The sequence below is a fragment of the Pygmaiobacter massiliensis genome (assembly GCF_900199435.1).
Classification (GTDB): domain Bacteria; phylum Bacillota; class Clostridia; order Oscillospirales; family Ruminococcaceae; genus Pygmaiobacter; species Pygmaiobacter massiliensis.
Genome location: NZ_OAML01000002.1, coordinates 173,015 through 229,943 on the forward strand (window position 1 = coordinate 173,015; position 56,929 = coordinate 229,943).

58 protein-coding genes, 1 tRNA gene and 1 other annotated feature (1 of these 60 only partly in view) are annotated in these 56,929 nt (G+C 47.9%); of the genes, 9 read left to right on the top strand and 50 right to left on the bottom strand.

From position 1 onward, the window contains the following. Window positions 1-273: 273 nt before the first annotated feature. The gene (locus tag C1A11_RS13650) at window positions 274-675 is read right to left on the bottom strand and encodes a hypothetical protein (protein WP_145995684.1); all 402 of its coding nucleotides are present in this window, start codon (window positions 673-675) and stop codon (window positions 274-276) included. Window positions 676-982: 307 nt separating this feature from the next. Here C1A11_RS13650 and C1A11_RS13725 point away from each other — a divergent pair, with 307 nt between their 5' ends. Continuing rightward, window positions 983-1,141: a hypothetical protein gene (locus tag C1A11_RS13725; protein ID WP_180950191.1), complete on the top strand. Its 159-nt coding sequence runs from the start codon at window positions 983-985 to the stop codon at window positions 1,139-1,141. 124 nt (window positions 1,142-1,265) lie between these two features. Continuing rightward, entirely contained in the window at window positions 1,266-2,450 is a 1,185-nt protein-coding gene (locus tag C1A11_RS00790; RefSeq protein ID WP_102048529.1) for a tyrosine recombinase XerC, read from the top strand. A 519-nt stretch (window positions 2,451-2,969) separates the two neighbouring features. On the opposite strand, the gene C1A11_RS00795 is transcribed toward C1A11_RS00790, so the two are convergent. The 4 genes from C1A11_RS00795 to queA form a co-directional block, all read right to left on the bottom strand. Further along, window positions 2,970-3,380: a TIGR04086 family membrane protein gene (locus C1A11_RS00795; protein WP_102048530.1), complete on the bottom strand. Its 411-nt coding sequence runs from the start codon at window positions 3,378-3,380 to the stop codon at window positions 2,970-2,972. 66 nt (window positions 3,381-3,446) lie between these two features. Then, the gene (gene yajC, locus C1A11_RS00800) at window positions 3,447-3,704 is read right to left on the bottom strand and encodes a preprotein translocase subunit YajC (protein WP_102049204.1); all 258 of its coding nucleotides are present in this window, start codon (window positions 3,702-3,704) and stop codon (window positions 3,447-3,449) included. 139 nt (window positions 3,705-3,843) lie between these two features. Then, complete coding sequence (tgt, locus tag C1A11_RS00805; RefSeq protein ID WP_102048531.1) at window positions 3,844-4,974, bottom strand: tRNA guanosine(34) transglycosylase Tgt; 1,131 nt, start codon at window positions 4,972-4,974, stop codon at window positions 3,844-3,846. Between the two features lie 21 nt (window positions 4,975-4,995). Continuing rightward, window positions 4,996-6,024, bottom strand: coding sequence for a tRNA preQ1(34) S-adenosylmethionine ribosyltransferase-isomerase QueA (queA, locus tag C1A11_RS00810; RefSeq protein WP_102048532.1), 1,029 nt, complete (start codon window positions 6,022-6,024; stop codon window positions 4,996-4,998). A 228-nt stretch (window positions 6,025-6,252) separates the two neighbouring features. Here queA and C1A11_RS00815 point away from each other — a divergent pair, with 228 nt between their 5' ends. The 3 genes from C1A11_RS00815 to C1A11_RS00825 are packed head-to-tail and all read left to right on the top strand — an operon-like array spanning window position 6,253 to window position 9,393. Further along, window positions 6,253-7,269, top strand: a complete 1,017-nt coding sequence (locus tag C1A11_RS00815) for an aspartate-semialdehyde dehydrogenase (protein WP_102048533.1) — start codon at window positions 6,253-6,255, stop codon at window positions 7,267-7,269. 22 nt (window positions 7,270-7,291) lie between these two features. Then, window positions 7,292-8,182, top strand: coding sequence for a 4-hydroxy-tetrahydrodipicolinate synthase (gene dapA / locus C1A11_RS00820; RefSeq protein ID WP_102048534.1), 891 nt, complete (start codon window positions 7,292-7,294; stop codon window positions 8,180-8,182). A 35-nt stretch (window positions 8,183-8,217) separates the two neighbouring features. Beyond that, the gene (locus tag C1A11_RS00825; protein WP_242965779.1) at window positions 8,218-9,393 is read left to right on the top strand and encodes a CapA family protein; all 1,176 of its coding nucleotides are present in this window, start codon (window positions 8,218-8,220) and stop codon (window positions 9,391-9,393) included. A gap of 72 nt (window positions 9,394-9,465) precedes the next feature. On the opposite strand, the gene tyrS is transcribed toward C1A11_RS00825, so the two are convergent. From tyrS to hprK, 32 genes are all read right to left on the bottom strand, one after another. Further along, window positions 9,466-10,692 carry a tyrosine--tRNA ligase gene (tyrS, locus tag C1A11_RS00830; protein ID WP_102048536.1) on the bottom strand — a complete coding sequence of 409 codons (1,227 nt, stop codon included), beginning with the start codon at window positions 10,690-10,692 and terminating at the stop codon, window positions 9,466-9,468. A 75-nt stretch (window positions 10,693-10,767) separates the two neighbouring features. Continuing rightward, window positions 10,768-11,017 (bottom strand) — a binding site (T-box leader). Window positions 11,018-11,050: 33 nt separating this feature from the next. Next, window positions 11,051-12,715 carry a DNA repair protein RecN gene (recN, locus tag C1A11_RS00835; RefSeq protein WP_102048537.1) on the bottom strand — a complete coding sequence of 555 codons (1,665 nt, stop codon included), beginning with the start codon at window positions 12,713-12,715 and terminating at the stop codon, window positions 11,051-11,053. 13 nt (window positions 12,716-12,728) lie between these two features. Then, window positions 12,729-13,181, bottom strand: coding sequence for an arginine repressor (locus C1A11_RS00840; RefSeq protein WP_180950193.1), 453 nt, complete (start codon window positions 13,179-13,181; stop codon window positions 12,729-12,731). A 5-nt stretch (window positions 13,182-13,186) separates the two neighbouring features. Continuing rightward, a complete protein-coding gene (locus C1A11_RS00845) occupies window positions 13,187-14,026 on the bottom strand; it encodes an NAD(+)/NADH kinase (protein WP_102048539.1) in 840 nt (279 codons plus the stop codon). A gap of 27 nt (window positions 14,027-14,053) precedes the next feature. Further along, window positions 14,054-14,896: a TlyA family RNA methyltransferase gene (locus tag C1A11_RS00850; RefSeq protein WP_102048540.1), complete on the bottom strand. Its 843-nt coding sequence runs from the start codon at window positions 14,894-14,896 to the stop codon at window positions 14,054-14,056. A gap of 33 nt (window positions 14,897-14,929) precedes the next feature. Further along, window positions 14,930-16,786 carry a 1-deoxy-D-xylulose-5-phosphate synthase gene (gene dxs / locus C1A11_RS00855; protein ID WP_102048541.1) on the bottom strand — a complete coding sequence of 619 codons (1,857 nt, stop codon included), beginning with the start codon at window positions 16,784-16,786 and terminating at the stop codon, window positions 14,930-14,932. Window positions 16,787-16,807: 21 nt separating this feature from the next. Continuing rightward, entirely contained in the window at window positions 16,808-17,266 is a 459-nt protein-coding gene (locus tag C1A11_RS00860) for a divergent PAP2 family protein (protein WP_102048542.1), read from the bottom strand. A gap of 16 nt (window positions 17,267-17,282) precedes the next feature. After that, window positions 17,283-18,167 (bottom strand): polyprenyl synthetase family protein, encoded by an 885-nt coding sequence (locus C1A11_RS00865; protein ID WP_102048543.1) that lies wholly within the window; start codon window positions 18,165-18,167, stop codon window positions 17,283-17,285. Beyond that, window positions 18,154-18,375: an exodeoxyribonuclease VII small subunit gene (gene xseB, locus C1A11_RS00870; protein ID WP_207653940.1), complete on the bottom strand. Its 222-nt coding sequence runs from the start codon at window positions 18,373-18,375 to the stop codon at window positions 18,154-18,156. Before xseB ends, C1A11_RS00865 begins: the two co-directional genes overlap by 14 nt. After that, window positions 18,353-19,585, bottom strand: a complete 1,233-nt coding sequence (xseA, locus tag C1A11_RS00875; protein ID WP_102048544.1) for an exodeoxyribonuclease VII large subunit — start codon at window positions 19,583-19,585, stop codon at window positions 18,353-18,355. Before xseA ends, xseB begins: the two co-directional genes overlap by 23 nt. Continuing rightward, complete coding sequence (locus C1A11_RS00880) at window positions 19,578-20,429, bottom strand: tRNA (adenosine(37)-N6)-threonylcarbamoyltransferase complex transferase subunit TsaD (RefSeq protein ID WP_341458112.1); 852 nt, start codon at window positions 20,427-20,429, stop codon at window positions 19,578-19,580. The genes xseA and C1A11_RS00880 overlap by 8 nt, the downstream gene beginning before the upstream one ends. Before the next feature lie 62 nt (window positions 20,430-20,491). Further along, window positions 20,492-20,923, bottom strand: a complete 432-nt coding sequence (gene nusB, locus C1A11_RS00885) for a transcription antitermination factor NusB (protein ID WP_102048546.1) — start codon at window positions 20,921-20,923, stop codon at window positions 20,492-20,494. Window positions 20,924-20,980: 57 nt separating this feature from the next. Further along, window positions 20,981-21,355 carry an Asp23/Gls24 family envelope stress response protein gene (locus tag C1A11_RS00890; protein ID WP_102048547.1) on the bottom strand — a complete coding sequence of 125 codons (375 nt, stop codon included), beginning with the start codon at window positions 21,353-21,355 and terminating at the stop codon, window positions 20,981-20,983. A 274-nt stretch (window positions 21,356-21,629) separates the two neighbouring features. Beyond that, window positions 21,630-22,220 (bottom strand): SpoIIIAH-like family protein, encoded by a 591-nt coding sequence (locus C1A11_RS00895; protein ID WP_102048548.1) that lies wholly within the window; start codon window positions 22,218-22,220, stop codon window positions 21,630-21,632. Window positions 22,221-22,233: 13 nt separating this feature from the next. Continuing rightward, complete coding sequence (locus C1A11_RS00900; RefSeq protein ID WP_180950194.1) at window positions 22,234-22,809, bottom strand: hypothetical protein; 576 nt, start codon at window positions 22,807-22,809, stop codon at window positions 22,234-22,236. Next, window positions 22,775-23,272: a hypothetical protein gene (locus C1A11_RS00905; protein WP_102048550.1), complete on the bottom strand. Its 498-nt coding sequence runs from the start codon at window positions 23,270-23,272 to the stop codon at window positions 22,775-22,777. The genes C1A11_RS00900 and C1A11_RS00905 overlap by 35 nt, the downstream gene beginning before the upstream one ends. Window positions 23,273-23,297: 25 nt before the next feature. Continuing rightward, window positions 23,298-24,284 carry a stage III sporulation protein AE gene (locus C1A11_RS00910; protein ID WP_180950195.1) on the bottom strand — a complete coding sequence of 329 codons (987 nt, stop codon included), beginning with the start codon at window positions 24,282-24,284 and terminating at the stop codon, window positions 23,298-23,300. Window positions 24,285-24,370: 86 nt separating this feature from the next. Further along, window positions 24,371-24,763 carry a stage III sporulation AC/AD family protein gene (locus C1A11_RS13655; RefSeq protein ID WP_145995687.1) on the bottom strand — a complete coding sequence of 131 codons (393 nt, stop codon included), beginning with the start codon at window positions 24,761-24,763 and terminating at the stop codon, window positions 24,371-24,373. A 6-nt stretch (window positions 24,764-24,769) separates the two neighbouring features. Then, window positions 24,770-24,964: a stage III sporulation protein AC gene (gene spoIIIAC, locus C1A11_RS00915; protein WP_102048552.1), complete on the bottom strand. Its 195-nt coding sequence runs from the start codon at window positions 24,962-24,964 to the stop codon at window positions 24,770-24,772. A gap of 26 nt (window positions 24,965-24,990) precedes the next feature. Beyond that, window positions 24,991-25,494: a stage III sporulation protein AB gene (locus tag C1A11_RS00920; protein ID WP_102048553.1), complete on the bottom strand. Its 504-nt coding sequence runs from the start codon at window positions 25,492-25,494 to the stop codon at window positions 24,991-24,993. Then, complete coding sequence (locus C1A11_RS00925) at window positions 25,472-26,392, bottom strand: ATPase, T2SS/T4P/T4SS family (RefSeq protein ID WP_102048554.1); 921 nt, start codon at window positions 26,390-26,392, stop codon at window positions 25,472-25,474. The genes C1A11_RS00920 and C1A11_RS00925 overlap by 23 nt, the downstream gene beginning before the upstream one ends. 195 nt (window positions 26,393-26,587) lie before the next feature. Continuing rightward, entirely contained in the window at window positions 26,588-28,030 is a 1,443-nt protein-coding gene (gene gatB / locus C1A11_RS00930) for an Asp-tRNA(Asn)/Glu-tRNA(Gln) amidotransferase subunit GatB (RefSeq protein ID WP_102048555.1), read from the bottom strand. A 4-nt stretch (window positions 28,031-28,034) separates the two neighbouring features. Further along, entirely contained in the window at window positions 28,035-29,483 is a 1,449-nt protein-coding gene (gatA, locus tag C1A11_RS00935) for an Asp-tRNA(Asn)/Glu-tRNA(Gln) amidotransferase subunit GatA (protein ID WP_102048556.1), read from the bottom strand. 12 nt (window positions 29,484-29,495) lie between these two features. Then, the gene (gene gatC / locus C1A11_RS00940; RefSeq protein WP_102048557.1) at window positions 29,496-29,765 is read right to left on the bottom strand and encodes an Asp-tRNA(Asn)/Glu-tRNA(Gln) amidotransferase subunit GatC; all 270 of its coding nucleotides are present in this window, start codon (window positions 29,763-29,765) and stop codon (window positions 29,496-29,498) included. Beyond that, the gene (gene ligA, locus C1A11_RS00945; protein WP_102048558.1) at window positions 29,755-31,761 is read right to left on the bottom strand and encodes an NAD-dependent DNA ligase LigA; all 2,007 of its coding nucleotides are present in this window, start codon (window positions 31,759-31,761) and stop codon (window positions 29,755-29,757) included. Before ligA ends, gatC begins: the two co-directional genes overlap by 11 nt. 93 nt (window positions 31,762-31,854) lie before the next feature. After that, complete coding sequence (gene yunB / locus C1A11_RS00950; protein WP_102048559.1) at window positions 31,855-32,517, bottom strand: sporulation protein YunB; 663 nt, start codon at window positions 32,515-32,517, stop codon at window positions 31,855-31,857. 163 nt (window positions 32,518-32,680) lie between these two features. Beyond that, window positions 32,681-33,655, bottom strand: coding sequence for a 6-phosphofructokinase (pfkA, locus tag C1A11_RS00955; protein WP_102048560.1), 975 nt, complete (start codon window positions 33,653-33,655; stop codon window positions 32,681-32,683). A gap of 127 nt (window positions 33,656-33,782) precedes the next feature. After that, on the bottom strand, window positions 33,783-37,280 hold the full coding sequence (locus C1A11_RS00960; RefSeq protein WP_102048561.1) for a DNA polymerase III subunit alpha: 3,498 nt from the start codon (window positions 37,278-37,280) through the stop codon (window positions 33,783-33,785). A gap of 127 nt (window positions 37,281-37,407) precedes the next feature. Further along, complete coding sequence (gene whiA / locus C1A11_RS00965; protein WP_102048562.1) at window positions 37,408-38,331, bottom strand: DNA-binding protein WhiA; 924 nt, start codon at window positions 38,329-38,331, stop codon at window positions 37,408-37,410. 1 nt (window position 38,332) lies between these two features. Further along, window positions 38,333-39,202, bottom strand: coding sequence for an RNase adapter RapZ (rapZ, locus tag C1A11_RS00970; RefSeq protein WP_102048563.1), 870 nt, complete (start codon window positions 39,200-39,202; stop codon window positions 38,333-38,335). A 96-nt stretch (window positions 39,203-39,298) separates the two neighbouring features. Beyond that, window positions 39,299-40,207, bottom strand: coding sequence for a UDP-N-acetylmuramate dehydrogenase (murB, locus tag C1A11_RS00975; RefSeq protein WP_102048564.1), 909 nt, complete (start codon window positions 40,205-40,207; stop codon window positions 39,299-39,301). A gap of 13 nt (window positions 40,208-40,220) precedes the next feature. Next, window positions 40,221-41,150: an HPr(Ser) kinase/phosphatase gene (hprK, locus tag C1A11_RS00980; RefSeq protein WP_102048565.1), complete on the bottom strand. Its 930-nt coding sequence runs from the start codon at window positions 41,148-41,150 to the stop codon at window positions 40,221-40,223. 299 nt (window positions 41,151-41,449) lie between these two features. On the opposite strand from hprK, the gene C1A11_RS00985 reads away from it, so the two are divergent. Beyond that, complete coding sequence (locus C1A11_RS00985; RefSeq protein WP_180950196.1) at window positions 41,450-42,631, top strand: glycosyltransferase; 1,182 nt, start codon at window positions 41,450-41,452, stop codon at window positions 42,629-42,631. Window positions 42,632-42,726: 95 nt separating this feature from the next. On the opposite strand, the gene C1A11_RS00990 is transcribed toward C1A11_RS00985, so the two are convergent. The 3 genes from C1A11_RS00990 to C1A11_RS01000 are packed head-to-tail and all read right to left on the bottom strand — an operon-like array spanning window position 42,727 to window position 46,267. Further along, entirely contained in the window at window positions 42,727-43,704 is a 978-nt protein-coding gene (locus C1A11_RS00990; RefSeq protein ID WP_145995688.1) for a Ger(x)C family spore germination protein, read from the bottom strand. 2 nt (window positions 43,705-43,706) lie between these two features. Beyond that, window positions 43,707-44,747 carry a GerAB/ArcD/ProY family transporter gene (locus tag C1A11_RS00995; RefSeq protein ID WP_145995689.1) on the bottom strand — a complete coding sequence of 347 codons (1,041 nt, stop codon included), beginning with the start codon at window positions 44,745-44,747 and terminating at the stop codon, window positions 43,707-43,709. A gap of 56 nt (window positions 44,748-44,803) precedes the next feature. Then, a complete protein-coding gene (locus C1A11_RS01000; protein ID WP_180950197.1) occupies window positions 44,804-46,267 on the bottom strand; it encodes a spore germination protein in 1,464 nt (487 codons plus the stop codon). Between the two features lie 93 nt (window positions 46,268-46,360). On the opposite strand from C1A11_RS01000, the gene C1A11_RS01005 reads away from it, so the two are divergent. Next, window positions 46,361-47,038, top strand: a complete 678-nt coding sequence (locus tag C1A11_RS01005) for a DUF421 domain-containing protein (protein WP_102048570.1) — start codon at window positions 46,361-46,363, stop codon at window positions 47,036-47,038. A 7-nt stretch (window positions 47,039-47,045) separates the two neighbouring features. Then, entirely contained in the window at window positions 47,046-47,414 is a 369-nt protein-coding gene (locus C1A11_RS01010; protein ID WP_102048571.1) for a DUF4363 family protein, read from the top strand. 116 nt (window positions 47,415-47,530) lie between these two features. Here C1A11_RS01010 and nrdR read toward each other — a convergent pair whose 3' ends face one another. The 10 genes from nrdR to C1A11_RS01060 form a co-directional block, all read right to left on the bottom strand. After that, entirely contained in the window at window positions 47,531-47,998 is a 468-nt protein-coding gene (gene nrdR / locus C1A11_RS01015; protein WP_102048572.1) for a transcriptional regulator NrdR, read from the bottom strand. A 33-nt stretch (window positions 47,999-48,031) separates the two neighbouring features. After that, window positions 48,032-48,304, bottom strand: a complete 273-nt coding sequence (locus C1A11_RS01020) for a DUF6514 family protein (RefSeq protein ID WP_145995691.1) — start codon at window positions 48,302-48,304, stop codon at window positions 48,032-48,034. 84 nt (window positions 48,305-48,388) lie between these two features. Further along, window positions 48,389-49,168 carry a sugar phosphate isomerase/epimerase family protein gene (locus C1A11_RS01025; RefSeq protein ID WP_102048574.1) on the bottom strand — a complete coding sequence of 260 codons (780 nt, stop codon included), beginning with the start codon at window positions 49,166-49,168 and terminating at the stop codon, window positions 48,389-48,391. 25 nt (window positions 49,169-49,193) lie between these two features. Beyond that, window positions 49,194-50,465, bottom strand: a complete 1,272-nt coding sequence (locus C1A11_RS01030) for an aspartate aminotransferase type Ic (protein WP_102048575.1) — start codon at window positions 50,463-50,465, stop codon at window positions 49,194-49,196. Between the two features lie 212 nt (window positions 50,466-50,677). Next, the gene (locus C1A11_RS01035; RefSeq protein ID WP_102048576.1) at window positions 50,678-51,859 is read right to left on the bottom strand and encodes an amidohydrolase; all 1,182 of its coding nucleotides are present in this window, start codon (window positions 51,857-51,859) and stop codon (window positions 50,678-50,680) included. Between the two features lie 423 nt (window positions 51,860-52,282). Continuing rightward, window positions 52,283-52,831 (bottom strand): nitroreductase family protein, encoded by a 549-nt coding sequence (locus C1A11_RS01040; RefSeq protein WP_102048577.1) that lies wholly within the window; start codon window positions 52,829-52,831, stop codon window positions 52,283-52,285. A gap of 346 nt (window positions 52,832-53,177) precedes the next feature. Further along, window positions 53,178-53,268: transfer RNA gene (locus C1A11_RS01045), tRNA-Ser, on the bottom strand. 286 nt (window positions 53,269-53,554) lie between these two features. After that, a complete protein-coding gene (locus C1A11_RS01050; RefSeq protein WP_102048578.1) occupies window positions 53,555-54,382 on the bottom strand; it encodes a serine acetyltransferase domain-containing protein in 828 nt (275 codons plus the stop codon). A 19-nt stretch (window positions 54,383-54,401) separates the two neighbouring features. After that, window positions 54,402-55,334 carry a cysteine synthase A gene (cysK, locus tag C1A11_RS01055; protein WP_102048579.1) on the bottom strand — a complete coding sequence of 311 codons (933 nt, stop codon included), beginning with the start codon at window positions 55,332-55,334 and terminating at the stop codon, window positions 54,402-54,404. 531 nt (window positions 55,335-55,865) lie between these two features. Then, window positions 55,866-56,579, bottom strand: coding sequence for a helix-turn-helix transcriptional regulator (locus C1A11_RS01060; protein WP_102048580.1), 714 nt, complete (start codon window positions 56,577-56,579; stop codon window positions 55,866-55,868). Window positions 56,580-56,845: 266 nt separating this feature from the next. On the opposite strand from C1A11_RS01060, the gene C1A11_RS01065 reads away from it, so the two are divergent. Continuing rightward, a protein-coding gene (locus tag C1A11_RS01065) for a RidA family protein (protein ID WP_102048581.1) crosses the window boundary here: on the top strand, window positions 56,846-56,929 show its 5' portion. Its footprint extends 291 nt past the window's final position; only the first 84 of its 375 coding nucleotides appear in the window; its start codon is at window positions 56,846-56,848; the stop codon falls past the right edge of the window.

The following is a 56,929-nucleotide window of genomic DNA, read 5'->3' on the forward strand; positions in this document are numbered from 1 at the left end:
TCGATTGCTGTAACTCTATCACCTGCCCCGACCCACGGATTTGGTCAGAAGCTGGCTTAAAACCAGACTGCGCAAGATTCTGAATCTTACGATATGTATCAAAACTAGAACGAAGCTCGTCGCTATGAACAAAGAAAAACATACGACGAGGCAACTTACGCTCTACAAGGCCATCATCACCAACCACAGGCTTATAAACACGAACAATAGTCAAACAGCCAAAAAGAGTAAAAGGCTCATACAAAAAGGTAACCTGTTCCCTAATAGGTTTAGCTACACGGCCAAAAACCTGTGAGGTACCGATAATAATTTTACTTTGTTTACGTCGCCATTACGAATATCAGCCATAGGCAAAGAAGGCAAGGTAAAAGGAAAAGTACCACCAGTAGCAGCTGAAGAAGGAAACACAGCATCAAAAACCTTAGAAAAACTATCAAAAACAGAAAAAGGAATTTGAAGCCTAGCCTTTTGATACCCCTCACACATAGTTACCAAGCCACCTACCACAGTCTTCATACCATCTGTTAAAACATCCCAAACATGAACGACTGCACGAGTTGTATCAGCACTAGAAGCAAACTTAATACCACAGGCCGCAAGCATAGTACCAAGCACAACAATAGTACCAACACCAACCCTTACCGATAATATTATCCGGATCGCCAGCAGCAACACGATTTAAAGTCGCCCAGACCTCCAGAGGAAGCCAAACACGTTCCACCTCATCGCCGAGACCACGATTAAGAGGAAACGGTGAAACACAATGAAGCGAAACTCCTTGCACATGTTCCCCAGTCTTCTTACTCACATAATCAACGTTCCGAATTCCCACAATTTTCATATTGACATTCACCTTTCAAAATAATATTTTGTAATACAGCGTATCACAAGAAGATAATACAAAGTAATATTATAAAATACAAGACCCTCTTGACAAAAAATATTATTTTGTATTACATTGCATTACAAGGAAGGTGAGAATATGGACAATTTCAACAAAGAGACAATCACTAAAACCATGAGGTTCGAAAAAGAACTTGCAGACAAAATCCAAGAACTCGCAATTGACAGCAAAAGAGACTTTACAAAACAAGTAAAATTCATGTTGTCCGAATACCTCAAAATGAAAGAAAACAAGTAACACGCACTAAGTCGCTAAATGTTCGTTATAGCAAAAAAGCCCCCAGAGTCATAAACTCTGAGGGCTTTGTCGCTAAACTTGAACCCATTTAGCGAAATAATATATTAAAAAAGGAGACGCCCAAATGGCCAATTCTTCTTCTCTCCCCGGTGGTAAAAAACTTGACTTTGAGGATTGCTTCCCTATCTTAAAAGAATTCCTGAATTATGCGCTCGCTGTTCGCAGCCTTTCCAGTCGCACAGTTGATGCTTACCATGTGGATTTACGTACTTTTTTTCGTTATTTAAAGCAGCTGCGCAATCCTTCATTAAAAGATGATAAATTAGAAGAAATTCAAATTTCTGAGATTGACCTCCCTTTTGTAAAATCGACTACAAAAGAAGAAATTTATGAATTTATCTACTACATTAACAAGGAACGCGGCAACTCACCCACTGCGCGTGCTCGCAAGCTTTGCAGTATTAAAGCGTTCTTCAAATACTGTGTTACCAAAAAGGCTTATTTCGAATACAACCCTTCTTTAGATATTGATGCGCCGGCATTAAAAAAGACATTGCCGAAATATCTTTCATTAGAAGAATGTATTGAATTGCTGCGTTCGGTAAAAACTGGCTTTACCGAACGAGACTTTTGTATTATTACATTGTTTTTAAATTGCGGTATGCGCCTCTCTGAGTTGGTCGGCATAAACATGACGGATTTCAAAGAAGGTAAAATCCGCATTCTCGGCAAAGGCAATAAAGAGCGAACCGTCTACTTAACACCTGCATGTCAAGATGCACTCGACGTCTACCTTGCGGCACGAGCACGCTTGCCGCAGTTGCAGGACCAACGGGCCCTATTTGTCTCTAACCGTGGTACGCGCCTGACAGGCCGCCGCGTCGAGCAAATCGTAGAAAGCTGCCTTGCCCAGGCTGGGCTTTCCGGCAAAGGCTATTCTCCTCATAAGCTGCGCCACACGGCCGCTACTTTAATGTATCGCAGTGGCAATGCCGATGTATTGGCTTTGCAAGAAATCCTAGGGCACGAAAATGTTTCTACTACTCAAATCTATACCCACATTTCCCGAGAGCAGCTTGAAGAGGCTGTGAAGTCGTCTCCCCTTGCCAAAATGAAAATCAAGCCCAATCTCCCTCCGTCTATATCAAACCACAAGCGCGCCACCGAGGAACAGCGCGAGGACTCCCTCCAGCAAGGCACCGCCGAGGCCGATGGAAGAGAACAGCACGAAACGGCTGAGCGTATCGGAAATACTGATGGCATGATGGACGTTGCGGTGGAGCAAAATGGCTTCAAAGAGTCTGAGTGATACCGAAAGCGATTGTGCAGAAAAGATAACCAATACTAAGCCCTGCATTACGTTAGGAATCCATAAAAGCAGACAATAAACAAGAATGCCTTTTGCACCGCTTTGCAAATAAAGTGTTGCAGCAATTAGCCCAGATGCGATGCCCTTTAAAAGAGGTATCGTGCAAATAAAGGGCGTGCCAATGCAGGAAAGGGAAAAAATCACCAGTAAAAGGTGAAAAAAGATTACGGACAAAAAAGAAATCGAAAATACCGATAGAAAGTCCGCGTTAAAATGATCGCTTAAGTATCCTTTTATGTAATAGGCAAAATACCCGGTGCCAGATTTGACGCTGCTGCTTGCATAAACACCACCAAGCCCTAGGCCGATTCCATACATCACGATCATCAATAGCGGCATGGTTGCTTCGATTACACTACTTTTTCTTTTCACAAATAAAACCTCACTCTTGCAATCCTTGTATCCTTTCGGGTTCGGTACAAGCTTATGCGTACAGGGTGAGGTTTATTCGTTTTGCCATTAGTGGCGGCGTTTGCTCTTTTCTTTTTGAGACATACCCAGGTAGCCGCCAGCAGCGCCCGCGACCAAAAGCAGCACCAAACGCAACAGAGCCAGTGCAGAAAACTCGCTATTGCCCGTAACCAGTGCCAGTAAAATAAGAATAGCAAAAAAGACAAAGCCGAGCGCAGCGCCAAGCAGCAGCCCGCGCTCTCCCCTTGCCACAGACAGCGTATAGGCACCGCCTGCAACGCCCAAGCAGGATATAATCATGCTAAAAGGCACAAGGAGATCTCTCGAAATATCTGATTTGCACAACACGATAGAAAACAGGCAAAGAAACCCTGCTGTGACCACAAAGCAAACCACAGCACCACCAATATAAACCGGCAACACGCTGTTACCGGTGCGAACAGCAGACTTTTTTGACATAAAAAAGCACCCCCAAACACTACTTACTCAATAGTATTGGAGGCGCTTTTATTTTATTCGTCTAAATTAGTCGACAACCAGTTTCTCTACGTCCTGAATAGCCCATCTTTTGAAGCGAATGCGGGTACGATCGGTGCCGGTTTCGATAACAACGGTGTCATCTTTGATTGCAACCACGCGGCCCACAATGCCGCCGATGGTAGTGATGCCATCACCGATATCCAGAGAGTTACGCATATCTGCAAGCTGCTTGTCCTTCTTTTTCTGAGGACGGATCATCATGAAATACATGATGGCCATGACAGCAGCAAAAGGAAGAATCATGGACAGCAAACTGCCGGCAGTACTTGCCTGAGCCTGTAAAAAAATCGGAAACATATTGGGACACCCTCCTAAAATTGAATTGCATACATTTAAGCAATATTGTAATTATAACAAAAATTTTTAGATGCTGCAATAGGTTTTAGATGCGTTGATCCAAAAGTGTCACATATTTTGAGTAAAAACTCTCAAATGTCCCCTCGTCCAATGCGTGTCGGCATTTCTCAAGCAGCTTATTATAAAAATACAGGTTATGCATTACGCCAAGGCGCAAAGCCAATGTTTCGTCTGCTTTGAAAAGGTGCCGCAAGTAGCTGCGAGAGAAGTTGCGGCATACTTCGCAATCGCATTCCGGGTCAATGGGGCTATCATCACGCTCGTATTTCGCATTGCGGATATTAATAACGCCATTCCATGTATTTAAATGTCCATGGCGCGCATTGCGTGCGGGCATAACACAGTCAAACAGATCTACGCCGCGATGGATGGATTCCAGAATGTTCCCCGGAGTACCTACACCCATCAGGTAGCGGATTTTGTCTTTTGGCATATGTTCTTCTACCACGCTGATAACACGATACATCTCTTCGGCCGGCTCCCCTACTGCAAGGCCGCCAATGCTGTATCCGTCCAGATCAAGCTCTGCAATCTCTTTCATGTGGTCTATGCGCAGGTCATCAAAACAGCAGCCCTGGTTGATGCCGAACAGCATTTCATCCGGGTTCACCGCAAGGCCTTCGTGTTTCAGCCGGGCCAGCTCTGCTTTACAGCGTTTCAGCCATCGGACAGTACGTGCGCAGGAATCCTTGGCATAATCATGTTCTGCCGGGTTTTTGATGCATTCGTCAAATGCCATTGCAATCGTGGTGCCGAGGTTTGCCTGGATACGCATACTCTCTTCAGGACCCATAAAAATGCGGCGACCGTCAATGTGTGAGTTGAAGGTAACGCCCTCTTCTTTGATTTTACGCAGTGAGGCCAAGCTGAACACCTGAAACCCGCCGGAGTCGGTCAAAATTGGACCATCCCAACGGGTGAATTTATGCAGGCCGCCCATATCACGTACCACCTCATCGCCAGGACGCAAGTGGAGATGATAGGTATTGCAAAGCATTACCTGACAGCCTATATTCTTCAAATCAAAGGCAGAAAGGCCACCTTTAATAGCAGCTACGGTTGCGACGTTCATAAAAGCAGGCGTTTGCACAGTGCCATGCACTGTTTTAAATTCGCCGCGTCGGGCATGTCCCTCGGTTTTTATCAGTTTGTACATAACGTTCCTTTCGACGATGGTTTAAAGAATCAGCATGGCATCGCCAAAGCTGTAAAAGCGATATTTCTCTTCTACCGCAGTGCGGTAGGCATCCATAGTATGTTCATATCCTGCAAATGCTGACACCAGCATGATAAGTGTACTTTCTGGCAGATGGAAGTTTGTGATAAGCCCATCCATGATACCAAACTCATAACCCGGATAGATAAAGATATTAGTATCGCCCTGGCAAGCACAAATTTTGCCGTGTGCCTGATATGCGGATTCCAGCGTTCTGCAGCTGGTTGTACCAACTGCAATCACCCGGTTGCCCGCTGCTTTTGTTTCGTTGATGCGATCCGCTGCCTCTTGTGAAATCGAATACCACTCTGTGTGCATATGATGATGGGTGATGTCGTTTTCTTTCACCGGGCGGAAAGTGCCCAATCCTACATGAAGTGTTACCTCAACGGTCTGTACGCCCATGTCCCGCAATTTTTGCAAAAGCTCATCCGTAAAGTGCAGACCTGCTGTAGGGGCTGCGGCACTGCCAAGCTCTTTCGCGTATACCGTCTGATACTGCTCATCGTCCTCTAGCTGTTTTTCAATATAATGAGGCAAAGGTAGACGGCCAACTTCTTCTAATGCTTCATAAAACGTCTTGCCTGGATGTGAAAAGGAAATGATCTTATTTCCCTCTTCAGTGGTTTCCAGAATTTCAGCAACCAAGATACCTTCACCAAAGACGACTCGTGCACCTGTTTTCAATCGCTTTCCGGGTTTTGCAAGGCACTCCCAAACATCGCTGGAACGGGGTTTCAGGATAAGAACTTCACATGCAGCTCCTGTGCCCTCTTTTACCCCTATAAGCCTTGCAGGAAGTACTTTAGAGTTATTCACCACCAAAAGGTCGCCGGGTTTTAGCAGAGAAGGCAGCTCGTGAAAGACGCGATGGCTAACTTGTCCGCCGCTACGATCAAGGCACATAAGTCGCGCAGAATCTCGCGGATCTGCCGGCTCCTGTGCGATTCGCTCTTTCGGTAAATCATAATTAAAATCACTTTTTTGCATAGATAAGGAACCTTTCTTTCTTACATCTTGGCGGAGTCGTCAATTGACAACCGAATCGCGTAATGATATAGTGATAAGCATATATAAATAAGTAATATACCTTATTGTGTTACTGTTTTTCAGTCTAATACATTATATTGCATCCAGGGAGGGTTTTCAAGCAAAACCCGTGTTTTTCGGCAAAAAGCGTTCGCGCTTTTCATATTGCAAAATAGAGGGAGTGTTCTTATGAAAAATTATCGCATCGCCGTAGTGGGAGCAACAGGTATGGTGGGACGTACCTTCATTAAAGTACTGGAAGAGTATAATCTCCCAGTAGCCGAGTATGTGCTTTTTGCTTCTAAGCGCAGTGCAGGCAATAAGATTGAATTTTTTGGCAAAGACTACGTAATTCAAGAGCTGAACGAAAATAGTTTCGATTCCGGTTTTGATATTGCGTTGTTCTCGGCCGGTGGTAGTGTTTCTGCAAAATTTGCGCCTATTGCCGCGTCTAAAGGCTGCGTTGTTATCGACAACAGCTCTCAGTGGCGTATGGACCCGACCGTTCCCCTTGTTGTACCCGAGGTGAACCCGGAAGCATTGAAAGAACACCACAACATTATTGCAAACCCTAACTGCAGCACCATTCAAGCAATGCTGCCGCTGCGTGTATTGCAGAAAAAGTATGGTATTCGCCGTATTGTCTACTCTACTTATCAGGCTGTTTCCGGTGCAGGCTTAGCTGGATGGAATGACCTTGTCGGCGGAGCGAAGAGTTTTGTCGAAGGAACGGAATATGAGCTGAAAAAGTTCCCCTTCCCTATCTTCTCTAACTGCATTCCGCATATTGATGTATTCCAGGAAGACGGTTACACCAAAGAAGAGCATAAAATGATGGATGAGACCCATAAAATATTGGGGGATAATTCTATCCGCATTACAGCAACGACCGTACGTGTTCCCGTACTGAACGGTCATAGTGAATCGATCAACGTGGAGCTTGCTTCTGAATATGACCTGGCCACCGTTAAAAAAGAGCTCGCTGAAATGGAAGGCCTTGTTGTGTTGGATGATCCTGCAAATAATGTTTACCCGCTGGCCAGCATTTCTTCCGGCAGCAATGACGTGTTTGTAGGCCGCCTGCGCCGCGACGATAGCGTAGAAAACGGCCTTAACATGTGGGTAGTTGCAGACAACATCCGCAAAGGCGCAGCAGCAAACGCAGTCCAGATTGCGAAGTACATGATCGAACACGAGATGGTCTAAGCTATTTGACTGGAGGTATCTGATGAAATCCTGTATTTTCACAGGATCGTGCGTTGCACTTGTAACGCCAATGAACAGGGACCATACAATTAACTTGGACGTACTTGACGAATTAATCGATTTTCAGCTTACCGGTGGGACAGATGCCATTTTAGTGTGTGGCACCAGCGGTGAAGCCCCTACACTGAACCAAACCGAGCACATGGCAGTGATCCACCGGACGGTAAAAAAAGTAGCCGGTCGGGTCCCTGTCATCGCCGGTACAGGCTCTAACGACACACGGCACGCAATTGAGCAATCACAACAAGCTGAGGCACTCGGCGCCGATGCTCTCCTGCTGGTCACACCATATTACAACAAAACCTCACAGGCAGGGCTGATCGAGCATTTCACCGCTATTGCGCAGAATGTCAGCCTGCCTGTGATTTTGTATAATGTGCCTTCTCGTACCGGCGTGAATATTCAGCCTGAAACCTATGCTGCCCTTTCGGGAGTCCCCAATATCGTAGGCATTAAAGAAGCAAACGGTAACCTTACCGCAGCTTCTGCCACGAAGCGTCTGTGTGGTGATGAGCTTGCGCTTTACTCTGGCAACGACGCCGAAACGCTACCGATTCTTTCGCTGGGCGGCAAAGGGGTTATCTCGGTCTTGGCAAACATTATGCCAGCTGAGATGCATGAGCTTTGCAGGTTGTTTTTAGCCGGTGAAACACAGGCTGCCATTGCCCTGCAAATGAAACTTGATGAAATGATGGGCGCATTGTTTGAAGATGTAAACCCAATGCCCGTAAAGTGGGCACTGGAAAGCATGGGATATACAGTAGGCTGCTGTCGAGGGCCGTTGGTTCTGCCCAATGCTTCCTGCCGGGCACACCTTAAAAAGCTATTGTATGAATTTGAAATGATTAAATAAGTGCAAGGATGGACCAAGGAAAGGATTCAACTGCCGTGAAACAAAAAGCTTTAATTTTAGTGTTTTTTGCAGGTTTGCTTCTCACCGCCTGTGCCGCAACACAAACGACAAACTCGCAAAGCAATCCGGTATCTCCTTCTTCCAGTGTGGCAATGCCAGAGCCAACGCCAGAGAAAGTAAAGACGGTTCGTTTTTCTGCGAGCGGAGATAATTTGATTCACGGCAGCATCTATTTGCAGGCGCAGCGGCGTACCCAAGACGGCAGTTACAACTTTGCCCCTCTCTATGCAGAGATTGCCCCGTTTTTCAAAGGATACGATCTGAATATGATTAATCAGGAAACTCTCGTCAACGACGAGCTGTCTGCCAGCACATACCCCTGCTTTTCGACCCCGGGGGCGCTCGGTAAGGCGGCGTATGATGCAGGCTTTCGGCTTTTTGCAGGAGCAAATAATCATATCTATGACAAAGGTTCCGTGGGTATTGACGCAACTTTACGCTATTGGGACAGCATGCCCGAAGACGTACTTTACTTTGGACTCTTTCCGCAAGGTAGCGAAATGGAAATTCCCTGTTACGAAAGCAACGGCATCAACTTTGCCTGCCTAGCCTATACCGACCACACAAACGGCATACCTCGCCCTTCTAATGCTGCCGCGCATGTGGTATTGACCTCAAATGAAGAGCTGATGGAACAGCAAATCAAAAAGGCCAAAGAGCTTGCGGACGTTGTTGTCGTATCTGTGCATTGGGGCGTTGAAGACAGTACGCGTGTCACCGAAAAGCAGCGCGAGCTTGCCCAAAAAATGACGAACTGGGGTGCAGACTTAATTATAGGCACCCACCCACATGTATTGCAGACTGCAGAAACGTTCACCAGTGCAGAAGACGGTAGCACTACACTTTGTGCCTATTCTCTAGGCAATTTTGTTTCTGCGCAAAGCAAGCCTTTGCAAATGATTGGAGCAGTGCTAACGCTTACCATCACACAAAAAGGTAACGACGAAGCAGTGCTCAGTGATATTCAGTTTTATCCTACCGTTACCCATTATAACAAACATTATCAAGATATTTCCGTGCTGCTGCTGCGTGACTATACCGAAGAGCGAGCCCTACGGCATGGTGTGCGCACAGAGTATCCCGAGTTCAATTTAAACTATATCCAAAATGTCGTAGCGGAGCAGATTCCGCCGGAATATTTAGCGGCTTAAACACAATAAGAGCGGAGTGCTTATTAGAAGCACTCCGCTCTTTATTTATAATTTTACAGCCATTTCCCTATTTTATTTCAGGATGACTTTCTGATAAATCTTTTTACCTTTTTTAATTACGATACCAGCAGTCAGTTTTTCTGCACTGACGGTCAGCAGCGGGTTCTCTACCTTCTCACCATCTACAGCAATGCCACCCTGCTGAACCAAACGACGACCTTCGCCCTTAGAGGGACAAATGCCTGCTGCAACCATTAAATCGAGAATGGCAGCCTGGCCATCGTTCAGCATGTCTGCTGTAATCTCGGTAGTCGGCATATGCTCGTGATCGGCTGCGCCGCCAAATAAGCCGCGTGCAGTATCCAGAGCTTTCTGTGCGTCCTCTTCACTGTGCACAAGACGGGTCAGCTCAAAAGCAAGCCGTTCTTTTGCAGCATTGATCTGTTTACCGTCATTCACATCGATTGCTTCAATCTCTGCGAGGTCGATAGAGGTTAAAAGCTTCATGCAGTTCGTTACATCCTGGTCAGCAATGTTACGCCAGTACTGGAAGAACTCGTAGGGTGAGGTTTTTTCGGGATCTAGCCAAACAGCACCGCCCACGGTTTTGCCCATTTTAACGCCTTCCTTAGTGGTCAGCAGCGTAAAAGTGAGGCCGTAGACATCTTTACCGGTTACCTTGCGAGTCAGTTCTACGCCGCCAATGATGTTGGACCACTGGTCGTTACCGCCCAGTTCCATTTTGCAATCCACTGTCTGATTAAGGTGCAGGAAGTCATAGCTCTGCATCAACATATAGTTAAACTCGAGGAAGGTCAAGCCACCTTCAAGACGGCTTTTGTAGCACTCTGCTGAGAGCATACGGTTGACCGAGAAGTGAGTGCCGACCTCACGCAGAAAATCGATATAGTTTAAGTTACGCAGCCAGTCACCGTTCTTCAGCATCAGTGCTTTGCCATCCGAAAAATCGATAAACTTGGACATTTGGCGACGGAAGCATTCTGCGTTGTAGTCAATCTGCTCGGTGGTCATCATTTTACGCATATCGGTTTTGCCGGAAGGATCACCGACCATGGTAGTGCCGGTGCCAAGCAGCGCAATCGGACGATGGCCTGCATCCTGCAAATGCTTCATAACAACCATCTGCAAGAAGTGACCTACATGCAGGCTATCTGCAGTTGCGTCAAAGCCAATATAAAAAGTAACCTTCTCCTTGCCCAGCAGCTCACGAATTGCTTCTGCATCAGTTGCCTGTGCAATCAATCCGCGCTCTTCCAATAAATCGTAAACATTTCTCATTGTTCTGTTCTCCTTTTCTGTAAAGTATTGTGTGCGGCAGAAAGGACAAAAAACGCCCTCTGCCAAAATAAATTGGCAGAGGGCGAACGATTCGCGGTACCACCTCTGTTTGTCTGGCGCTCGCGCACCAAGACCTTGGTGTGTTCTTACTCAAAGCGGAATAAGAACAACAAGCTATAACGGGCATACCCGGCACGATCTACTGCTGTATTCAATCGGCTGCTCCAAGAGGTATTCACACATGGACGCTTTGGATTCTCACACCGGCCGAATCCTCTCTGTGTCAGCTTTTTCCACGGTTACTTAGTCTTTTCACTGCATTTGGTATATTCGAGTATAACATCTTGATTTTGCGATGTCAAGCTTCTGCCATTTCAAGCATTTCTTTTGCGTTGGCAAGGGCCAACTCTGTAATCTGGTCTCCAGAAATAATGCGTGCCAGCTCGCTAATGCGAGCATCCGGGCTCAAAGAGTGGATTTCTGTAAATGTACGATCACCAGAAACGGACTTTTGAATCAGCAAATGATGGTCTGCCTGCGCGGCGATCTGCGCAGTGTGGGTCACGCAGATGACCTGGTGTCCCCCTGCCGTTTCTTTCAGCTTTTTGCCGATACGTCCGGCTGCAAGGCCGGAAACACCGGTATCGATTTCGTCATAGATAATCGTTCCGATATGATCGTTATCGGCCATGGCACTTTTTATCGCCAGCATAATGCGCGAAAGCTCACCGCCGGAAGCGATTTTCGCAAGCGGCTTAGGTGTTTCCCCTGGGTTGGTAGAAATCAGGAATTCGACCACATCGTGTCCGGTGGGGCCAATTTTGGACTCCTGGTAAGCCAGTTCCAGCACAATGCCTGGCATATTCAAAAATCGCAAAGATTCCGTAATCTGCTCGTTAAATCGAAGGAAGGCATCTTTTCGGTTTTGCGTTAGCGCTTCTGCTTTTTCTTTTGCTTCTGCAAATGCAATTTTACGCTGTGTGCTTAGCTTTTCGAGCTTTTCTTCTGCAAAGCTGATGGTGTCCAGCTCCTTGCGGGCTTTTTCCCCATAAGCCAGTATCGCAGAAATGGAATCTCCATATTTGCGTTTTAGTTTATAAATGAGATCCAGCCGCTCTTCAGTCGCATCTAGGTCAGCAGCATCAAAATCAAATTCATCAAGAAGTGATTTAATATTTTCAGCTGCATCTTGTGCTGCGTAATATACTTCGTTTAATTTCTCGCTGAGCGCTTTATATTCTGCGGAAAGCGGCGTAATCTCTTCAATGCTTTGAACTGCATCGCCCAGAATGTCTATGCCGCCACGCGTTTCTTCGCCCTGCAATGCACCGTAGGCCATACCCAATGCATCCAAAATTTTTTGCGCGTTACGAATGCGATTTCGCTGTTCCATCAAAGTTTCTTCTTCGCCATCGGTAAGCGCAGCAGCATCTATTTCATCTACCTCGTAGCGAAGCAATTCCATCCGACGCTGCTTTTCTTCATCATCCATCGAAAGTGCTTTAATCTGTCGTACAATGTCCCGAAGAACGACGTAAGATGCATAGTAATCTGTACGCAAATTTTCGTTTTGGGCATAGGCGTCCAAAACCGCAAGGTGTTTTTCCGGACAAAGCAAAACCTGATTATCATGCTGACCGTGAATATTAATCAGGTCAGCCGAAAGTTCCCGCAGCAGAGTGGCCGTTGCTGGGCGGCCATTGATGCGGCAGGAAGTTTTTCCATCTGTATGAATTTCGCGGTAAAGCAACAGCTCGTCCTCTTCTTCCGCGTATCCGGCGTCGGCAAGCTTTTTTTGTACGCTTTGTGGCAAATCGGTAAAGCTTGCCCAAATAGCAGCTTTTTCAGCGCCATTGCGCACCAAGTCGCGGCTTGTCCTGTTGCCTAAAATGGCGTTGATGGAATCAATTAAGATAGATTTGCCCGCACCGGTCTCGCCAGTTAGCGCATTGAGTCCCTGATCAAATCGGACGCATACTTTTTCAATGACCGCAACATTTTCTATTGTCAATTCATTGAGCATAAAAAAATCTTCCTTATTTCAAGTAGTTTTTAAGGTCGACGATAATTTTGCTGGCAGCCTCTTCGTTGCGCATTAAAATAATAAAAGTGTTTTCACCGGCAAGGGTGCCGATGACGTTTTCCCAAGTGACAAGGTCAAACACTTCACAAGCTGCACTTGCCATGCCGCTGTGGCATTTTACCATAACAATCTGTCCGGCTCCATCAATGCTGAGCACACTGGCACGAAAAATTGTTTCAAACCGGCTGGGCGCCTCTTTGGTATTGTTGTAGGACGAAACCGTGTAACGATAACTGCCATCCCCTGTAGCGGCTTTTACCAGACGAAGCTGGCGAATGTCGCGAGAAACTGTGGCTTGGGTAACCTCAAAGCCTGCTGTCTTCAGTTTAGCCAGCAGATCCTCCTGGCGATCGATAGGATACTCTTCGATCAGCTCAAGGATTTTATTGTGACGCAGATTTTTCATTTGTTTCATCTTCCCTTCAGCTTTTTATCGATCATTTTAAACTGATCGGCTTCACCAAATGTGATAAGCGAAATCACTTCTTTCGCTTGGCTTACGTGTACCTCTGCATTCGCGGGCAGCCGAATATCATTCGTGCCATCCGTCGAAAAATGAACTGAGCAATTGTCGTTTTCAGAGGTCAAAATTTTAATTTTTCTATCCGGTGCAAACACCATAGGCGGGGTATGCAAACTATGGGGACAAATTGGGGTAACTACAAACCCTTGACTGCGGGCATCTAAAATTGGCCCGCCAGAAGAAAGCGAATAGGCTGTGGAGCCAGTGGGCGTGGCGATAATAATACCATCTCCACGATAGCTGCTCACTTGTGTATTATCGCAAAAAACCTCATATTGTATGGTGTGCGAAACAAATCCTTTTGCAATTACCACATCGTTCAAAGCGAGGTACTCATTATCGCCCCAGCAAGCTTTTAGCAAAGACCGTTCTTGGGTGAAATACGCGCCTGTTTTGAGACGATGCAGCTCTTCCAGTTCGTTAGGTTCTACTGTAGCCAAAAAGCCCATACGACCAAGGTTGATGCCCAAGATTGGCCTGCGTATTGCCCCTGCGCGCGAAACGGCATGCAAAATGGTTCCATCTCCGCCTACCGTTATTACGATATCGCTGCGCTCCAAAGCTTCCTGTTCCGTGTCCAAAAACTCTGCATAGGGCAGAAATTGTTCCGAAGCATATGACTTTTCAATAAAGCAATGAATCTCATCTTCATGGAGCAATTTCATCGCTTTCACTGCGACAGGAATTGCCTGTGTCTTTGTGGTATTCACAATAAAACAAACATTCATCGCCAGATCTCCTTCGTTTTGCGGGAGTTAATTCTCTATCTCGTTTTTTTGCGCCTTTGCTTCATCTAAAGCGCCGTGCGCTTTTGCGACAATCTCATCGATTGCCTGATCATCCACCGGAGTGTCCTGAGGATTCTTAGTGACATAGAGCAAAAATTCGATGTTGCCTTCCGGTCCTTTAATGGGAGAGAAAGAAAGCCCTGCCGGCGTAAATCCACTTTGCTTTGCAAACTCGATGGCATTTACGATTACCTCACGATGGGTAGAAGCTTCGTGAACCACACCTTTTTTGCCAACTTTTTCCCTACCAGCCTCGAATTGCGGTTTTACCAAACACACACCCGATGCATTTGCGCCTGTAAGTCGTGCCGTTACCGGAAAAATATGTTTTAACGAGATGAAAGAAACGTCCACGCTGAAGAATTCGATTTTATCAGGAACTTTCTCTTCCGTCAAGTAGCGAACATTGGTGCGCTCCAAGTTTACTACACGCTCGTCGCAGCGCAGCTTCCAAGCCAGCTGGCCATACCCTACATCTACACAATAGACTTTGCAGGCGCCGTTTTGAAGCATGCAATCTGTAAAACCACCAGTAGAAGCTCCGATGTCCATGCAAACTTTATTTTCTAAGCAAAGCGGAAAACTTGCAAAAGCTTTTTCAAGCTTTAACCCTCCGCGGCTGACATATTTAATATCCTGCCCGCGCAGCTCAACGGTGTCATGCTCTTTTACCGGCATGCCAGCCTTATCGGCTTTATCGCCGTTGATATAAACCAGACCCGCCATAATAAGCGCTTTGGCGCGCTCGCGGCTTTGTACCATATTGTGGTCACAAAGATATTGGTCGAGTCTTACGGTGTTTTGTTTCATAATGCTAAGAGTCCTTTCTCATTGCCCGCTCGCCTATCCGCAAATAAAATCTGCAAGCTCCGCAGCGGCAAGGCCATACACTTTTTGCAGCTCTGGTACCGAAGCATGATCGATGCCAGTAGTCGGCAAGCCTCTGTGCCGGTAAATGCCGTGATACCCGGCGGCAAGCAGCTTATCACCCAAATGGGTGCCTACAGAACCATGGGCAATCGCATCTTCGGCTAAAACCACTTTGGGGTAGCGGCGAAGCGCTTCGACCAGCTCTGCTGGAATCGGTGCAAGCCGAACGAGATTGTAAAGGTCAACAGCTTGCCCGTTGTTTTCACACTGCTGCACTGCCTTAAGTGCCTGTGCTGTGATTGCCCCGTAGGTAACGAACGCTGTTTCAGCGTTACCATCACCCGCCAAGCGGCGATACAGACTCTTATCACAGCCAAAAGCTGACAGCATGGCATCTTCTGCACCTTTAGGATAGCGAATCGCAGCAGGACCGTTTTTATGTCTAACCAGCTGCTCTAGCCAGTAATCAAGCTCGGCATAATTTAAAGGTGCGTAGAGCGGAAAACGATCCAGCCCGCTAAAGAAAGCCACGTCATAGATACCCTGATGGGTTTCTCCATCGCCAGGTACAAGCCCTGCACGGTCAATGGCAATTAAAAGATTGCTGTTTTGCAGATTGACATCATGAATCAGTTGATCAAAGCTTCTCTGTAAAAAGGTGGAATACAGCGCCACCACAGGATACATACCCTTTGCAGCAAGCCCTGCGGCAAAAGTCACCGAATGTTGCTCTGCCATACCCACATCAAAAAACCGCTCTCTGTAGGCTTTTTTAAAGTGATGAAGACCTGTTGCATATTTCATTGCTGCCGTAATGGCACAGATACTGGTGTCATTTCCTGCCAATTCGGTAACTTTTTTGCCAAACGCCTCGGAAAAAGAATCGGTGATTGTATCATCTGGATCAGGAACTTGAGCCGTATCAAATGCCGAAACGCCATGGAAAGCGCCGGGATTTTGCTCTGCAGGCGTAAACCCTTTTCCCTTTACAGTTACGGCGTGGAGGAAAAGCGGCTTTTTGTATTCCTTGGCACTTTCCAGTGCAGCGCTTACTTCCTCCAAATCATGGCCGTCCAGCGGGCCAATGTATTGAAACCCCATTTCTTCAAAGAAGGTGGAGTTATAAATCGTCCGACGCAGCATTGTTTTTGATGCGACAATAGCAGACTTAATGCCTTGCCCCACAATCGGCAGATGATCGAGCATATTCTCCGTCCGGTGCTTTGCAGAATGATATTCTTTGCTGGTACGCAGACGAGTAAAATAACGCGAAACAGCACCGACATTTTTAGAGATAGACATTTTGTTGTCATTTAGAATAACGATTAGATTATCCAGTTTGTCGATGTTATTAATGCCTTCGTAAACCATGCCGCCGGTAAAAGCGCCGTCACCTACAACTGCAACTACGGTACCGGGTTCGTGTTTTAGTTTTTTTGCGCGTGCAATACCAATCGCTGCAGAGATGGCCGTATTGCCATGCCCCGCGATAAAGCTGTCATGCTCGCTTTCGGTGGGGTTTGGGAAACCGGAAAGCCCGCCCAACTGGCGAAGCGTTTCAAAACGGTCCGCGCGCCCCGTCAATATCTTATGTGTGTAGCACTGATGCCCTACGTCAAACACGATATTATCCTGCGGCGTATTAAAAACACGATGCAGTGCTACTGTCAGCTCTACCATGCAAAGATTAGAAGACAGATGCCCGCCTGTTTTAGAAACGTGCTCAATCAAAAATCTGCGAATTTCTGCGCACAGCTCAGTAAGCTGAGCCTCCGACAGTTGCTTCAGCTGAGATTTATCTTTGACAATGGTATTGAGTAAACCAGACATAAACCGTTCTCCTAGCCAGAGTTATTTTATCGGAAAAAGCATCGCGATAAGTATACCGAGCAATGCTCCGCTGAGCACCTCAAAAGGGGTGTGCCCAAGCAGTTCCTTGAGGCGTTTGCCGTTTTTCAGAGGCCCTAAATCCATCTCATCCTGCATCCAGCTATCCAGCAGCTGGTTCAGAATTTTCGCCTGCTCGCCCGCCGCGCGCCGTACCCCCATTGCATCGTACATAACAATAGCGGCCAGCACAAAGACAATAGCGAAAAACGGGGAGCTGAGCCCGTATTGGCGGGCCGTGGCGATCGTAAGCGAGCATACCAAGGCCGAGTGTGCACTGGGCATGCCTCCTGCACCAAACATACGCTCCCAGTTCAGTTCGCCGCACAAGATAAAATTAAGAATCGTTTTGCAAATTTGGGCAGCAAGCCAAGACAAAAGCGATACACAAAGAATGTAGTTGTTCGACAGTGCCTGAAACATGCCAAGCTCACCTCTTTCAGTTTTTTCTAACCAACAGCGATTGTGCAAGTGTTACCAAAAAATCTGCAGCATCGCCAAATTCTGCTATCAGCAGCGCACATGCTTCTTCGGTCAGCTGTGTAGCCTCAAGATGTGCTTTTTCTATGCCCTCCAGTGTAGCAAATGTGATTTTGCCACACAAATCATCGTTACCAACGGGTTTGCCCAGTTCTTCTGCTGTGGCGGTAACATCTAAAATATCGTCTACGATTTGAAATACCAAGCCAATGCGGTCAGAATAGTTTTTAAGCAACGCTTTTTGACGGGAATCAGCCTTTGCGGCAATTGCACCGAGTGCCACAGCTGCATTGATCAAATCACCTGTTTTATGCTGGTGAATTCGCATTAAATCGGCGCGTTGAGGCTGCTTGTGTTCAAATGCCAAATCCAGCTCCTGACCATACACCATTCCGGCGGGTCCAGCTGCTTTCGAGAGGCATAGCACAGCGTCTGCAATTTGACCTTTTTCTGCATCAGAGAATGCAATCTCTTCAAAAGCAGCCGTCAGCAAAGCGTCGCCTGCAAGCAATGCCGTTGTTTCGCCATATTGCTTATGGCAAGAGGGTTTTCCACGACGTGTTGCGGCATTGTCCATACAAGGCAAATCGTCGTGAATCAAGGAATAACAATGCAGCATCTCAATGGCACAGCCAAAGCTTTCTGCTGCCTGCATATCGCCAGCCAGCATTTTACAAACAGCAAGCACCAGCACGCCGCGTACTCGTTTACCACCCGAAAGCAGGCTGTATCGAGCGGCTTCGCCAACAGACGAGCCTTCTGCAAACAAGCGCGGCAAATCCTGATCCATGCGTTCCATCAGCCGCTGGATATACCCTTGATAAATACTGTTATACTCCGTCATCTTCCTCTTCTTTCTCGGCAATAGTTGCACGGATTTCCGCGATTTTTATTTCTGCATGCGAGAGTTTATCCGAACAAAAGCGGACTTTTTCCGCCGCGTCGGCATAAAGAGCGAGGGCTTCCTCAAGCGGTGTGGTTTCGTCACCCAGCTTTGCTACAATGGCTTCCAGCTGCTCCATCGCTTCTTCAAATTTTTGTTCCTTTTTCAAGAAGGCCACCCTTTTCTATGATTTGGTCCACGGTGCAATCTGCTGCAAAATCTGAAAATTCCAGCTGCAGCTGAGCCCCTGGTACAAGTTGTTGTTTGTTGCGTATCGTTTTGCCGTTGCTGCTGGCAATGCAATAGCCGCGCGCAAGTGCGCCAAGTGGGCTTAAGGATTCCAGTAATGCGGCAGCCTGCGCCAGCTCTCGCCGGCTACCCTGCAGTTTGGCTTCCATCGCTTGTGTTAATTGGCGATTCAGTTCCCTCAACTTTGTCTCGCGAGAAGTAAAAAGCAAAGTGGGGTTTTGCAAAACGTCTGTGCTTGCGACTATATCACAGTGCTGACGGCAAACCGTAAGTTTATAGCTAATGGCAGCATCGGCAATTTGCATTGCACGTTGCAAGCGGTCAGCAAAAACCGAAATGTCTGGCAGTACCAGTTCGGCAGCAGCAGTTGGAGTTGCGGCGCGTAGATCCGCTACAAAGTCTAGAATCGTAAAGTCTATTTCGTGCCCTACGCCTGAAACGAGCGGGGTTTTACAGGCATACGCGGCGCGAGCAAGACGTTCGCTATTGAACACCCACAAATCCTCTCGTGAACCGCCACCGCGTGCGACGATAATTACATCCACCAGACCGCTCTGGTCTAGTGCTTTGATACCATCGACAAGCGCCTGTTCTGCTTCACGTCCTTGCACTGAGGCATCATAGACGAGAAAATCAGCAAAAGGCCAACGTCTTTGTGCTACAGAGTAGATATCCCGAATTGCTGCACCTGTTTTAGAAGTAACCAAACCCACGCGTTTAGGCACCGCAGGCAGTGGCTTTTTCTTCTCTTCAGCAAACAGCCCTTCGGATAGCAGACGAGCTTTTAGTTGTTCAAAGGCCATCTGCGCAGCGCCCAGTCCATCGGGAAACAGCTCTTCCACATAAATTTGAAAAGAACCATCGCGCTCAAATAAGCTAATGCGGCAGCGTACGATAACGCTCATGCCGTTTTCGGGCAAAAAAGAGAGCCGACTTGCAGAAGAGCGAAACATAACGGCTTTTACGGTTGCTGTTTCATCCTTAAGCGTAAAGTAAAAGTGTCCGCTTTTTTGATGATGCACAAAATTTTGTATTTCGCCTTTGATTGCGACATCGGTTAGTACCGGATCACGCTCTAACAAGGTTTTAACGTACCGATTCAGCGCAGTTACAGTAATTACATTAGCCATTTTTCATCGCCTCCGCAGCAAAAATCGCCACGCCAGCCGCATTATCAGAAGAATACTGCCCAGGAACAAAGGCAATTCCGGGAAATCGATGTTCCATGTAGCCGCGAATCACGTCACTGCTCATTACGCCGCCCGCACAGATACACGGTAGACCGGGATTTGCATCTTGTGCTTTTTCCAGCATTTCGGCGAGTGTTTTCGCAACCGCAATCAGACAATACTTTGCTGCATAAGCTGGCGATGCGCCTTGCTCCAGCAATTTTGTGTACTGATTTTCCAGCCCTGAAAAATGACAGTCGCCATCTTTCAGGCTAATTTTCGGTGTCACCTTTTCGCTGCATTCTGCTGCTAAACGGCTGACTTCCGGGCCTGCCGGAAAAGCAAAACCCAGCTTTACGCCAAGGCGGTCTACGGCCTGACCGGCATAAAGATCGAGGCTTTCGCCTAAAACAGCCGTGATATTCAGTGCATCACAGAGCAAAAGTTCGGTGGTGCCGCCAGAAACATGGAACACCAATGCTTTGCCGGCATAAAGGTCTTCTCTTTTGGCGGCGTAGAGCGCTGCGGTCAGGTGCCCTTGCTGATGCGAAGTGGACACCACCGGCAGCCCTTTAGAAAGTGCAAAACTTTGTGCGGCAGCTTCGCCGACCAAAAAGCACGGCATATAAGAGCCTTCTACTGGCCTCGGGCGAACCGAAACGCCTACCGCATTAATTTGTTGTAAGCAAAACTGCCCGTCCAGTTCGCGCAGCAGCTCCGGAAGGGCGGCGGTATGATGAAACACCGCCTCGCTTTGCCGAAGGCCCAACGCGCCCTCTTTGACGGGCAGAAATTTTTTGAGCATAACACAAACAGACCTCGCGCTGCTGTCGTATACAGCCAGCGAGGTCGCGTAATTGCTGGTATCTATTCCGAGCGTGTACATGTGCTGTCGCCCTGCTCTTCAGGGAAATGTGCCCGAGCAATCGCTCCCAAAACGCCGTTGACAAACTGATAATCCTCGTCACTAGCAAACTTTTTGGTGATTTCGACTGCCTCGTTGATGACAATGCTTGTCCCTTCTTCGCCGTACATCATCTCGGTGACGGCAAGCTCCAGCACAATGCGGCAAACGCGCGGCAAGCGGTTCAGCTTCCAATCTTTCAAGTTGGGCTCGATAATCTTGTCAGCCTCTTCACGGTGGGCCAACAGGTTGCGCAACATTGTTTCGCCAAATTCATCCACAGCATATTCTTGTGTTTCGCGCGAGTAATGGATAATCTCGCTCATGCTGCTGGCATCAAACGATTCTTCAAACGCCGCGATGAACGCATTTTCACGGGATATTCTTCTTTTCATGGAAACCTCTTTTAGCAAAAATTTGCCCTCCAGCCGAAATCTCCGGAGGGCATTGGTTTAGTTCTCTTGGTTTTTCGGGGGTGCTTCGATTACTACGCCCTCAACAACGATATTTACGCGGGAAACAGTAATGCCAGTCATATTCTGTACAGATGCCTTAACATTTCTCTGAATGTTTTCGCAAACAGTCGGGATTTTGTAGCCGTATTTTACAATAACGTCCACAGTAATCTCCGCAACATCATCTGTCAGTTCAATCTGCACAGGCTTTTGCATATTCACTTTCGCAAAAGCCCCTTTCACCGGTGAAAGGCCGCAGGCAATGTCCTGCACCCCTTCGACTTCGAGCGCTGCAAGCTTCGAGATTTTGGCAAGCACATCGGTGGAGATTTGAAGGCTGCCACCGATCATATCAGATTTTTTTACTTCCATAATCGCTCCTTTATCGCTGCGCGATGTTTCGCGCCAGCATCCGCAGGTTACGGCGTGCGGTGTGCCGTGATGGTTGGTTGCATATGGCTGTATTTATTCTCGCCAAAGCAAAGGTAGATTATATCACAAAGCAGCAAAAACAAGGGCCAGCAACAGCCGAATGCCACAGAAAACAGGTATGCGACCTGTTTTAGCGGCGGTTCGGCTGTTGGGTTACCTTATATTGCTTTCGGGTTATTATGGATATTATACCATTTTGTTCAGAAACAGACAACTATTTCACTTCGACAACCGTAATATTTTTTGCATCTACGGCAGATTTCGAGGTTACGATGTCACGAATCTGAGCAACTTCGCTCTTAGTCAGCGCGCCATTTTTGCTCATTACAGCGATATTGGCTTTGCCGTCATTGAGAAAAGCAACGCAGTCTACAAAACCTTTTGCTTTTACTAGGTTTTCAATATCGCCTTCCGCGGTGATACTTGCGATAACACCTTCCAACGAAGCGGTGAGATCCTGTTTCTCCTGGTCAGTCAGCTTTGCATTTTTAAGAGATTTTTGCAGCTTATCCAGCGCCTCGTCACGGGTTTTGGATCGAGTGAGCTTTGCTTCATCGAAATACTTGGTACCGCCATCTTTAGAAAGAGACACAAGCTGTGCATCGCCATAGTTTTTGTTCGCCTCATCGTCCGGTACGACCTCGTTTACCACGATAGTCTCACCGCTGGTGACTTCTGCACCGGTGGGCACGGTGGTCAGGCCCGTATCGTTTTTGGCGTATTCCCAGTTCAAGTAAACCGCCACGCCAAGCGCCAGCACCAAAGTAATGAGAGTCAGTTTTTTTCTGCCCGGGATACGTTTCATAAAGATTCCTCCATTATGTCATTTTTGTAACGCAGATTCGGTTGGTCGAAAGACCAAGAACAACTGAAACAGCATCCGTCACCCGCTTTACGGTGGCAATGTCGTCTGCCCCTTCACATAGGACGACGACCCCTCGAATCTCGGGCATCGTATAATTCGCGACGAGTGCTTCTCTTCCATCTTTTCCGTCAATCAATACATATTCGCTTTCATGACTTTTTTGACTGGTCTCTCCGTTTACACCGGCGTTGACGGAAGAGGTGCTTTTTTCGTCCGCTACATAATCATAAGCTGTTCCAGCTTCAAGGGTCAGCATCACACGGGTGCGTCCTACCCCTTGGATATTGCCAACGAGGTCTGTCAGCTGCGCTTCCAGCTCTTTGGCATACTGTGTGCTGTCCTGCACGCCAGAGGTTGCGCGAACCTCTGTTTTTGTGGTAGTGTTGCCTCCGATTAAGTCGGAGAGGAAAATCAAAAGAATGCCGACGAGGCCCAGGACGAGAAGCAGGCCGGCGCCTTTCTTTTGCGTAAAAGATTTCAATTTTTCACGGAGATCATCCGTCTTCTGCACTATTTGCTGTCCCATCAATCTGTAAAACCTCGTAAGATGGCAGGCACCCAAGCGATGTTTGCAGAGACTTTTCTATCTCTCCCGCCGCTGGCGGACTACCTGCGAAATACAGTACGACCTTTGTGATAATAAACTCGTTTTCTTCACTAATCGTGCTTTGCACTACTACTTCTTCTATGCCAAAGCCCACTTCCTTTAGACCTGCCAAAACGGTTTGTTCCAAACGATGTTCAGTTTCTGACTGGACTGCATTTGTCACGTCCACTTCTGGCAGAACAATATCAGATGAAAAATCAGGCACCTGCGCTCGCCGAAAGCTTGTTTTATCCGTTATGGGGGCGAGTAACATCAATAAAATATATAGGCTTAGCACCATTTTTATGACTGCTGAAAGATTCTTTACCGGCAGAATTCCCTGCAAGACGGCAAGCAGAATCGCCGCAAGGCAAAGTGTATAGGCCCAATGACGCAGCAAATCCATTCATCGAATCTCCTTTTGCATTCTTTTAGCCGCTGATTCCGAGCATCATTGCCGTAGACACAATGATTAACACAGCAAAAAAAATAATAATTGCGCTGTAAAGCTCTACACAACCGGAAAAGCCTGCAAAGGTTGCTGCACAGCGTCCGTTTCCCGTCAGCTTTGCCGCAGCGCAGGCGCATTGCAGCAGCAGGTAGTAAGTAATGCATTCCATCAATATCGGCAAAAACAATGCGCCAACGGCGCAAAGCCCGGCAATACCGGCGGTGCTTTTAATAATGCCAAGGCTTGCGTAAACGCTGGTCATGGCGTCTGAAACAGCGTGACCTACAATAGGCACACTGCTGCCAATCAGCATTTTGCCAGCCTTGCGGGCAAGGTTGTCCGCAGCCCCGGCCGAAAAAGTTTGCAAGCCCATAATCAAACTGAAAAGTGCAGCGCAACCGGCCAGCAGCTTTTTCGCGATACGCAGTACCATACCGCAAAATCCGGAAAGATCAATCTCTCCTGCAACTCCGCTGGTGATGTTCAGTGCAAGAAAAATGCGAACCAAGGGCAGCAGAATTGTGCAGATTAGTTCAGCGGCAAGCACGGACCCTGTGAGGAAAAAGCCCCCAAACACCGCTCCACCTGCCGGCTGCCCCGAGCCGATGAGCAAGGCAGAAAAGGCAGGAACAAAAGTCATTAAAAAGTTGCGGCATTGCCAGATGGCATCTTCTAACCGGCTGAGCAGTAAAAGCAAAGGCTCACACACCAAAAAGAAGGTTACAACCGTCACCATGGCATCAATTTGGGTGGTAAGCTGTAATTCTCCCCCGCCACCAGCAAAAGCGCGTACCAGGCTTGCCAGCACCAATACTGCCAGTGTTTTGCCTAAAATTGCTGTGGGCTTTGAGGCCCCCTGCAAAAACACATCCACCACGCGTGAAAGAAAGCTTCCTGCATCTTTGTCTTCGAGCAGTGTAAGGTTTTCTGTCTGGTCTTCTATCAGCTCTGTCAGTGTTTCAGGCACTTCAAGGGATGGAGCTGTATCGGTAGTGGCAGCGGCGTGCGCAGGCAGGCCCGGAAACAACAAACACAGCAACAATATCGTTGTTGTTACGAGTACCCTAGAAGCGCGCCTACAATGAGTACCAGTTTTTTGAAGAGGGGCAGCGACACCAACACGATAGCGGCCCGGCCGGCAAGGATAACGCGCCCCGCCAGCGCCCTTTGCCCGGAATCGGCACAGATGTCCGCCGCGCTTTGGGCCAGTATCGCAATGCCTACCGCCTTTATAATGCAGCCAAAATCGTCTGAGGATGCCAGTGCCACCAGTTCCTGAAGATACTGCATCAGCGGTTCGATGATGCGCAACAGATAAAGCAGCATCGCTGCGCAAATGCTGACCGACGCGATAATAGCGTAGGTGCGGTTGTATTGCAGCAGGACGTCGATTAGAATCGTCGCCGTAATTGCCACGGCGGACAGCTTGATAATTTCTTCTATCATATTTCATCATAAACTAAATAAGGTTTTGATGGTCGTAAACAGCTCACTGATTTGTCCCACGATCATCATAAGTACCACAATCAATCCCGCAAGCGTTGTCATCATCGCCTGCTCTTCTCTGCCAGACCGAATCAGCACCTGGTTGAGCACAGCAACAATAATGCCGATCGCCGCGATCTTGAATACAAAATCAATATCCATAGTCAGCCCTCCTTATATGGTGCCAATCAAAGCAATAACACAGCGATAATGGCCGCAAGCGATGCGCCGAGATTGCGATACATTCTGCCGTAGGTGCGGGATTGCTCCTGTGCAGCAGAAAGCGATAAATGCAGTTTTTCACGGTAAAACGCCAGCCGGTCCAGCTCTTCTTCCGGCCCCGTAGAACCCAGTGCCTGCCAGTAGTCCAGAAAAGCATTCTTTTCTTCTGGCGAAAACAGTGAGTCAAAAACCGGCATTTCGGAAAACTCGTTTTTCCAGATTGCAAAATCCGGAATCTCACTGGGAAAGCTGAGCAACGCAAATTCGGTTTCCGAAGCTTTTTCAAAAAATTGCGGAAGGGCAAGATTTACATAAGTAAAATTGGCGCACAGGAGCTCAAGTAAATGCAACAGGTCAGAAATTAATGTGGCTTTTTTGCGCAGATGCACCACCTTTTGGTTGCCGATGCTCCACCCACAAAAAACAATACAAAAAGCGCCTACTATTTTAAAAAAGAGAATTGCAGTCATAAATTGCACTCACCTTACCTGGTTGTTTTTTTCCTGCCAGCAGTACGAATTTTTCGAAAGCTCCTGTTTGCAACAGCAACTTGGCCTGCGGACGCCGCAACAATTCTCCCTTGCTTTGTGCATGGATAGAAACTATTAATCGCACACCGGCATGTACTCCGCTCTCTACTGCTTTTGCATCCGCCTCACTGCCGATTTCATCACACAAAATCACATCAGGAGAAAGACAGCGCAGCGCCTGAAGAATCCCTTCCGCTCTCGGATATCCGGAAAGCACATCACAGCAATCTGGGGGCTGATAGGCACTTTGGCCAGTGGGCCAGATTTCTCGCCTTTGATCAACCACCGCAATCTGCTGCCCAGCCTGCGATAATAACGAAGAAATCATGCGCAGCACGGTTGTTTTGCCGCTTTTCGGCTCTCCTACAATCATGATGCCGCCTCGTTCCTGCTGTAACAAATACAGTAAGGCGGCGTCCGGTACCACAGATACTGGGCGAGCAATGCGCAGATTGAGAGAGGCGATATCTTTAATTTGCTTAATCTCGTCCCCTTCACAGACCGCAGTACCTGCCACCCCAACACGATGACCGCCAGACAGCGTAAAAAAGCCTTGGCGAAGCTCTTGCTGATAGGTATGTACTGAATGCTGACAAAGGGTCAAAAAGCAATCTGTCAGCTGGCCGGAGGGAATGACAACGGCATTATTTGCTGTGTCACAAAGTTGCCCATCCTGGCTTAGAAAGCCGAGATAATCGCAGAATACAAGCTGCAATGGCCGCTGTGCTCGCAAACGAATTTCGGTTACTTTGGATGCTTGCTCCGGTGGAAGGCGGCGAAGCAAGTCCCCTATGCCAGGCGGCAGGCGGCTGATTGCTTCGTAGTATGCGTCCTGCATTGCGCTCTCCTCCTTTGTTTAGAATATATGGGACGACCTGTCCGATTTAGAACCGATTTTGCAAAAATGGGGACAAGCCTTACGGCCCGTCCATTGCTTTGTTCTATTGTATGCTGCAACATCCAAAAAGAAGAATAAAAAAGAGCGACAGAAAGTAATCTTTCTGTCGCTCTAAACGCTATAAAACGCGCAATATTAAAGTTTTTCGATGGCTCCTGTCACCATATCGCGCAAGGTGTTGGGGTTGCCCTGCCCCTTGCTTTCTCTCATGCACTGGCCTACCAGGAAGCCAAGTACATTGGTTTTGCCGGATTTATAGTCGGCAATGGCTTTTTCGTTGGCAGCCAGCACCTTGTCTACCACTGCTTCCAGAGCAGAAGAGTCATTGATCTGCGCAAGGCCTTTTTCCTTTACAACGGTTTCGGGCTCGATATCCTTTTCGATAATCTCTTCCAACACAGTTTTGGCTGCAGTGTTCGAAATCGTTCCGTTGCTAATTAGTTTGACCATGCCCACCAGATGCTCGGGGGTCAATGCGGTATCGGCAATTTCAATGCGGCGCTCGTTGAGCAGCTTCGCAATATCGCCAATAATCCAGTTAGAGATCAGTTTCGGTTCACAGCCACCCAGTTCTACACAGCTGTCAAAAAAGTCTGCACGCGCTTTGTTAAGGCTCAGCAGGCTGGCATCATCGCGAGAAAGCTGATAATCCGAAACATAGCGCAGGGTGCGGGCGGTGGGCAGCTCTGGCACCATTGCTTTAAGCGCTGCAATGCGCTCGTCACTTACGATAAAGGTCAACAGGTCCGGATCCGGGAAGTAGCGATAGTCTTGAGCATCTTCTTTGCTGCGCATCAAAATGCTTTCGCCTTTCGGGTCGTCCCAGCGGCGGGTTTCCTGATTGATGACTCCGCCTGCATCGAGCACTTTTTCCTGGCGCTCCGCTTCATAGCAAATGGCACGGTAAACTGCGCCAAAGCTATTTACGTTTTTCATCTCACAACGGGTGCCAAACTCTTTGGCGCCTACGGGGCGCAGCGAAACGTTTACGTCGCAGCGGACGCTGCCTTCCTGCATTTTGGCATCGCTGACACCAAGATACAGCAAGATGGTGGTAATGGTTTCGAGATAAGCTTTTGCCTCTTCTGCGCTGCGAAGGTCAGGCTCCGAAACAATCTCGATCAAAGGAACACCGCAGCGGTTGTAGTCGCAAAGGGTGTCATCGCGCCCATCATCGTGAATCAATTTGCCAGCATCTTCTTCAATATGGATGCGGGTAATGCCAATGGTGCGCAGCTCGTCGCCGACGAGGATATCCAAATGGCCATCTTCACACAGAGGCACGTCAAACTGAGAAATCTGATATGCCTTGGTGAGGTCGGGATAGAAATAATGTTTCCTATCCTGTTTGGTAGTACCATTGATTTTACAGCCAAGCGCGTGGCCCATTTTAATGGCCTTCTCAACAACTTGCTCGTTTAAGGTAGGCAGCGTGCCGGGCATTGCCATGCAAACCGGGCAGCACAGGCTGTTGACACCTGCGCCGAAACGGTTTTCGCAGCTGCAGAAGATTTTAGTTTTGGTATTCAGTTCTGCGTGAACCTCAAGACCGATCACGACTTCATATTTGTTGCTCATAGGTTCACATCTCCTTTACTGCAAATCCGCCCACAGCGGTTTCATAACTTTTCGCAACCGCAATCAAACGGTTCTCGCTGAATTTCGGTCCAATGAGCTGCATACCGATGGGCAGACCGCCAGCATCATAACCACAGGGCATTGCCAGGCCGGGCAGTCCGGCAATGTTGACCGTGACGGTGCAGATGTCACCTGCATACATTTGCACAGGGTCAGCACAGCGCTCGCCCAGTTTGAATGCAGTGGTGGGGGTAACCGGGGTTGCGATAATATCGCATTTGGTAAAGGCTTCTGTAAACTCTGCGGCAATCATCTGCTGCAAACGTTTTGCTCGCTTATAGTAAGCGTCGTAGTAGCCAGAGCTGAGCACATAGGTGCCAAGCATAATGCGGCGCTGCACTTCCGGGCCAAAGCCTTCGCTGCGGCTGGTGAGGTACAGTTCATCAAGACCGGCATCGCGGCGGCCAGAGTACCCGTATTTGACACCATCGTAGCGAGCAAGGTTACTACTTGCTTCGGCAGAGGAAATAATATAGTAGGCAGAAAGAGCATAATCCGTAGACGGCAGCGAAATCTCAACGACGGAAGCGCCAAGTGCCTCCAGCTGCTTTACGCCTTTCAAAACAGCTGCTTTGACTTCTGCAGTAATGCCTTCGCCAAAGTATTCTTTGGGCAGACCAACGCGCAGACCTTTTAGATCGCGGGCTGCTTTTTCGTAAGTATACTGGTGCGAAGTAGCGTCGCGCGGGTCGCGGCCGCAGATGGTCGAGAACAAGAGCTCTACGTCATCTACAGTGCGTGCCATGGGGCCGATTTGGTCCAGCGAAGAAGCAAATGCAACCACACCATAGCGAGAAACCGCACCATAGGTAGGTTTCAGGCCAACAATGCCGCAAAAGCTTGCCGGGCAACGTACCGAACCGCCGGTGTCAGAGCCGAGCGAGAAAGGCACTTCGCACGCAGCAACCGCAGCGGCGCTGCCGCCGGAAGAACCGCCCGGTACGCGGGTGGGGTCCCAGGGGTTTTTAGTTGCTTTGAAGAAGGAATTCTCGCAGCTTCCGCCCATTGCAAACTCGTCCATATTCACTTTGCCAGTCAATACAACGCCTGCTTTATTCAGGCGCTCCATCACGGTTGCTTCATACGGGGGAACGAAATCTCCCAGCATTTTAGACGCGCAGGTGGTTTTTACATTTTTAGTGCAGATATTGTCTTTGATGGCAATGGGAATACCTGCAAGTGCGCCCAGCTCTTCACCTGCTGCGATTTTAGCGTCGATAGCAGCAGCATTGGCAAGGGCTTTTTCTTCGGTTACGGTAAGGTAGGCATCTACAGTGGGCTCCACAGCAGCGATGCGGGCCAGCGATGCTTTCGCAATTTCTGTTGCACTAACTTTCTCTTCCCGCAGCAGGGCTGAAAGTTCCGTGGCAGAATACTGATGCAGTTCTTTCATTTTCTTTCTCCCCTATTCAACGGTTTTCGGCACAATAAAGCAGCCAGCGGCGGCTTTGGGTGCATTTTTCAAAATGTCTTCGCGCGGCATGGACGGCACTATCTCATCCTTGCGCAGCTCCATTGTGTTATTCGGGTCAAGCAGATTTGTGCTGCCCGTCAGCTCTGGCAGCTTTTCTACCATTGCAACGATGCTGGAAAGTTCTTTTTCCATCTGACCGAGCTTTTCGTCAGGGATACGAAGTTTAGCAAGCTTCGCAATATGTCTGACATCAATTTTCATGCGGTACACTCCTGTCTATGTTAATCATTTTTAAAAACTCATTTTCGTCTATTACGGGAACATTAAGGCTTTGTGCTTTGGTCAGTTTACTGCCCGCTGCCTCGCCAGCCAATACGAAAGACGTTTTTTTAGAAACGGAACCAGACGCTTTGCCGCCATTTTTGACGATCAGCGCCTCTGCCTCATCGCGAGAAAGCGTGGGCAGTGTACCGGTTACCACTAGCGTTTTGCCAGCGAGATAATCCGTCTTTTCTTCTCCGTGATAGACCATATTCACACCGGCAGCCGCAAGCTTATCAATTAAGTCGCGAGTGCCTTCACGTGCAAAAAACGAAACGATGCTCTGCGCCATCACCGCACCATAGCCGTCGATGGCATTAATCCCTTCTGCGCTTGCTGCACAAATGGCCTCCATAGAGGGGAAATGTTCGCACAGCAGTGTAGCGGCAGTATCACCAATATTGCGGATACCGAGGGCGAAAATCAACTTGTCCAGATTGCGCGTTTTCGATGCTTCAATTGCGCGCAACAGGTTATCTGCCGACTTGGCCTTGAATTTATCAAGGGTCAACAAATCTTCTCGATTCAAATGATAAAGATCCGCAGCCGTTTTTACAAAGCCGCGGTTAACCAGCTGTGCTACAACAGCCGGGCCCAATCCATCCACGTCCATTGCGCCGCGAGAGGCAAAATGAATCAAATTGCGCAGCGCCTGTGCCGGGCATTCCGGGTTAATGCAGCGTAGCGCCGATTCATCCAGCATTCGGGCAACCGGCTCACCGCAAGAGGGACAAATCTTCGGCATTTCATAGGCAGGGGCATTCTCTGCATGATGCGTTACCCCCATTACCTCAGGGATAATGTCGCCGGCTTTGCGGACTTCAATCACATCACCGATGCGGATATCCTTTTCACGGATAAAATCCGCATTGTGAAGAATTGCGCGAGAAACCGCTGTTCCTGCCAGTGATACGGTATCAAATACCGCTGTCGGGGTTAGCACACCCGTGCGGCCTACGGAAATTTCGATTTCTCGTAAAGTGGTGGATTTAATTTCAGGCGGGTATTTGTAAGCAACTGCCCAGCGCGGAAATTTGCTTGTGCTACCCATGCGGTTGCGGGTGCGCAGATCATTCACTTTGATTACTGCGCCGTCAATGCCGTAATTCACTTCGCCGCGGGTATCGCCAATCGAAGCAATTTTATCAAAGATAGCCTGGGGGTCTTTTGTGTGCAGGAATGCTGGAGAAACCTTAAAACCAAGCTCTTTTAGATACTCCAGACTTTCGCTATGAGAAGCAAATTTGCGACCCTCGCATTGCTGAATATTAAAAATATAAACCGACAGTTTGCGAGAAGCGGTAATCGCTGCATCTTTTTGACGCAAAGAACCTGCTGCTGCATTGCGAGGATTTTTAAACGGCTGCTTTTCTGCAAGCTCCATCTCTTCACAAAGCGCAGCAAATGCATCTTTAGGCATATAAACTTCGCCGCGCACCTCTAAATAAGCAGGTGCGCCGATAAGCTTTTTAGGAATATCCTGAATGGTGCGAAGGTTTTCAGTTACATCTTCACCTACCACGCCATCGCCGCGGGTAGAGCCGCGCACAAATTCACCATCACGATACTCTAAGCTGACCGAAAGACCATCGATTTTGGATTCCACCACAAAGTCAGCATCTTCGGACTCTTCCCGCACACGGCGAAGGAAGTCTTCAACCTCTTCGCGAGAAAACACGTCCTGCAGGCTTTCCATTTTGACCGCATGGGTGACCTTCTCAAACTGAGAAGAAGCGGCACCGCCCACTTTTTGGGTCGGAGAAACGAGTGTTGCAAACTCGGGAAATTCCTTCTCTAATTCTTTCAGTTCACTGGTCAGTGCATCATATTCATAGTCTTCAAGCTCAGGGGCATCCTGATTGTAATAAAGCTCGTTATTGTACTCTATTGTTTTGCGTAAGGCCTGAATTCGTTTCTTTGCCTCGGTTTTTTCCATACCTCACCATCACATTTCTTTTTGGTCCCGACAAAAGTCGTTAATGCAAATTAGTATACCATATTTTTGGATAATTTACCACAGATAATCGTATTATTTTGCGTCCTCACCGGCCGTTTTCCCTGCATAAAACTGTGGTACAGTGCCTACAATCAGAGTTTCTGCAATGGGCACTTCATTAGTGACCGTTACGCTTGTAGTATAGCCGGGGATGATGGCCGTCATCTCTACGGTGAAGCAAATTAAAATCTGATATTTGGTCTGGTTAATGCCCGCACTTACCAAACTGCTGCGAATTTCACTTTGCACAAAGGATGCTGGGATGACTTTAAAGTGAATATCCGGCCCGCGGCCCGCAAAGATTTGCCATCCAAGCAGCGTGCCGATTGGCATACTGATACGAGACTTGCCAATTTCGGCAAGCCGCTGACCCACGGCATTGGTAAGATCCGCTTTTAAACGGTTCAGTTCCACTGTATTGGTTTCAATAGAAGATATGCCACCTTCAGAGTTATATTGCACTTGCACAAGGTCGGTTTCGGGATCTTGCTTTTGCATCAGCTCCAGTACCGTATCGTTGATAGCAAGAATGCCTGTTACTTTTGCCTGATAGCCCGCCATGGTCAAAATAACCGGCCGAACCTCTGCGTCAAACGCAAAAAGCAGGCCGATGATAATAAGCAGAACCAGAATAAGACGCAGCACTTTTCCTGCCCGCCGCGGGCGCCGCCGGTGGTGTGCAAATCGATATGACATAGTGCCGCCTCCTTTTTGTATTGTCGTCGCTCTCAGTATATGCCGCGTGAAATCTGAATTGTGTGCAAAAAGAAAGAAATCCAGATTTTAAGGAGCCAAAGCCTCTCAAAATCCGGATTTTGTTTTATTTTCAGGTTATAAACAAGCCTTGCACAACCATGGTTTACAGCGAGATAATGCGGGCAATCTCCACAAGGTCCATATCCATGCTCTTATTCATGGTCAGCGCCTCGGTGATGTCATAATCTACGATGTCCTGCCCTTTTTCCGCCACAACGCGGTTGTACTGGCCCTGCAGCAAAAGCTCTACTGCATGGTAGCCCATACGGCTGGCAGCTACACGGTCACGCAAGGACGGAGAGCCGCCGCGCTGGACGTGACCAAGTACAGTTGCGCGGCTTTCGATGCCGGTTTTTTTCTCAATGATTTCAGCAAAATCATGGGCACGGCCAACGCCTTCAGCAACGATAATAATAAAGTGCTGTTTGCCGGTTTTGCGGGTGTCATTCATCATTTTCACAATATCATGGTCCACATCGCATGGCACTTCTGGAATGACAGTGACCAATGCGCCGCAGGCGATGCCCGTATTAAGTGCAAGGTAGCCTGCATGGCGGCCCATCACCTCGACCACACTGCAGCGGTCATGGCTCTGTGTGGTATCACGCAGTTTATCGATCATCTCAACGGCGGTGTTCATTGCAGTATCAAAGCCGATGGTGTAATCACTGCAGGCAATATCGTTATCAATGGTGCCGGGGATGCAAACGCAAGGAATGCCCTGTGCTGCCATGTCTTTGCCGCCGCGGAAAGAGCCGTCGCCGCCAATGATAACAAGCGCATCAATGCCGTATTCACGGCAGCGCTCAGCGGCTTTTTTCTGGCCTTCCAGCGTCTTGAACTCCAAACAGCGTGCAGTGTAAAGAATTGTGCCGCCGCGATGAATGATACCGGATACGCTGCGTACATTCAGCTCTGAGATGTCCCCGTTAATCAGGCCATTGTAGCCTCGGCGGATACCTAAAACTTTGATTCCGTTATAGATTGCGGTACGGGTGACTGCACGAATCGCCGCATTCATACCGGGAGCGTCTCCGCCACTTGTGAGTACGCCGATGGTTTTAATTTTATCTGCCATAAAATGGCCCCCTTTATTTTACATTAAAACAAAACAAATGCTGCTTTGTTCACCCTCAATTATAAGGATTCAGGTTTCGTGTTGCAAGTGCAAACAGCCTCTCGGCAACAATTCTCCATCGTAATGCTTATTTAAACACCACAGCGCCCTCGCCCAGCACTCGGGTGAGTTCGGTCACTAACGTTGGGTGCTCCAGTGCATATAGGCTGCGCGGTGCCATTACTACCTGTTTGCTGTCAGCAAATAAAATCTTCACAGGAACCTCGCCAGAAAAGATATTGAGCAAGTCTTTTATACGCTCAAATTCTTTGCTTTGCTGTGAGGGCACCTTAAGGTAGAGCATATGAGACTGCACAGCAACTGTCGGTACGCCGGACACAGTGCGTGCCGGAGGCGCCGCAGAAATCTGGTAGCGGCGCACATCAACAATTTCATCGGCCAGCAGTTTGGGGGCTTCCTCTTCTCGCACTGAAATGCGGCCCTTCAGCACTACAACTGCATTATCGAAAAGTGCCTCGCCATATTGCTGAAGCACTTTGGGAAAAACAACGACTTCCATCGTGCCAGAAAGATCTTCCACCGTAACAAATGCCATCATAGAAGAAGATTTGGTGGTAAGAAATTTCGTATGCACCACAGTACATACCAGTGTCACCCGCTGCCCGTCCTCTGCCTCGGCATCTTCACCGGTAAGGCTTGCAATATTGCCCGAAGCAACTTTGCGGATGATTTCACGGAACTCATCCAGCGGATGGCCTGAAAGATACAAACCACTGATTTCCTTTTCCATTTTTAGCAGTTCGGCTGCAGGATATTCTGGCGTGTTGGGCAGCTGGTATTCTTCGTGTGCCGGTTCGTCCAGCGCAACAAACAAGCTGATCTGCCCTTTTACATTGCGTCTGTTCTCGCCTTCAATGGTTTTCAGCATGCTTTCTAGCGTGTCCAGCATTGCATGGCGGGTTGCGCCAAAGCGGTCAAACGAGCCACTTTTGATAAAGCTTTCAATGGCGCGGCGATTGATTTCTTTACCGTACATTTTAGAACAAAAATCGTACATGCTGATAAAAGCACCGCTGCGGCGTTTCTCGGTGACAGTTTGAATCAGGTTTCTGCCCACGTTTTTCAGCGCAAGCAGGCCAAAGCGAATGTCATCGCCGTCTACCGTAAACCCAAGGTCGCTGACATTGATGTCTGGTGGCAGAACGCGAATGCCGAGCCGCTGGCACTCTGCTGTATACTCAATTACCTTGTCGGTGTTTTCAAGTACGCTGGTAAGCAGGGCAGCCATAAACTCATGCAGATAGTGACACTTCATGTATGCTGTCTGGTAAGCAACATATGCGTAAGCTGCCGCGTGAGATTTGTTAAATGCATAAGACGCAAAACTGGACATATCATCAAAGATTGCGCTTGCTACCTCGCGCGGGATACCATTTGCAACGCAGCCGCAGCACTCCTGACCCGGTGTAGTGTTGCCATCAATAAAATGCGCGCGTTCTTTTTCCATAACGTCAGCTTTTTTCTTACTCATTGCGCGCCGCACAAGGTCCGCCTGCCCATAACTAAAGCCTGCAAGCTGACGGCAAATCTGCATAACCTGTTCCTGGTAGACAATAACGCCATTGGTAACGCCAAGAATAGGCTCCAGCATCGGTGTTTTATAACGCACTTCTTCCGGATGATGACGGTTGCGGATATAGGTGGGTATAAAGTCCATCGGGCCGGGGCGATAAAGCGAGTTAACTGCGATAAGATCTTCTATGCCGGTCGGTTTCAGCTGTGCAAGAACCTGGCGCATACCGCTCGACTCAAACTGGAACACACCGGAAGCGTCCCCCGCCGCCAGCATTTCAAATGTCTCTTTGTCGTCCAGCGGTATCTCGTCCAGCACGAAATCAGGATTTTTGCTCTCTTTTACCATGCGCTCTGCATCGCGCAGCACGGTCAAAGTACGCAGCCCCAAAAAGTCCATTTTCAACAAGCCGAGTTCTTCAATTGTCGTCATCGTGAACTGGGTTACGATTTGCCCGTCGTTTGCGGAGAGCGGCACATACTCCTGCGCCGCCTCGCGCGTAATAACAACGCCCGCAGCATGGGTGGAAGAATGCCGGGGCATACCCTCCACCTTGATAGCCATGTCCAAAAGCTCGCGGATGGTTGGGTCTGCCTCGTACTGGGCTTTCAAATCAGGCGATACTTTCAGCGCTTTGGTAAGTGTCATTTTTAGCTCAGCGGGCACCATTTTTGCAACCGCATCTACGGTCTGATACGGGATAGCCATAACGCGGCCGACATCACGAATTGCTGCACGGGCTGCCATCGTCCCAAAGGTAATAATCTGTGCAACGTGGTCTGCACCATATTTATCTACTACATAATCAATAACTTCCTGGCGGCGTTCGTAGCAAAAATCGATATCAAAGTCCGGCATGCTGACACGCTCCGGATTAAGAAAACGTTCAAACAACAAGTTATAGTGAATGGGGTCTATTGCAGTAATACCCATACAGTAGGCACAAAGACTGCCGGCACCGCTGCCGCGCCCGGGGCCTACCGGTATTCCTTTGCTTTTCGCGTAATTGATAAAATCGAACACGATGAGATAATAGTTGATATAGCCCATGCGGTCGATGACGCCGATTTCATATTCAAGCCGTTCGCGTACCTCTGGCGGTACATCTGGTCCGTAATGGCGCATAAGGCCCGCTTCGCACAAGTCACGGAAGTAGTCCCTGTTGTCCTGCCCGTTCGGGGCTTCGAAATACGGCAGCTTAGTAATGCCAAATTCAAAGTCGAAATTGCACATCTCGGCAATTTTATTGGTATTTTCACAAGCTTCCGGCACGATTGAAAACAACTCGTACATCTCATCGGCACTCTTTACGTAAAATTCATCAGAGCCGAACTCCATTACATCTTCGTCCTCAACCGTTTTACCGGTTTGGATGCAGATGAGGATATGATGCATTTTGCTGTCTTCGCGGGTCAGGTAGTGGCTGTCATTGGTTGCAACCAGAGGAATCTCAAGCTCTCGCGCAAGGCGAATAAGCGGTGCGAGCACCTCCTTTTGTTCGGGCAGGCCATGGTCTTGTAACTCGATGTAATAATGGTCCGGGCCAAACAGATTTTTGTAAAAAAGTGCAGTTTCTTTGGCACGTTCGTAATCGCCTGCCAGCAAAGCCTGCGGGATTTCACCGGCAAGACAGGCGGAAAGCGCGATGAGTCCCTCATGATGCTGTTCCAGTAAAGCATGGTCAATACGCGGCTTGCCATAAAATCCTTCTACAAAACCGGCAGACACCAGCTTGATCAGGTTTTTATAGCCTTCCTCATTTTCGCACAGCAATACCAGGTGGTAGCTGGAAGAATCAATGCGGTGGACTTTATCCTGCATTGTGCGCGGCGCAACATAAACCTCACACCCAATAATGGGTTTGACGCCAGCTTTTTTTGCCGCTTTATAAAAATCGACTGTACCATACATCGCACCATGGTCGGTGATGGCAACTGCTGTTTGCCCCAACTCTTTCACACGGCTGAACAGCTTGTCTATGCGACAAGCGCCATCAAGCAAGCTGTACTCCGTATGCAAATGTAGATGGGTAAACTGTCGGGTATCGCTCATAATTGTTTGTCCTTTCCGGGAAAAGTGCTTCTTTGCAATGTGGCGTTCTCTTCCCGATTTTACCCCGGGAAGATCTTGCACAGGTAAACTGTGCAGACGCATTTAACCGCCGCTGCTGTTTGCAGCTTTATTTTGCATTCGCAGCTTCTGCCTTTTTCAGGCCCTCTGCAATCGAAGCAAGTTTGCGCAGCCGATGGCTGACACCAGATTTGCCCAGCGGTGGCTCCAGCATTGCGCCAAGCTCTGCCAGCGAGCATTCGGGATAATCAATCCGCAGGCGGGCAATCTCCCGCAATTCTTCTGGCAGAGATTCAAATTGCTGGTTGTCGCGCAGCAGTTGCAGGTTGCGTATCGCATTTTCAGAAGCATTGATGATTTTATCGATATTGGCATTTTCGCAATTGGTAATGCGGTTGGTTTTATTGCGAAACTCTTTATAGATTTTACGGTTCATAATTTCCAGGCTGGCAGTAGTTGCCCCCATCAAGGTAAGCATATCCTCCACCTGTTCACTGGCTTTAAAATAGAGTGCACTGTTGTAGCGGCGTTTTGCAATGCGCGGCTCAAAGCCAGAGTCCTGCAACAAGGCAGAAAAACTCTCGAGCAATGCAACACGGTTTGAAACAAACTCAATGCTGTATTCTTTTACCGGGTCTGCAACCATGCCGCAACACAAAAAAGCAGACGCTAAAAACGCAGAAAGGCAGCTTGGGCAAATAAAAATGTCCCGATGAATTTCTGGTTTTTTTTCTTTGCCTGTATGCCCAAAACTGAGCAGCATCATCGCCACGCTTTCGGGCTCTTTTACGCTGAACTCATAAATCGGTCCATCCTGCTGCAGCTTTTCTACTACTTCGCTGCGTATGCCAAGCTGCTTGTACAAATGCTTTGCGTGCTGCGCAATCATTGCGCGCTCGGTATGTAAGACGACCCCCTTGTCGTCAAAATATTTATCAAAACATGCAAACCCATAGCAAGCGGCACGCACACAGCACTGCTTATTGATGGTGCGCTTGCAAAGTTCTGTCTTCACTTCGGAAGAAAAGCTCATTTTAAATCCCTACCCCTCGCTGGATATCGCGGTGCTGGACGTTGGGGTGGAACCCAAGTGTAACCAAATAATCTGCCAGCACCCGTGCAAACGTAATGGAACGATGTTTGCCGCCGGTGCAGCCCACCGCAATGGTAAGCTGACTTTTGCCCTCTTTTACGTATAGGGGCATCGAAAGTTTCAGCAGCGCTTTCAGCTGATCTGCCAGCGCCACAGAGTCTGCGAATTTCATCACGTAATCGTACACTTCTGCATCACAACCGGTTTTCTTTTTCAGCTCCGGCACGTAAAACGGGTTGGGCAGACAGCGCACATCAAATACCAGGTCAGAATCCTTGGGCAAGCCGTATTTAAAGCCAAACGAAATAACGTTTACCACAATGCCGTGGCTTTGGTCGCTGATAAATAGCGATATTACCCGGTCGCGCAACTGCGCCGTGGACAAAATCGAAGTATCAATCACATAATTTGCTGATACGGCAAAGGGGCGCAAAATCTCACGCTCGCGCTGAATAGCCGCTTCCACCGGCAGATGGTTACGAATGCTGATGGGGTGCATGCGGCGGGTTTCTTTATAGCGTCGCTGCAGCACCTCGTCCTGTGCATCGAGAAACAGCGTTTTATACTCTACGCCGCTACGGTGCAGCTCGTCGAGCGCATCACGGATGCCGTCGTAATCTTCCCCGCCCCGGACATCCATAACAACGGCCAGTTTTTCTACCGGCTCCTGCGCCTGCTGGGAAAACTCAATGAATTTCCCCAGCAAGGCAGGCGGCAGATTATCAATGCAGAAGAAACCGATGTCCTCCAGCGCGTGTACAGCAAGCGATTTACCTGCACCAGATAAACCGCTTAAAATCAACAAATTCATGAAAAAGACCAATCCTTTCCGGCTTTGCAGGTGTGCAAATGCCGTGTCCGTAACCTTGCGGACAATTCCCGCCGGGCCGACCCCGAACTTTTATTATTATTTTACGACTTTGACTTCTTTCTCCAGCTGATGCCCTGTCTGTTCGTAAACACGGGCGGCAACCTGCTCACACAGCTCCAAAACGTCTGCGCAGGTAGCGCCGCCAAGGTTTACCACAAAGCCGCTATGCTTTTCGCTAACGGCAGCACCGCCTACTTGCAAGCCCTTTAAGCCGCATTCATCAATCAGCGCAGCAGCAAAAGCCCCTTTGGGACGTTTGAAGGTGCTGCCCGCACTGGGTTTATCCAAAGGTTGTTTCTCAATACGCCGTGCGCGAAGCTCTTCCATCCGGGCATGGATCTGTGCTTGGGGCGCAGCCGCAAGGTGAAATACCGCCCCCAGAACTACCCCGCCGTGCTTTGAAAATCGAGAGCATCGGTAGCCAAGCTCAAGCGCCTCGCCCGAAGAAGTCTGCACATTGCCCTCGTCATCCAGCCAGCGCACCTGGGCGAGAACATTTTTCATTTCGCCATCGTAGGCACCGGCATTCATGTAAACCGCACCACCAACGGAACCCGGGATGCCGTAGGCAAACTCGAGCCCGGTCAATGAAAGCTCTTCTGCTTTTTTGCAAAGCTGAATAAGGTTGGTGCCAGCCCCTGCCATAATGGTGCCATCTGGACCATCTTCGATGGCATCTAGCCCTTCGGCAATGTGGATTACCAGACCGTCAAAGCCTTCATCCGCAAAAAGGGTGTTGGAGCCACGCCCCAGCAGATAGACACGCTCACCTTTCTCTTTGCAGATGCGCAGCGCTGTAATGAGTTCTGTTTCTGAAGCGGGAGTGCAAAAAACTGCTGCCGGACCGCCGATGCGAAAAGTGGTATACGGTGCAAGCGGCACCTGTGCCTGTGCGGAAAGCCCGGCATTTTGCAATGCCTCTAAAAGCGCAGTTTGATCCTGCATAATGTTCCTCCGGTTATTTCGTAATATCGTTTTCAAGCCCGAGCCTGGAGAGCAGTTCTTCCGCTGCATTGTACCCCATTTTTTTCTGGCGGTTATTGATGGCCGCTGTCTCGAGAATAATTGCAAGGTTACGACCCGGCCGTACCGGAATGACCGAATATGGAATGGGAATGCCCAGCAATTCCATATTGTCTGATTCGAGCCCGGTGCGGCTGTAAATTTTGGCTTTGTCCCAGGGTTCCAGCTCTACAATCATATCTACGCGCTCGGAAGGCTTTACAGCACCAACACCGAATACACGTGCTACGTTGATAATACCTACACCGCGCAGCTCGATAAAATGCCGGATATTCTCCGGTGCGCTGCCCACAATGGTTCGGTTGGAAACACGGCGCAGCTCTACTGCGTCATCGGCAATCAATCGATGTCCGCGCTTTACCAGCTCTACCGCGGTTTCGCTTTTACCCACGCCGCTTTCGCCCAAAATGAGAATACCTTCGCCGTATACCTCTACCAGCACACCGTGGCGGGTAATGCGAGGCGCAAGTTCTACGCCCAGAATCGAAATAATGGCGGACATGAGTGCTGAAGTGTTCTCACTGGATTCCAGCAGCGGCACGCCGAACTCTTTGACATACTCAAGCATTTCGGGGTAGGCTTCCAGATCACGCGTCAAAACAATGGCGGTCGGTTTTGTGGCGATTAAAGTGCGCAACCGCTGTTTGCGATCCTCCACCTCAAGACCATCGAGAAAGGACATTTCCACTTTACCCAGCACCTGGATGCGGCTGGGGTCGAAATATTCATAAAAACCCACCAACATCAAACCTGGACGGTTAACGTCTGCGTTAGTGACCATAATGGTTTCTAACGGTGCGGGGGTATAAATCACTTCCATCTTCAACTCTTTAACGAGTTTGTCCAGACCCACATGATATTCCATGGGACACCTCTTTCTTTTATTTACAAGGCAAAACTTACAATATAATCGCGTATGTTTATTATAATATAAACAGGACAATAGTTCAACAAATACCCTTGCAGCCTCTAGACAGAAAAAGGACTTTTTTTAGCTGGGGTTCCATGTTATACTAGAACGTACGCAAAATGATTGAAAACAATCTGGTATTATCCTCGTTATCATTAACAAGTCAAAATATTGCGCGGTTTTATTGGTTAAAGCGCAATCCATCTCAACTCATCATCATTTGGAATGAAATAGCTAGAAACGGAGATTTCAGAATGAAAATCGCTATTTTTACGGAAACCTATTTTCCATATATCAGCGGCGTTGTTACCCACATCGAAACTTTAAAAAAAGGGTTGGAAGCACAAGGGCACAAGGTGTTAATCGTCACCACAAACCCAAAAGCCAGTACCCATTACATCAAAGACGGCGTCTTGTACTGCCCCTCTATCTCAATTAAAAAGATTTATGGTGCGGGGCTTACAAACCCTGTAAACCTGCGGCGTATGCAGTATGTGCGAGAGTTCGATCCTGATCTTCTGCATATCCACACCGAGTTTTCCATTGGACTGTTTGGGCTTTTGTGTGCACGCCACTTAAAAAAGCCAGTTGTTTACACCTTGCATACAATGTATGACGACTATTTGTTTTACGTTGCGCCCAACGCCCACATGGAAAAAGTTGTCAAGCCGGGCGCCCACGCTTATTTTAGAAACGTAGCCCGCAAAGCAACCGAGATTATCGGCCCTTCACCTAAAGTAGTAGAGTTTCTGCGTCGCTGCGGCGTAGAGCGGCACATTAATATTGTCCCAAACACTGTTGACCTCAGTGATTTTCTGATTGAAAATATCCCTGCCGAAAAAATAACTGAAGCGAAAAAAGATTTAGGTATCCAGCCGGGTGATATTTCGCTCTTGTTCGTTGGTCGGCTGGGACATGAAAAAAGCCTGGATGTGCTGATTAACGATTTTGCAGACCACTGTGCCGGGAAATCGCAATATAAACTGTTTATCGTAGGTGATGGTCCCGAAGCAGAAAATCTGCAGCGGCTTATTCTCACCCGCGGCGTTGCAAGCCAGGTACGCCTGCTTGGCCGCATGGACCACAGCAAATTACCTCCGTATTTTCAAGCCTGCAATTTGTTTGCAACGGCCTCTCTCTCTGAAATCAACTCGATTTCTATGCTGGAAGCCATGGCAAGCGGTCTGTATGTGCTGCAGCGCCTTGACCTATACAATAAAGAGCAAATTACCCCGGGCGAAAACGGTGACTTTTTTATTGAAAGTCAGGATTTCGGTCGCCTGCTCACCGAATATACTGCCCGTAGCGAAGAGGACCGCCTGGCACTGCGCTCGACGGTTACCAGCACTACTCAGCGCTATGGTGCTGAGGAGTTTACCAAGGCCATTCTTAACGTTTACGAGCGCGCTATTTACGAGTACCGCATTAAACGCTAAGATTACTTGCATAAAATCAAAACAAACCACCCTGCAAAAGCCGGGTGGTTTGTTTTTTGCCCGAATCAAACTGTAAAGCTAATAGGCATTACATGCTATTCCATATGGAGTTTTATCTGCAGTGTCATGGTGTCTGGCAGATAGAACCGTTCTGCCTGCCGAGCAGCTTGAAACACACGTTGATTATAACACGAAAACCACCAATCAAATGCAAAAAGGTCTGTGTCATTGGCCAGGTAGCACGCTGCGTACAGCTCATTAAATTGTTTTTGCAAGTCTTCTGCAACTGCGGCTTTTAGCTCTTCTTCCGATAGTTTGCCTTCTACCTCGCAGATAGCTCCTGTTAGAATGAGTTTCTGTTGCATTTGGTCCTCGTAAGTGACGTCATGCGAGATGGCAAGCTCATTTACTGTACAGCCACCATTTTGGAAGTGGAACTTCATTTTTTTATTTTCCCCCATTAAAACTGCTGCAAACTCGGCTTGTTCAGAAATAACAAAGCTTTCGCCTTTTACGGGCAACACCAAAAATCCGTCACTCTGTACTGTTTCGGTATCTGTACGTAAAAGCGGCAATAAAGCCGTTTCATCGGGGCCGTAATCGTAAACGCGGCGCACAACCACGTTGGGCTGGCCGGTATAGATGGCAAGATCTTTGGCATAGTCGGACATCTCGGAGGACTCAGGCAGTTTATCACAGCAAAAAATAGCCATATTGGTGCGCGAAAAATGCTCTTCTGAAAAATATTCAATCACTTTGTCAAAGCTTGCGCGAGGCGGCGTACCTTCTACCATAAGCAATTCGTTTTGGGCGTAAAACGGAGTTTCTCCGGACGCTTTCTCTGCATTTACCAGTGCTTCAGAAACCGTTTCTCCGGTACCGTATGCGTAGTGGGGAATACTGCCGGCCTGATCTGCATCAGCTTCGCGATTCACCGTAAGATAAAGCAGCCCGACGCGATATTGCTGCGGCTCACAGTGCACCGTAACCATTTTCACCATTGCCCGTTGGCTAAGCGGGGTGGTCGCCCCACACCCACATAGACAAAACAGAGCAAGAATTGGTAGAATCAATCTCAGCTTTCTGATGGTGGATTCTCCCCTTTCCGTAGCGATGCAAGCAAAAATACCAATATGGTAGCCACCGTCAAAATCAACGGCAGCATTTGCATCTTGATCCGGCCAAGTAAAATTGCAGCTACGGCGCAGGCCGCCGCAGTAATTGCCATCGCTGCGTTCGCTGTTAGTTTTTTTACCGCGCCATTGAGTAAAAGGCTGGCGGTATAAAACAGCACCGCTAATTTTTGCACCAGCACCAGTGCCCAAACAAAGGAATGCAGACTATCCAAACGCCGAAAGACGGACAGATTGCCTATGCGCGCCAATGTGTAAAAGGGCTGACTTTGCCCCAGCGCAAATCCGCCGAGCACCAATTCTCCCACCAGCGTAAATACAACATAGGAGCAAAACACCGCAAGCAACACCCGAAAAAACAGCCCTTGCTTTTGCGGCCCGGATTGGGAAACCAGCACAAACCACGCAAACAGCGACGGGGAAACTGAAAAGCCTCGCAATGCAGCATGGAGCACTTCACCAGCAGGGTCTACACTGACTTTCAGGTTCTGCAAATCCGCTCTGCCGAGCGTTGAAAGGATAATCAGCACCACCGAGAAAATCAAGAGTACCAGCACTACTTCTGCCGTGCGCGCAATAGAAAAAACACCTAGCTTAGAAGCGTACACAGCGATCGCGAGGGTAAGCAATAAAAATACCAAAAAAGACAGCTGCCAGTCAGAAGCACTGCGTAAAAATCGAAAAGTTGTGGCTATCGTGTCCCCTGCTGCCACAGCAAGCAATAAAAAACCACAAAAAAATGCAGGTTTAACAGCAACTGAGGTGTCTGTAAGGTCGAATAACTTTGCACCGTTTTTCCATTCTGTAATGCCGGCCACCAGAAAATAGACAACTGCAATATCTAGCGCACTGGCAAGTATAGTAATCGCTGCGCAATATTTAATTGGTACAGAACCGGGTTTTGCAATTAAGTCAATTACCAAGCACAAATACCCAGTCACAAATAGCTCCATCGAGCTAAGCTTAGATTGTTGTTTCAGCAAATTCTTCACAACCTCATTTTCAAAATGCAATAGGAATTTATAAAAGCAAGTTAAAACTAACTGTCGTCCCGCTCTCCCTCTTCAGGCAAATCGGAAATCGTAAAGGTTTCCTTTTGCCTTGCTTTCCAGCCAGTGCGCAGCAAGCCGTCACGCAAAATACCAGGTGCATAGGGTGTTAGCGGTGCTGTATACGGCATACCAAAGGTGTCAATCCCGCAGATGCCGAACAGCGTACCCATCAATAAAAGCAAAATTCCAGCAGGTCCCAAAATGCCTCCTGCCAGAATAAAAAGCACACGCAATATCGTGATCGGCTGGTATAGGGTCGGCACCAAAAAGCCACAGATAGCAGAAATAGCGGCAATAATCACAATTGGAGAGCCGATTAACCCAAATTGCACCGCCGCATCGCCTACAATAAGCGCGGCCACAAGGCTAACGCTGTGCCCAATTGACTTTGGCATTCGCAGACCTGCTTCTTTGACAATCTCAAGTAGCAGATTAACAAAAATCGCTTCTAAAAATAGTGGCATTGGGGTTGCGCCTTCGCTTGCAGCAATTTTATATAGCATCTGCTCCGGGAAAATTTCCGGTGTGAAATTTGCAGCTGAAACAAAAAGGCCAGGCAGCATTACGGCTATAAAAAACGCGGTATACTTCAGTAGCCGAATAAAAGAGGCATAATAGGGACGCGAAGCATAATCGTCCATGCATTGAAAGTGTTCGGGGAAAAAATACGGAATCAGCAGTGCGTAAGGCGTGCCGTCTGCCAGCACAGCAACTTTGCCTTCGCAGATTTTAGCGCAAAGTGTATCCGGTCGGTCGGTAATTCCTACACCGCTGAACAATCCATAAGGCGCACTCTCTAAAAACGGAGCCAGATAAGAAGTGTCGAACACCATTTGCAAATCGATTTTCTGAAGCTTTTCTCTTACGGCTTCCAAAAGGCCGGGCTTAACAAGATCGCGATGGTAGATGAGCGCCACCTCAGTGCGGGTATAGCGTCCTTCCTCCAGACTTTCAATAATCAATCCATCTGTGCGCACGCGGCGCCGAATCAGCCCCATATTCTTGCGCAGGACGTCAGAGAAGGCTTCTTTCGATCCATAGACGTTTACCTCGCTGTCAGACGGCGAAACCGACCGCTGGATAAAGTCCTGTGTAGAGAACATCAAAGCCGAAGTAGCGCCCTGGCATAGCAGCACCGTATGACCGGTAGTAAGGGCGTAGCGCGCAGCTTCCAAATCCGTAAGGGCTTTAGGCGAAAAAGCCAAAGCAGAGTTTTCAGTTAGGTAATCCATCAACGCTTTGCCGTTATCGAAATCTCTGGGTTCTTCGCGCAGCGGCCGCAGCAGCATTTCCCATGCGTTGTCCACGCCTGCCACTACGTCGCAGAGGACAATCGCACATTCCACGTCGCAGATTTTTGTAGTTTTCAAATAGAAATCGGCAGATTTGCCGAAGCAGTCTTTAAAATAGACAATGTCTTGTTCTAAGTTTCCGGTGATCTTATGTTCCATTCCTTCACGCTCCTCTTCCTTTTGAGTATGGCGGGACCGTATGAATTTAATCATCTTCGACCACAATACATCGGAAAAGGAGGCAAAAAAACTATGCTAATTTTGCTCACCCGTACTTTGGTTGTTTACATTATGATTATCTTCGCTGTGCGTATGATGGGAAAAAGGCAGCTGGGAGAGCTGCAGCCCTCAGAGCTGGTTTGCACCATACTCATTTCAAACCTGGCATCCATTCCCATCGAGTCGCCGGATCTCCCTTTTTTGAACAGCGTAATTCCGGTTTTAGTTATCGTTTGCTTAGAGGTGTTGCTGTCTGCGCTTACTACCAAATCCAGAAAGCTTGAGACATTGATTTCGGGACACCCTAAAGTGATTATTCGCAATGGCGTCATCGACCAAAAAATGCTCAAGGAACTGCGCTTTACTGCGGATGACTTGCTTTCCGCTTTGCGTGTCAAAGACATATTTGACCCAACCGAGGTCGCGTTGGCGATAGTAGAAACCAATGGAAGCATCAGCATTTTCAAAACCGAGGTTTCCTCGCCTTTGAGTCCGGCATATCTCGGCGCAAAGCCGGACCCGCAGGAATGCCCAATGCTTCCGGTCATTGTAGATGGGCAGATTGATTCTGGTGTAATGAGCTGCTGCAACGTAACTGCCGGTTGGGTAGAATATGTGCTAAAGCAGCAAGGTGTAAGCCCGGAACAGGTGCTTGTGATGCTTTGCAACAAACAGAAAAAGCATCAAGTTGTTTTAAAAAAGGAGTCTTGAGCAAACAATGAAACGCATCATTGCCAGCGCTGTGATTCTTGCAGCCATCATCAGTTTTTCTATTTGGGGGACATTTCGGGTCAATAGCGTAACAGAGGAGATGATTACGCTGCTGGAACAGGCACAGGTACAAAACGACGCAAGGCAGCGCCAGGCGCTGGAGAATACTATTACGGACATTGAAGAGTACTTTGATGACCATGAACGGATTTTTTATCTGCTTTTGCGCCGGGACTTAATTTATGCTCCCCATCAATCGATTCATATGTTGTCTTCCTACAACACGCTCGAGGGAGAGGAGGATTTGTCGGCAGAAATACAACGCACCATCACACATCTCAAAGAGGTGCGAGGCCTTTTCTTTAGTGTCATTTGAAGCTAAAAAAAGGAAAATAAAAAAGCAGGGGCAGCGCTGAGAAGAATCTCAATGCTGCCCCTACTTTTGGGGGCCAAAATTTATGTGTAACATTCAGTGTTTAAACTGCCAGGTAATTACTTCTGAAAATTTTTCCTGCTTAGTAAATCTTTCAGTTCGTCCATAAAAGTATTAATATCGCTAAACTGGCGATAGACAGAGGCAAAACGAACATAGGCAACCTCGTCAATTGCCTTTAGCTCTTTCATCGCAAGCTCACCAATTTCGAGCGTGGTTACCTCGCGGTTAAGGGTATTAAGCAGCGATTGCTCGATATCATCCACCGCTGTTTCGAGCCGTTGCAGCGGCACAGGGCGCTTTTGACAAGCGCGCATCAATCCGGTCAACAGCTTTTGTCGGTCAAATGCTTCTCGGGATTTATCCTTTTTTACGACCATCAGCGGTACGGTTTCAATCACTTCATAAGTCGTAAAGCGCTTTTCGCAGGCAAGGCACTCTCTGCGGCGGCGAATGCGCTCCCCATCATCTGCGGGGCGGGAATCAATTACCTTCGATTCGATTTCTCCGCAATACGGGCATCTCATAAGGGTACTTCCTTTCTAGGCGGCTGAAAGCGTTTATTGCGCAATCAGCTCATATAACATTTCGTGCAGCGTTTCTGGCCGCACCGCCGCGGAAACCAAACTGTCGAAATAAGCATACGCCTTTTCGCTACAGCAGGTCACCTGCTCTATAATAGCAAATTGGCGGTGGCCGTCTTTTTCTGAAACAACTTCTACTGAATAGGATTGTTTATCCAAATATGGGCAGGACAGCAGCAGGTATTCGAGCTGCTTTTGATTGGACAGGATTTTTTGTTGTTTCACCACAGTTCCTTGCATCAATGGCATCTCGCCCCTTTCTCTCTTTCATTATATACGATATTTTAGAGAAAAAGAGGAAAATTTGTCGGAAACTGCAAGATTTTTATAGTTTTACTCAATATATTGTTTAAGATAGTCCAGCGAGTCTGCCAAATCCTGATCAGTGGCAAAGTTTTCGCGGTATAACTCTACGATAATGTTGCGATCAAAGCCGGTGGCCCGCAGTCTACGGAAGAATGCAGCGCAATCCAAATCCCCTTTTCCGGGTGGAAGGCAGTCGTGCTGCACGGTATGATCGCTTAAATGCACATGGCAAATTTTGCCCGCCATAGCGTCCAGCATATCAAATGGGTCTTCCCCGCTTCGCACTGCTTGCTTAACATCCAGCGTAAAGTGTACTTTATCACCTAGCAGCTCACGCATACGGCGAATATTATCAATGCTGCCAGATTTGCAGCGCACTACATTCTCTTGGCTTAGGGTAAGTCCGTATTCGGTTGCAATTTCAGCAAGAGTTGCAAAATTTTCGCAGTAATAACTAAAATCCACAGGGTTTGTTTTTACATCGCCATGCATTGTGAAAATTTGCGCGCCCAGCGATTCCGCACACGCAAACAATTTGCGGTACAGCTTAATGCCATCTGCAATGCGGCGCGGATAAGCTGAGGCAAAATAAAGCGGTTCCATGCCCGAAGTAAAGGGATGAAACGCCACTATGTCCAGGCCTGTTTCTTTGCACTGTGCACGTAACTGCTGAATAAAAGCCGGCTCTGTTTCGCAGAGAGTGTTCAAAAACAACTCGGCGTGCCGCACTCCTGCTGCCCCCAAATGAGCCAGAGAAACCTCTGTCTCTAACGGGAAATAGCATGAAGTAGACACACCGAGTTGCATGATTGTTCTCCTTTGAACCAGGTATTTATTGCGCCAGTAATTTTTCTACGGTAGAGAGTCTTGCAGCGACACAAAGCAGCTCTGCTGCAATTTTCAGCTCATCCACCGGCGGGAAGGTAGGCGCGATACGGATGTTGGAATCTTCCGGATCCACACCGTACGGATATGCCGCGCCTGCACCCGTGAGAACCACGCCTGCATCTTTGCAGAGGTCTACTGTGCGTTTTGCACAGCCGGGCATAACATAAAGGCTGATGAAGTAGCCGCCACGAGGACGCGTCCAGTGCGCAATATCGCCGCAGGGAAGCAGCTGATCGTCCAGCTCATGCAGTACCACCGAGAATTTCGGTTTAATGACGCGCTTATGCTTCTCCATATGGGCAAGCACACCGTCAAGGTTCTTCAGATATCTCACATGACGCATCTGATTCATTTTATCAAAGCTGATGGTCATCGGGAACATATTGTGCAGAATGTACTCCAGCATCTCGCTGCTTGCTGCCAGCGAAGAAACGCCAGCGCCCGGGAAAGTGATTTTGCTGGTGGAGCAGAACATGACAGGGCGGTTTTCGTTGCCACAGCGGCGGCACTCGTTGAGAATATTGAGCACACGATCCGGCTCGTCACCAAAGAAGTGCACAACATAAGCATCGTCCCAGAAAATTTTGAAATCTTTCGCGGCAGGCTCCATTGCGGCCAGGCGACGCACGGTTTCGTCAGAGTAGCAGTATCCATCCGGGTTGGAATAGGTAGGGACACACCAGATGCCTTTGACTGCGGGGTCTTTTACCAGCTCTTCCACGGCATCCATATCCGGGCCGGTTTCCAGCATTTTAACAGTCAGCAACTCAAAACCAAAATATTCCGTAACGCGGAAGTGGCGGTCATAGCCGGGGGCCGGGCAGATGAATTTACAGCCTCTGCCCCAGGGCTGTGAGCTCTCGGGGAAGCCATTGCGGCAGCCCATCGAGATGACATCGAACATCAGGTTAAGGCTGGAGTTGCCGCCTACCATAACCTCTTCTGGGCGGACGCCCATAATTTCTGCAAACAGACGGCGTGCTTCCGGCATGCCTTCCAGGCAGCCATAGTTACGGCTATCCAGACCGGTTTCGCTAATGTAATCTGCGGGGTCCATGGTCAGCATATCGATCGAAAGATCAAGCTGCTCTTTGCATGGTTTACCACGAGACATATCCAGCTTTAAGTTTCTGGCTAAATATCCAGCATAAATCTCTTCCAGCTTCTTCTTTTCTTCCAGCAGTTCCTCTTTTCCCATTGCCAAGTAATTTGCCACTTATACTCCCCCTGTAAATCTTTGTTTATGTTCTCTGTTTCCCGTTTAAAAACATTTAAATTAAGCAAAACAATAAATATATTATAAACTACTTTGCAAAAATAAACAAGAATATTCTCTGCCGCCGACCACGAAATAAGGATAAAAAACCGAAAAACAATCAAAAAAAGGATGTGGCTTTGTATTTCAAAAGCAACACATCCTTTTTATTGTTATTCCATAGCAGAATTCAAAAAATCCATCGCAAACTGTGCATGCATTGCGGCCCCACGTTTCATTACACTTTCGTCCACATCGTACTTGTCGTTGTGGTTAGAGTAGCAGTGCACTGCGTCGCGGCTGCCCAAGAAACCAAACACTGCGGGAATACGCTCCATATAATAGGCATAATCTTCACTGCCCATCATTTTGGGGAGCTCTCCCAAGCCTTCTTCTCCGTAAAGCTTTACTGCTGCGTCGTGCGCAATGTGGTTCAACTTTTCGTTGTCGTTGATCACCGGGCCGGGAAATGCTTCGTAGGTAAGCATAGCTTTCGCGCCAAAAGTAGCAGCAGTGTCCTCACAAACGCGGCGCAGCAGCGGCTCAATCTTTCCACGCATCTCGCGGGAATGGGTACGGCAGGTGCCCTCCATCACCACTTCGTTTGCAATGATGTTAAAACGCTGCCCACCGGAAATTTTGCCAACGGTGACCACCAGCGGATTAAGCGGATCGTTGTTGCGGGACACGATGGTTTGCAGATTCATCACGATAGCACTCGCGGCCACAATAGCGTCTACGCCAAGGTTGGGTGAAGAACCATGCGTAGAAACACCTTCTACACGGATAGTGAAATTATCGCAGCTTGCCATACGCACACCCGGCTCGACATTAAGCAGCGGAGCATCCATATTCGCCCAGATATGCTGGCCATACATAGCGTCCACGCCATCCAAAACACCTTGTGCAACATAATACTCTGCTCCGTGGCAGGTTTCTTCTGCCGCCTGAAAGAAGAGCTTTACATTACCGGTCAGCTCATCGCTGATTTCGGTTAAGATTTTCGCAGCACCAAGCAGCATTGCGATGTGAATGTCATGCCCACAGGCATGCATCACACCCTTGTTTTTGCTGGCAAACGGCAATTCTGTTTTTTCTTCTACCGGCAATGCATCAATGTCTGCACGCAGCGCCACAGTTTTACAATTCGGCTGCGCTTTGCCGCCGTAAATCATAGCGGTACAGCCAGGGTGGCCTTCAAAGCGTTCTACTTTAAGCCCCATTTTTTCCAGCTCTGCAGCAATAGTTTCGGTGGTTTCGTTTTCCTCCCAGGAAAGCTCAGGATGCGCATGGAACCAGCGTCGCTGTTCAATAATATAGCGCTCATACTTTTCTGACAAAGCTTTGATATCCATTCTTTTTTCCTCCCTGTATCGGCGGTAATAATCTTATTATAGCATCGCATCAAAAAAATGTCTCTGTTTTGAGTGCCTTTCTATAAGAGAATTTTGAATTTCATAAAAAAGTAGTCGAAAAAACGAAAAAATTCTATATTGCGTCGTTTTTTGTCTTTTCGTCTTAAAAACAAAAGGCAGCATGAGAACCCGAGTGCTCGCACCTCCCCAGCTGCTTATCTAAATAAAGCCAAACATTGTGCTGCTCTTTCGTTCTACCATTCAGAGGCAACAATCGTCTATTGTATCGAGTAGCATTATGAAAGTGTTTTTTGCTTTATACTTTGATGCTTCTCGCGTTTGCACCACGGCTGTATTTTGAGCAAGAGAAACAAAAAAACAGAGCTTGCCGAAGCAAAGCTCTGGTCATTATAAAAGTACGTTTTATGCATCAAAAGTAAGCAGTTCTGAAACCGGCTTGCGTGCAGGCGCAGCTTTTGCAGATTCTTCGGGATAGCCTACGGCAATCAGTGCCATAACCTTTTCGCCTGCCGGTAATCCGCACACTTCGCTTACTTTATCCTCATCAAAGATGCCGAGGATTACACTGCCTACGCCTTGCTCGTAAGCGGCAAGGCAAAAAGTCTGAGCGGCAATGCCTGCGTCAAAAACTTCCCATCTATCTTCTTTCGGGGTCGAATAAGCACCGTCTTTTTCGTATCCGCTCACCTTTTCTACGGCAGTCAAAACCACAAGTGCCGCTGCACGGTTGATTGTTTTGGCGTTAAACTCAAAACCCATAACACAGTCGGACGCTACTTGTGCTCTCAGTGCAGCGCTTTCTATCACATGATAACGCGCGACCTGTGTGTTTTTCCAAGACGGAGCATAACGTGCTAACTCAACGATTCTCTCAAATATCTCTTTAGAAACAGGTTTTTCTAAAAATTTACGCACGCTTCTTCTTTCTTTAACACAGCTTTCAAAATCCATAATACAGCTCCTTTTGTTCTGTCTTCGCTCTGTTGCTCCATAGGGCAACGCAGCAATATTTTCTCAAATCGGCTCTAGTGCAACTTGTGTAGTTATTCGCCTAAGCCGTTGTTTAATATGTATAGTGGTCAGTATAAAACTTCTCACCCGATTTGTAAAGGCTTCGCGGTCATAAATCAAGTTTTCGCAGGCAGACACCGCCCACGCAAAAGCACTTTTTTGCCAGTCCATTTGGCGCTATCTGCCGACAGCACCAAAGAAAAAACCACTGTTTTGGGATTGCGGTTCATCTGCAAGTAAAATAAAAAGTCATGCATGAGTTAAGTTCTCATACATGACTTTTTGTTGGCGGAGAGAAAGGGATTCGAACCCTTGTCACTGTTTCCAGTGAACACGATTTCCAATCGTGCGCCTTCGACCAGCTCAGCCATCTCTCCATATTCACCTTAATTAAGGCACTTTTCGCTGTGTCACTTCAAGCAGTTTTGCCCTTTTGGACAACCCGTGTGTTTCGCAGCTCATTTATTATATCAAACACCCCTCCCCGTTGTCAATACATTATTTGAAAAATTTTACTAATTTTTTTGAAAGATATCAGACTTTTCTTTCAACTTCGTTGCCGCAGTTATGCTTTCGCTATGTGTTATTCTTTTGCAAAATATATGCCCCCGACCGAAAGCTTTAATAAAACATTCAGCCGGGAGATACATTTCTTTGCGCCAATCAGAAGTGCTGCTCTGAATAGTAAATGGTGCTGTTGTCTGGCACCGAATGGGTCAGCCATACGTTGCCGCCAATGGTGGAGTGAGAGCCCACAAAGGTCTCTCCACCCAGAATGGTGGCATTTGCATAAATTACGACATGGTCACCAATGTTGGGATGGCGTTTGATATCCTTTACAGGGTTGCCGCTTTCGTCCAACTCAAAGCTCTTGGCACCTAACGTAACGCCCTGATAAAGCTTTACGTGACGCCCAATTACAGTGGTTTCTCCAATCACGATACCTGTACCGTGGTCGATAAAGAAATATTCGCCAATCGATGCCCCAGCGTGAATATCAATGCCTGTTTTCTCGTGGGCATATTCTGTCATAATGCGAGGCAGCAGCGGCACTTTTAAGCCGTAGAGCACATGTGCCATGCGATAAATGGAAATTGCATAAAAACCGGGATAGCAAACCAGAATCTCTTCTCGGCTTTTGGCTGCCGGGTCACCTTCGTACAGCGCGTCAATATCTTTGAGCAGCTGGCTTTTGATGTCCGGCAGTTGACGCAAAAACGACAGCGTAATTGTTTCGCTGTCCAGCGCACTGTTTTGGCTCTCTAACGCTAGGGCAATCTGCTCTTGCAGCGCCTCGGCCGCACGCTCTAAAAATTGCTGAGGCGACAAAGGCTCTTCTCCGTTTTGGTAAATACCAAAAAACAGTACCGATTGCAAATCTTTTATCATTCCTACGATTTTCTTTCGGTCGGGTACGTTGGGAGCAAGCTCTGCCGCGCTGGAAAGCTGCTCTAATTCGTTTAATATACTTTTGATCTGGGTTTTATCCATGGGTTGGGTTCTCCTTTGGTTACTCTGCAAACATTTCGGTGGTCAGGTAGCGGTCGCCTGTATCCGGCAACAGCACAACAATTGTTTTTTCTGCATTTTCGGGACGTTTGGCTACTTCCAAAGCTGCCCAAAGCGCTGCGCCAGAAGAAATACCGACCAGCAACCCTTCGGTGCGTGCAATCTCTCGGCCAATAGCAAAAGCGTCTTCGTCTTTTACGGCAATAATTTCATCATAGCTTTCGGTGTTCATCGTTTTCGGGATAAAGCCCGCCCCAATACCCTGCAGCTTATGCGGTCCGGCGCTGCCGCCTGCCAATACAGGAGAACCTGCCGGTTCCACCGCTATAATTTGGATGGCTGGGTTTTTATCTTTGAGGTAAGCAGACACACCGGATACCGTGCCGCCGGTGCCGACGCCTGCGATAAAAATATCGACAGTGCCGTCAGTGTCCTCCCAAATTTCCGGGCCGGTGGTCTTTACGTGTGCCGCGGGGTTTGCCGGGTTATTGAACTGACCTGCTACGATAGACCCCGGAATCTGCTTTGCCAGCTCTTCTGCTTTTTCGATTGCGCCCTGCATTCCCTTCGAGCCTTCGGTCAATACAAGCTCCGCACCATAGGCTTTCATCAGGTTGCAACGCTCTACAGACATAGTATCCGGCATCGTAATTACAACTTTATAACCACGAACTGCTGCAATTGCGGCAAGCCCAATGCCAGTGTTGCCAGAAGTAGGCTCAATAATAGTTGCACCTGGCTGAAGTTTGCCGGAAGCTTCAGCGTCTGCGATCATCTCTCTTGCCACCCGGTCTTTTACCGAGCCCGCCGGGTTTAGATATTCTATTTTAGCAAGGACAGTTGCGTTACTGTTGTGATTCGCCTGTAAACGATGAAGCGCCACCAGTGGCGTATGTCCGATTAAATCCTGCATGGAGTTATAAATTTTCATAATTGCCTCCTATTTTTAATAAAGCAAAAAACAAAAAAGCCTGCATGCTTTTGCATGCAGGCTCCTAAAACGACGTTTTATCAAACAACTGAAAAAACAAAAGGAACGCAACACAAGAAAGCATGGCTACATTTCGTCATGCTAAAACAACAGGTATTCTTTTTGTTTGCAGCAAACAGCATCTTGCGTTCCCCTTTCAGCTAATTTTCTTTTGAAATCCACTATGATTATGCCACTGATTCCCTATCATGTCAATAGGTGTTTTGTGACTTTGCACATTTTCGCCTCAAGGTTTTTTATTTTTTTGCCCAGTTGCAGGCATTGCGGCACGAGGCCGCCACTCCATATCCATTCATCAGCAGTGAGCTTCTCTTGCGTGTCAATGCTTGCTGCGTAAGCTGCACGATAAATTTAAGGCCATGTCCGCGGCTGCGGTGTTCCTGCGACACTATGAGGGTCCCCAGAACCGCACGCATCTGGGAGCGGGGCTTCACAAGCTTTTAAAAAAGCGCTAAATTATCTTCTGCAAGCGGCTCAACCATTGGCGTCCACCTGCTTTTTCTCGCGGTTTAGCTTGCCGAGGTAACGATAAATGCTGGCCTGAGAGCAGGCAAGCTTTTCGGCTACGGTTACCACAGCCCCTTTCATCATAAAAACGCCTTTTTGCTCAAGCAGGCCAACAATTTTCATTTTTTCTCCTTGCGTAAGCCTTTCTGGCGGCAAGGCAACTGTGTGCATTACCGAAAGCAATGCATCTTCTGTAGCGGCCGCAATGCTGCTGTAAAAGCTTTCCTGTTCTGTTTTCTCACTGCTTTCGTAGTTAGCCTTTACGTCTTCCACCATAATATTTTTTTCGGCATAGTGGTCGGGATGACACAACGCGAACACTTTTTGAGAAAGCTCTTTATAACGACTGTCATCAAAGTTAATGCATAGCAAGCCTACCAGTGCACCTTTCTCGTCTTTGATAAAAAAGGTAGAACAGCGCAACACTTTGCCCGATGCCGAGATGCCTCGATAATTCAGTTTATAGGGCTGTTTTAAATAGGTGCGATCTGCAATAATTTGCAGCGCAATATTGGTAAGAGGCGCGCCTACTTCTCGGCCGCTGATATGACCATTTACAAGCGCAACCAGTGACGGTTGTTTTTTGTTTAGGTCGTGCACAGCAATTTCATAGTCTGGCCCCAATGCTCGCCCTAAGAATTCTGCCAATGTTGCGTATTGGCGTATTAGATCTGATGCCACGAAATCAGCTCCCTTGTGTTATTCCGTTCTTATTATAGCATATTTTTTATCGAGATAATAAAATATTATATTTTTTATTGTAACTTATCATATAATTATAGCGAAACAAGCTTTATTTGTAAGCAATATATACAAATTCTTTTTTAATTATTTATATATTTGAAATCGCAAAAGATATTGATAAAACTTCATTACGATGATAAAATATTATCGTAAAGTGAAATTCTTTTTCGCTTACTACACTATATACCTATTGGAGGCAAACAATGAAAGAGATTCTTACCACCACAAAAGCACCGGGTGCTATCGGCCCTTACTCGCAGGGCATTAAAGCCGGTTCGCTGGTTATT

What these genes read in the sequence shown, in the direction of transcription:
- C1A11_RS00865 (WP_102048543.1), bottom strand. Translation starts at nt 18,167, where the DNA reads ATGACGGAGTATAACAGTATTTATCAAGGGTATATCCAGCGGCTGATG.
- C1A11_RS01035 (WP_102048576.1), bottom strand. Translation starts at nt 51,859, where the DNA reads ATGGATATCAAAGCTTTGTCAGAAAAGTATGAGCGCTATATTATTGAA.
- C1A11_RS01010 (WP_102048571.1), top strand. Translation starts at nt 47,046, where the DNA reads ATGAAACGCATCATTGCCAGCGCTGTGATTCTTGCAGCCATCATCAGT.
- recN (WP_102048537.1), bottom strand. Translation starts at nt 12,715, where the DNA reads ATGCTCAATGAATTGACAATAGAAAATGTTGCGGTCATTGAAAAAGTA.
- C1A11_RS00890 (WP_102048547.1), bottom strand. Translation starts at nt 21,355, where the DNA reads ATGGAAGTAAAAAAATCTGATATGATCGGTGGCAGCCTTCAAATCTCC.
- C1A11_RS01040 (WP_102048577.1), bottom strand. Translation starts at nt 52,831, where the DNA reads ATGGATTTTGAAAGCTGTGTTAAAGAAAGAAGAAGCGTGCGTAAATTT.
- C1A11_RS01050 (WP_102048578.1), bottom strand. Translation starts at nt 54,382, where the DNA reads ATGGATAAAACCCAGATCAAAAGTATATTAAACGAATTAGAGCAGCTT.
- C1A11_RS00985 (WP_180950196.1), top strand. Translation starts at nt 41,450, where the DNA reads ATGAAAATCGCTATTTTTACGGAAACCTATTTTCCATATATCAGCGGC.
- C1A11_RS00905 (WP_102048550.1), bottom strand. Translation starts at nt 23,272, where the DNA reads ATGGATTTGCTGCGTCATTGGGCCTATACACTTTGCCTTGCGGCGATT.
- C1A11_RS01005 (WP_102048570.1), top strand. Translation starts at nt 46,361, where the DNA reads ATGCTAATTTTGCTCACCCGTACTTTGGTTGTTTACATTATGATTATC.
- C1A11_RS00790 (WP_102048529.1), top strand. Translation starts at nt 1,266, where the DNA reads ATGGCCAATTCTTCTTCTCTCCCCGGTGGTAAAAAACTTGACTTTGAG.
- hprK (WP_102048565.1), bottom strand. Translation starts at nt 41,150, where the DNA reads ATGGAATATCATGTGGGTCTGGACAAACTCGTTAAAGAGTTGAAGATG.
- yunB (WP_102048559.1), bottom strand. Translation starts at nt 32,517, where the DNA reads ATGTCATATCGATTTGCACACCACCGGCGGCGCCCGCGGCGGGCAGGA.
- rapZ (WP_102048563.1), bottom strand. Translation starts at nt 39,202, where the DNA reads ATGAATTTGTTGATTTTAAGCGGTTTATCTGGTGCAGGTAAATCGCTT.
- whiA (WP_102048562.1), bottom strand. Translation starts at nt 38,331, where the DNA reads ATGAGCTTTTCTTCCGAAGTGAAGACAGAACTTTGCAAGCGCACCATC.
- C1A11_RS00880 (WP_341458112.1), bottom strand. Translation starts at nt 20,429, where the DNA reads ATGCTCAAAAAATTTCTGCCCGTCAAAGAGGGCGCGTTGGGCCTTCGG.
- C1A11_RS00960 (WP_102048561.1), bottom strand. Translation starts at nt 37,280, where the DNA reads ATGAGCGATACCCGACAGTTTACCCATCTACATTTGCATACGGAGTAC.
- C1A11_RS00850 (WP_102048540.1), bottom strand. Translation starts at nt 14,896, where the DNA reads ATGAAACAAAACACCGTAAGACTCGACCAATATCTTTGTGACCACAAT.
- C1A11_RS01020 (WP_145995691.1), bottom strand. Translation starts at nt 48,304, where the DNA reads ATGCCATTGATGCAAGGAACTGTGGTGAAACAACAAAAAATCCTGTCC.
- dapA (WP_102048534.1), top strand. Translation starts at nt 7,292, where the DNA reads ATGAAATCCTGTATTTTCACAGGATCGTGCGTTGCACTTGTAACGCCA.
- C1A11_RS00925 (WP_102048554.1), bottom strand. Translation starts at nt 26,392, where the DNA reads ATGCAGGACGCATACTACGAAGCAATCAGCCGCCTGCCGCCTGGCATA.
- spoIIIAC (WP_102048552.1), bottom strand. Translation starts at nt 24,964, where the DNA reads ATGGATATTGATTTTGTATTCAAGATCGCGGCGATCGGCATTATTGTT.
- C1A11_RS13725 (WP_180950191.1), top strand. Translation starts at nt 983, where the DNA reads ATGGACAATTTCAACAAAGAGACAATCACTAAAACCATGAGGTTCGAA.
- xseA (WP_102048544.1), bottom strand. Translation starts at nt 19,585, where the DNA reads ATGGCTAATGTAATTACTGTAACTGCGCTGAATCGGTACGTTAAAACC.
- nusB (WP_102048546.1), bottom strand. Translation starts at nt 20,923, where the DNA reads ATGAAAAGAAGAATATCCCGTGAAAATGCGTTCATCGCGGCGTTTGAA.
- C1A11_RS01025 (WP_102048574.1), bottom strand. Translation starts at nt 49,168, where the DNA reads ATGCAACTCGGTGTGTCTACTTCATGCTATTTCCCGTTAGAGACAGAG.
- tgt (WP_102048531.1), bottom strand. Translation starts at nt 4,974, where the DNA reads ATGTACAAACTGATAAAAACCGAGGGACATGCCCGACGCGGCGAATTT.
- nrdR (WP_102048572.1), bottom strand. Translation starts at nt 47,998, where the DNA reads ATGAGATGCCCGTATTGCGGAGAAATCGAATCGAAGGTAATTGATTCC.
- gatB (WP_102048555.1), bottom strand. Translation starts at nt 28,030, where the DNA reads ATGAGCAACAAATATGAAGTCGTGATCGGTCTTGAGGTTCACGCAGAA.
- C1A11_RS00815 (WP_102048533.1), top strand. Translation starts at nt 6,253, where the DNA reads ATGAAAAATTATCGCATCGCCGTAGTGGGAGCAACAGGTATGGTGGGA.
- C1A11_RS01000 (WP_180950197.1), bottom strand. Translation starts at nt 46,267, where the DNA reads ATGGAACATAAGATCACCGGAAACTTAGAACAAGACATTGTCTATTTT.
- gatC (WP_102048557.1), bottom strand. Translation starts at nt 29,765, where the DNA reads ATGAAAATTGATGTCAGACATATTGCGAAGCTTGCTAAACTTCGTATC.
- dxs (WP_102048541.1), bottom strand. Translation starts at nt 16,786, where the DNA reads ATGTCTGGTTTACTCAATACCATTGTCAAAGATAAATCTCAGCTGAAG.
- queA (WP_102048532.1), bottom strand. Translation starts at nt 6,024, where the DNA reads ATGCAAAAAAGTGATTTTAATTATGATTTACCGAAAGAGCGAATCGCA.
- ligA (WP_102048558.1), bottom strand. Translation starts at nt 31,761, where the DNA reads ATGGAAAAAACCGAGGCAAAGAAACGAATTCAGGCCTTACGCAAAACA.
- C1A11_RS00895 (WP_102048548.1), bottom strand. Translation starts at nt 22,220, where the DNA reads ATGAAACGTATCCCGGGCAGAAAAAAACTGACTCTCATTACTTTGGTG.
- C1A11_RS00920 (WP_102048553.1), bottom strand. Translation starts at nt 25,494, where the DNA reads ATGACTGCAATTCTCTTTTTTAAAATAGTAGGCGCTTTTTGTATTGTT.
- tyrS (WP_102048536.1), bottom strand. Translation starts at nt 10,692, where the DNA reads ATGAGAAATGTTTACGATTTATTGGAAGAGCGCGGATTGATTGCACAG.
- pfkA (WP_102048560.1), bottom strand. Translation starts at nt 33,655, where the DNA reads ATGGCAGATAAAATTAAAACCATCGGCGTACTCACAAGTGGCGGAGAC.
- C1A11_RS00860 (WP_102048542.1), bottom strand. Translation starts at nt 17,266, where the DNA reads ATGTTTCAGGCACTGTCGAACAACTACATTCTTTGTGTATCGCTTTTG.
- C1A11_RS00845 (WP_102048539.1), bottom strand. Translation starts at nt 14,026, where the DNA reads ATGAATGTTTGTTTTATTGTGAATACCACAAAGACACAGGCAATTCCT.
- C1A11_RS13655 (WP_145995687.1), bottom strand. Translation starts at nt 24,763, where the DNA reads ATGATAGAAGAAATTATCAAGCTGTCCGCCGTGGCAATTACGGCGACG.
- yajC (WP_102049204.1), bottom strand. Translation starts at nt 3,704, where the DNA reads ATGATTCTTCCTTTTGCTGCTGTCATGGCCATCATGTATTTCATGATG.
- C1A11_RS00795 (WP_102048530.1), bottom strand. Translation starts at nt 3,380, where the DNA reads ATGTCAAAAAAGTCTGCTGTTCGCACCGGTAACAGCGTGTTGCCGGTT.
- murB (WP_102048564.1), bottom strand. Translation starts at nt 40,207, where the DNA reads ATGCAGGATCAAACTGCGCTTTTAGAGGCATTGCAAAATGCCGGGCTT.
- C1A11_RS00840 (WP_180950193.1), bottom strand. Translation starts at nt 13,181, where the DNA reads ATGAAAAATCTGCGTCACAATAAAATCCTTGAGCTGATCGAAGAGTAT.
- gatA (WP_102048556.1), bottom strand. Translation starts at nt 29,483, where the DNA reads ATGAAAGAACTGCATCAGTATTCTGCCACGGAACTTTCAGCCCTGCTG.